The organism is Ralstonia condita, assembly GCF_958405655.1.
GTDB classification, from domain to species: domain Bacteria; phylum Pseudomonadota; class Gammaproteobacteria; order Burkholderiales; family Burkholderiaceae; genus Ralstonia; species Ralstonia condita.
Map to the genome: position 1 here is coordinate 56,633 of NZ_CATYWO010000008.1, position 56,985 is coordinate 113,617.

The window sequence follows — 56,985 nt, forward strand, 5'->3', positions numbered from 1 at the left end:
GATTACACGGGGCCTGATCCGCAAACTCGGCGGAGAGCCGGGCACGGTGGCCGACATCGCGGGCCAGATCGCGGGCGGCAACCTGGCCGTGGCCATTCACACCCGCAACGACAACGACGCCAGCCTGATGCACGCAATGAAACGCATGCGCGACAGCCTCGCCGCCATTGCCGAGCAGGTCCATACCAGCACCGACACGCTGGCCACCGCGTCGGAGCAGATTGCCACCGGCAATTTCGATCTTTCCACCCGCACGCAGGAGCAGGCGTCTGCCCTCGAGGAGTGCGCGGCGTCGATGGAAGAACTCAACGCCACCGTCAAGCAGAACGCCGACCACGCACGCCAGGCGAATCAGCTCGCTACCGTGGCGGCAGACGTTGCGGCGCAAGGCGGCACGGTCGTGGCCCGCGTGGTCGACACCATGGGCGCGATCAGCGCGTCGGCGCGCAAGGTGAGCGAGATCATCGGCGTCATCGACAGCATTGCGTTCCAGACCAACATCCTCGCGCTCAATGCGGCAGTCGAGGCGGCACGCGCCGGCGAGCAGGGCCGTGGCTTTGCCGTGGTCGCCAGCGAGGTGCGGGGGCTGGCGCAGCGCTCGGCAGCCGCCGCCAAGGAGATCAAGCTGCTCATCAACGACTCCGCCAACCATGTAGACGCCGGAAACGCACTCGTCGTGCAGGCGGGCGCGACCATGCAGGATGTCGTCACCAGCATCCACCGCGTGACAAGCATCGTGACGGAAATCATGGGCGCGACAGACGAGCAGGCCAGCGGCATCGATCAGATCCACCGGGCCATCTCGCAGATGGACGAGGTCACACAGCAGAACGCGGCGCTGGTTGAAGAAGCGGCGGCGGCAGCCGAGTCGATGCGCGAACAGTCCAGCCGGCTGGTGAGCGTGGTCAGCGTTTTCAAGCTGACCGACGCCACCGCGACCGCAGTCCCGCGCTTCGGCAATCGCCAGCCCGCCCTGTTGCCGGCCTGATGCGGAGGCTGCCGCGATCATGGATGAGCCTGCCGCTCGGCGGCATGGCCCGCGACGACGATGCGCGGCGCATCGCGGCGGATAGTCGCGTACCGGCCGACATGCTTGATGCCGCGCGCGAGGGGTCTGAAGCCCGCCGGCAACAAGGCGCCGACGCATTGGCACCCCCAGACAGCAACGCGCACGCGGACCCGGCACCCGGCACCCGGCACCCGGCACCCGGGCGCAAAGCATGCGTCAACCCGCAAGAAGATCGGTCGGCCCAGCCGTGAGGCAGTGGCCGATGCCTGCCCGACGTTGCCTCAGACCACCACCGGCAGCGCTGTCGTGTCCTTGATCCGCTCCAGCGCAAAGCTGCTCTTCACATCGATGACCGCCGGGTGCGCGAGCAGCTGGTCGCGGATGAAGCGCGCAAAGTGCTCCATGTCTTCCACGAACACCTTGAGCAGGTAATCCATCTCGCCGGTCATGGCGTAGCACGTCACCACCTCGGGCCACGTCGCCACAGCCGCGCGAAAATTGTCGGACGGGCCTTTCCCTTTGGGCGCACCGCCCTGCTTTTCCAGCCGCACGTTGATGTAGGCCGACAGCCCCAGCCCGATCTTGGTCGGGTCGAGCAGCGCGGCGTATTGGCGGATCACGCCGGACTCTTCCAGGCGGCGAATGCGTCGCAAACACGGGCTGGGCGACAGATTCACCCGCTCGGCGACTTCGAGGTTGGTGAGGCGGCCGTTGTTCTGCAGGACTTCCAGGATCTTGCGGTCGATCTTGTCGAGTTCCACTTTATTCATTTTTGTTGCTCCGCACCAATTAATTCGGCAATTTTCTTGCGCAAATTTAGCAAGGTGGGCACAACTTCGCAATTTTTGCTTGGAGGGACACTCCTACACTGCGAGGATCGTCAAAGACCTGAGCGCTCCAGAGCGCGCCCCCACAGGAGACTCACCATGCAATTCACGCCTTGGGAAAACCCGATGGGCACCGCCGGTTTCGAATTCATTGAATACGCCGCGCCGGACCCCGTTGCCATGGGCAAGCTGTTCGAGAACATGGGCTTTACCGCCATCGCGAAGCACCGTCACAAGAACGTGACGCTGTATCGCCAGGGCGAGATCAACTTCATCATCAACGCCGAGCCGGATTCGTTCGCGCAGCGCTTTGCGCGCCTGCACGGCCCGTCGATCTGCGCGATCGCGTTTCGCGTGCAGGACGCCGCGTTCGCCTACAAGCGCGCGCTGGAACTGGGCGCATGGGGCTTCGACACCCACAGCGGCCCGATGGAGCTGAACATTCCGGCCATCAAGGGCATCGGCGATTCGCTGATCTACCTGGTGGACCGCTGGACCGGCAAGAACGGCGCCAAGCCCGGCGACATCGGCAACATCAGCATCTACGACGTCGATTTCGTGCCCATCGCGGGCGCCAACCCGAACCCCACCGGGCACGGCCTGACCTACATCGATCACCTGACGCACAACGTCTACCGTGGCCGCATGAAGGAATGGGCCGAGTTTTACGAACGCTTCTTCAACTTCCGTGAAGTGCGCTACTTCGACATCGAAGGCCAGGTCACGGGCGTGAAGAGCAAGGCGATGACGAGCCCGTGCGGCAACATCCGCATCCCCATCAACGAGGAAGGGACGGAGAAGGCCGGCCAGATCCAGGAGTACCTGGACATGTACCACGGCGAGGGCATCCAGCACATCGCACTGGGTTCGACCGACCTGTTCAAGACGGTGGACGCACTGCGCGGACAGGGCATCAAGCTGCTGGACACCATCGACACGTATTACGAACTGGTCGACAAGCGTATCCCCGGCCATGGCGAAAACGTGGCGGAACTGAAGACGCGCAAGATCCTGATCGATGGCGCGCCGGGCGACCTGCTGCTGCAGATCTTCTCCGAGAACCAGCTCGGCCCGATCTTCTTCGAGTTCATCCAGCGCAAGGGCAACCAAGGTTTTGGCGAGGGCAACTTCAAGGCGCTGTTCGAGTCGATCGAACTCGACCAGATGCGCCGCGGTGTTCTCAAGGCCGACAAGCAGCCCGCCTGAAGGCCCTCCACATCAGGCATGCTGTACTCACACCCCGGTGGTTCGCCATCGGGGTATTTTTTTGCGCGCATGAAAAACGGCGCCCGAAGGCGCCGCGGATGGCATTGCGATGGCGCGGGGATTATTCGCCCTTCGTGGCCGCCGGGCCGCCCGGCATGCCGGCGGCTGCCGGCGTGTTCTTTTGGGCCTGGCGGGCATCGTGGCGCGCCTTCATGTAAGCGCGGATCTCGTCCGGCGTGATCTTGCCGTCGTGGTTGGCGTCGATCTGGTCGAAGTTCTTGGCCAGGCGCGGCATGCCGGCCTGGACTTCATCCTTGGTCAGGGCGCCGTCGCCGTTCTTGTCGGCGGCCTTGAACCTCGCGTCGAAGCGCTGTGCCAGCTTCCCGCGCATTTCACCGCGGTGCGCCTTGTGCCAGGCGGCCAGTTCATCCTTGCTCAATTGGCCGTCATGGTTGGTGTCGATCTGGTCGAAGTTCTTTTCCAGCCAGGCGTGACCCTTGGCCTCATCGCGGGATACCTGACCGTCGCCGTTTGTGTCGATGGCTTTCAAGCCACCGTGGCGTCCGGGCCCGGCCATACGCGAACCGGCTTGCGACGCCGGTGCAGCCGGTGCCGCGGCCGGTGCTTGCGCGCTGGCGGTGGGTGCGCTGGCCTCTTGCGCACGAGCGTCCGTTCCCGACATGGCCAGGAACAGGGCCGAGGTGGCGAGGAAGGCTTGAACAGCACGTTTGTTGGTCATGGTCAGCTCCTTTTCATATGGACTGTGTAGCGGATTAGAACCTGACAATGCCAGCGTGTTGCCGTGTTTTACACGCTGTTACCGCAATGACATGCGCTGTAATATCGCCCGACCAGTGCTTCGGGAGCCGCGAAAAGCCTACTGCTGGGGCGGCGGCTGGCCGATATCGCTCTTGCGCGCTGCGGCAGCCGCACGATGGCGCGGGCCGGCGATGCCGCCCACAGGGTTGGAAGCCTCTTCGCCCGTATTGATTTGCGGCGGGGCGATCGGCAGCATGGCCCCCGGCATCGCCGTGTTGGCGGGGTTGTTGGGGACAGCCGGTGCAGGCGGCACCGCCGGTGTCGCCAGCGGCGCGGCTGCACCCGACGGCGGCAGTGGCAACGACGGCACATGGCGGCTGGCCGGCGACACGCCCGCCACGGCACTGGCCGGCAGTGGAATCTCTTGGCGGACGCCGTTGCGCTCGATCACCACCGAGCGCGCCTTGATCTCCACCAGCTTCAGATTGGGCGACAGCGACTTACCGGCGCGCACGGCTTGCGGGGGCCCGCCGTCCACAGAAACGATCGCCGCGCCGCTGCCATCGGCCAGATCGGCCACCACGCCCGCCACCTGGACATCGCGCGGGCCATTCTGAGGGCCACCCCCAAACAGCGTGACGGCGGCGCCGGTCTCCAGCGCGTCGGTCTGCGCCACGCGGGCCTCGCGCGGCACAGACAGCGAGCGCAGCGACGACAGCGTCAGCACCCAATGCGTCAACAGCGCGCACAGGGCAGCAAACAGTACAAGACTGAGCAGGCGGGACGACTGTTGAGCGTTCATGAAACGTGGTGATCCACCGTGAGCATGCGCTGATTCTATCCGGCCTTCATGCCGGTTCGGTGAACCATTGGAAGACTGCGTCGAAACGCCGGAACCTCACCCCCCCGGGGTGCGGTCTATGTTCATATGTCACAGATATACTGTGTTCCTTCTTCTTATTGCCGACTCTCTCGCCATGATGCAAGGCCAACTTCGCTCATCTTTGCGCCAACGCGCCCTCGCCCGCGGCGCGGCGCGCGGTTTCACCCTGATCGAAATCATGGTGGTGGTGGTGATCCTGGGCATTCTTGCCGCGCTGGTGGTGCCCAAGATCATGAGCCGCCCGGACGAGGCGCGCATCATCGCCGCCAAGCAGGACATCGCTTCCATCTCGCAGGCACTCAAGCTCTATCGACTGGACAACGGGCGTTACCCGACCACCGAGCAGGGCATTGGCGCGCTGGTCAGCAAGCCCACCACCGAACCGATCCCGAACAACTGGAAGGCAGGCGGCTATCTGGAGCGCCTGCCCAAAGACCCGTGGGGCCACCCGTACCAATACCTGAACCCGGGCGTCCGCGGCGAAGTGGACATCTTCAGCTTCGGGGCCGATGGTCAGGCCGGCGGCACGGGCAACGACGCCGACATCGGCAACTGGGACAACTGAGCCCAACCCGCCCGAACCGCACATCATGTCCGGCCAAGCCCGCCGTCGACAGCTTCCACGCGGCTTTACGCTGCTGGAGCTGCTTGTCGTGGTGGTCATCATCGGCATCGTGCTGGGGGTGGTGGCCGTCAACGCCACGCCCAATCCGCGCTCGCAGCTGGCGGACGACGCCCAGAAGCTGGCCCGCCTGATCGAGCTCGCGCAGGAAGAGGCCCAGCTCACCTCGCGGCCCGTGGCGTGGGAGGGCGATACGCAAGGCTGGCGCTTCTTTGAATCGACCCCCAATGGCTGGCAGCCGCTCACGCGGGACGTGCTGGCGCCTGGCCACTGGCGGCAACCGATGGATCAGGTGCAGATCGTCGCAGGAACCGCCGCGGCGCCCGGTGCGCCGCAGCGGCTGGTCTTCGGCCGCGAAGCCATCGGGTTGCCATGGCGCGTGGCGCTCACGGCGCGGGGTTCACGCGTGGATGTGGTCTCCGATGGCGGCCCCCGCGTGCTGACGGAAACGCAATGACCCGCGCGCGTGGTTTCACCCTGCTTGAAGTGCTCGTCGCGCTGACCATCGTGGCGGTGGCACTCACCGCCACCATGCGGGCCATGGGCGGCATGACCAACGCCAGCGAATCGCTGCAGACGCGCATGATCGCGACGTGGAGCGCCGAGAACCACCTGGCCAATCTGCGCCTCGCTCACGCCTTCCCCGACCCGGGCGCCCGCGGCTTCGCCTGCCCGCAGGGCGATACACCGCTGTGGTGCGAAGAGACCATCGCCACCACGCCCAACCCGGTATTCCGCCGCGTGGAGGTGTCGGTCTATCCGGACGCCACCAAGTCCGTCCGCCTGGCCTGGCTCGTCACCCTGCTACCCAACGATGCGCGCAATGTCTTCTGACCGGCCCGCCCCGGGCGGGAACCGCGGCGCGCACGGCTTCACGCTGCTGGAGCTGCTGGTGGCGATCACGCTGCTGGCCATCCTGGCCGTGATCGCCTGGCGCGGGCTGGACAGCATGACCCGCACGCACGAGGCGCTGGCCCAGCGCGACGAACGCATCGAAGCCCTCAAAACCGTCTACGCCCAGTTCGATGCCGATTGCACGCAGCTGGCCGATCCGAACACGCTGTCGCGCTCGCCCGTGGAAGTGGGCGCCAACCGCGTGCTGCTGGTGCGAGATCGCCGCGACGACGGGCAGCCGCCTGCATGGCAGGTGGTGCTCTATCGCATCGTCGATGGCCGTCTCGAACGCCTGCAGAGCCCCCCCATCACCAACCGCAGCGACCTGCGGGGTGCGCTCGACACCCTGCGCCAGGGCGGCGCCAATGCGGCGCGCTATCTGCTGGCCAGCAATGTCGACGGCATCAGCGCGCGGGCCTGGGTCGAACCCGGCGGCTGGATGGACAACACAGGTGCGCTGTCGGCGGCGCTGTTTCCGGCGGGTAGCAATACGACCACGCTGACGGGCCTGCCATCGGCCTCCACGCCTGCCGCCTCCGATGTTTCGGCCAACACCCCTAGCGTGGTGGTGCCGGCGGCCTCGGTGCGCGCGGTGGAACTGGTCCTGCTCGTGCGCATGACGCCGCAGGGCACGCCGCAGCGCTTCACGCGCATCTGCATGACGGGGCTCTGACATGGCGCGACGCTCCCGACCGCTTCGTCTCCGTGATGTGCGCCAGCGCGGCGCGGCCATCATCACCGCGCTGCTGGTGGTCACGCTGGCGGTGGTGATCGTCTCGGGCATGCTGTGGCGCCAGCAGGTGGAGATCCGCGCGGTGGAAAACCAGCGCCTGAAAGCGCAGGCCACGTGGATCGCGCGGGCAGGTATCGACTGGGCCCGCCTCATCCTGCGCGACGACCAGCGCCGCACCGGCGCCGTCGACCATCTCGGCGAGATCTGGGCGGTGCCGATCCAGGAAACCAAGCTGTCGGACTTCCTCGGCAGTTCGCTGCGCACAGACACCGCGGGCGAGGAGTCGTACCTGTCGGGCCGCATCTTCGATGCCCAGGCACGCTTCAACCTGATGAATCTGCTACGGACGCGGACGCTGGGCACGCGCACCATCGTTGCCGGTCGCGACAAAGGCGGCATCAAGGCCTACGGACTGCTGTTGCAATCGCTCAACATCGACCCGAGCCTGGCCGACGTCACGGCAAGCTATCTGGCGCAGATGCTGGGCGGCTTCCAGTCGCTCGACGCCAGCCAGGGCGGCCAGCCAGGCAGTGACGAAGGCGCGGGCAGCGGCAATGGCGGCAACGGGCCCCGCCCGCTGGATGACGTCGACAGCCTGCTGACCATCCCCGGCTACACGGCGGACATGATCGCCAAGCTGCGCCCCTACGTGATCGTCCTGCCCACCCGCACCCAGATCAACGCCAACACCGCCAGCGCCGAAGTGCTGGCCGCCGTCATCCCCAACCTGAGCCTGGACCGCGCACGCGCGCTGGTGCAGGCCCGCGACCGCGCCTACTTCCGCAACATCGGCGATGTCACCAACCAGCTGCGCGGCGTCGCACCGGGGGCCGACAGCACCGCTGCCGCCAACCTGCTCGACGTGCAGACGCACTACTTCCTGGTCTACGGCATGGCGCGCCACGAGCGTGCCCAGATCGGTGAAGTGGCGCTTGTTTCACGTGGCGATCCGGTCAACAATAATGCGACCCGTATCGTCTGGGTACGCCGCACGGACGGCATACCGTCATGACGGCGCGGCCATATCCTCCAACAGGCGTAGGCGTCGCTTGTAGACAGACCCAGGCCTTCGCCGTATTGTCATCCGCATCGTTCAGCATCGCGGGTTTTGCGCGATACGGCGGCTCCGTTGGTACCTCGCATCCCAGTTCTCAAATCAATCGAGGAGCGGTTTGACGACCTCCCTGTACGTGCGCCTGCCGCACCGGCCCATTCAATCGCCCGAGCGCTGGTCGGCGGGCGCACTAGCCTCCGTGCCCTTCGCACTGGTGCGCGAGGAAGGCGCGCAAGGGCCCCAGCGCATCGTGCGCGAGGGCACGTCGCGCCCTGACGACCTGCCGGCAGCCGACCGCCTGATCCTGCTACTGCCGGCCGCCGACGTGCTGCTGGTCCCCGCCAACGTGCCCCCCCTGGCCCTGCCCAAGCTGCGCCTGGCGCTGCCCAACCTGGTGGAAGACCGCCTCGTGCAGGACGCCCAGCAATGCCATATCGCCCTGGGCCCGCGCCTGACTGCCGCACCCGCACGCGGCTGGCGCGCCCGGGAACCGCAGTCGCGCGCGCTGATGGTGGCCGATCGCGCATGGGTACGCTTCATCCTCGACACCTTCGGGGCGCACAGGCACCGCGCATGTCATCTAGTGCCTGCGCAGCTTTGCCTGCCGTTTGAAACGCCTGCGGCGCTTGCGCCTCGCGTGGAGGCCGCCACCGAGGCAGAGCGCGCCGAGCCGTCGCTCGATGCGCCTGCTGAACCCGCGGCCACGGAAGCCGCCTCGGCTGGCCTTGCGCCAGCCACCATTGCGCTCGACGCCGCACCGCCGTCCGACCCAGACGCCCCCGCTGCCGTCGACATCACCGTACGCATCGGCCCCGCCGGTGGCTACGGCCTGCGGCTGATGCCTGCCAACGTCGCCAGCTGGCTGGCCATTGCGCCGGCCCCTGCCACGCTGATGGTGTCGCCCGCACTGCGCGAACTGGCGCCCAGCCTGTCGGCCGACCCCGCTGCCGCCGCACTCGACTGGACGGCCTGGGCTGCCGGGGCGCGCGCCGCGCTCGCGTCGGGTGAAGCCGATCTGTGCCAGTTTGATTTCGCCAACGGCGGCATGGCCAGCGTGGACTGGCGCCGCTGGCGCCTGCCGATCGCGCTGGCGGCGCTGATCGTGGTCGTGCAGCTCATCGGCATGAACGCACGCTGGCTCACGCTGCGCGCCGAGCAAAAGCGGCTCGACGCGGCCATGCGGACGCAGCTGCAAACCGCCTTCCCGAATACGCCGGTGATTCTCGACCCGCCCGCGCAGATGCGCCGCCAGGTCGAGCAGCTTCGTCTGGCGGCCGGAAAATCCGCGCCGGAAGATTTCCTGCCGCTGGCCGATCGATTTGCCCAGGCCGCCACGGGGCTTGCGCCCGATGCGCTGCTCGCGCTCGACTACCACGGCCGCGCGCTGACCGTGACGCTCAAGGACGGCACCGACACCAGCGCCCTGCGCACCGCCGCCCGCAACGTCGGCCTGAACATGGACACCGCCGAGGCGCCGCGCGGCGCAGAAGCAACCGTACCCGGCTCGCGCTGGACGGTCACCATCGCCCAATAACGACGACGCCATGGCGACTTCCCCCTCCTCCGCTTCCGGCGCATCCGCCTCTCGCCGCCTGCCGCGCTTTGGCGTGCCAGACCCCGTGCGCGACGCAGCCACCACGTTCTGGATGCAGCGCGAACCTCGTGAACGCCGCATCCTGGCTGGCGGCGGCGTGATCCTGCTGCTCGTCATCCTGTATCTCCTGCTATGGGAGCCCGCCTTCGAAGGCCAGCGCCGTATCGAAAAGGCCCTGCCGCAAATGCGTAGCCAACTGGCCGAAATGGAGACGCTGGGCCAGGAAGCGCGCGGACTCTCCGCCATCGCCGCCGCCCCGGTGCCGCATGGCGCCGAGCTGCAACAGGCGCTCACGACCAGCCTCAGCAACCACGGCCTGAAAGCCATGCGCATGGCCCTGTCGGGTGAGAGCGTGCAGGTGCAGCTGGACAAGGTGCCATTCGGCGCGGTGGCCGAGTGGCTGCAGGAAGTCAGGCAGGCCCAGCGCATGAAGGTGATCGACGCGAACATCAAGTACGTCGGCGCCACCGCCCTGGTCAACGTGACGGCGACGCTGCAAGGCCCCGCCGCCTCAGGCCACTGACGGATCGCCCCGTGCCAATGGGAATCGAATCTCTGCCACCGCTGCGCATCCGCCGCCGCGCCGATGCCGACGAGCGCGCGAGCCTCGGCTGGCGCGTGCTCTGGTGTGTCGTCGCGCTGTTGGCCGTGGCGGCGACGCTGATTTCACAGTATCCGGCCGCATGGGCCGCGGAGCGCATTGCGCAGGCCACCGGGCGGCGTGTCTTGCTGGCCGACAGCCAGGGCAGCATCTGGCATGGCAGCGCCACGCTGGCGCTCACGGCAGGCAATGGCGGCGCAGATGCGACCGTGCTGCCCGGACGGCTGTCGTGGTCGATCGACATGCTGCCCCTGCTCACCGGCACCCTGCGCGCGCACATCGCGCACGACCACGCACTGGAGCAGCCGGTCGCGCTGACGCTGACGCCAGGGCACTGGCAGGCGGAGCCCGGTGCGGTCAGGCTGCCGGCCTCGCTGCTGGAGGGCATTGGCGCGCCGTTCAATACGCTCAAGCTCGACGGCCGGCTGCGTGCGAGGTGGACGCCCCTGTCGGGCGAATTCGGACGCGGCAAGGGGCGTCCGGACACGGTCCAGGGCGCGCTGACCGTCACGCTTGAGCAGGTATCATCCAGCCTCAGCCGGGTGCGGCCGCTGGGCAGCTACCAGACCGTCGTGTCGTTTGGCGGCGCGGCCGGCGGCCCTGTGCAACTGGCACTGTCCACGCTGGCGGGGCCGCTGACGCTGCAGGGTCAGGGCACCCTCGGCCAGGGCGCACATTTTGACGGCGTGGCCAGCGCCACGCCGGCGTCGGAACCGCAATTGATCGGCCTGTTGAGCCTGCTCGGCCCGCGTGACGGGTCGCACTATCGACTACGCTTTTGATTCCCAAGCCGGCGCGCGAGCCAGCGTGCCGACAACCATGAACGAGACCATGCACAACGCCTCTTCCCGACTCACCGTTCGCGCCATCGTCCTGGCATGCTGCGCAACAATGGTGGCCGGCTCGATGCCCGTCTACGCTGCCCCGCCGGCATCTGCCGCGTCTAGCCAGAATGGCAATCCGGGCGATGAGGTCTCGCTCAACTTCGTCAATGCCGACCTGGATTCCGTGGTCAAGGCCGTGGGCCAGGCGACCGGGAAGAACTTCATCGTCGACCCGCGCGTCAAGGGCACCGTCAACCTCGTCACCGAAAAGCCGGTGACGCGCGCGCAGGCGCTGGAATCGCTGGGCTCGATCCTGCGCATGCAGGGCTACGCGATTGTCGAGGGCAACGGCTTTACCAAGGTCGTGCCCGAGGCCGACGCCAAGCTGCAGGGCTCGCCCACCTCGGTGGGCTACGCGGGCAGCCGCGGCGGCGAGCAGGTCGTCACGCAGGTCTTCCGCCTGCAGCATGAGTCGGCCAACAACCTCGTGCCGGTGCTGCGCCCGATGATCGCGCCCAACAACACGATCACCGCCTACCCGGCCAACAACACGCTGGTCATTACCGATTACGCCGACAACCTGCGCCGCATCGGCCGCATCATCGCCTCGATCGACACCCCGGCCGCCGGCGAGACGGAGCTGATTCCGCTGAAGAACGCCGTGGCCATCGACGCGGCCGCCACGCTGCAGAAGCTGCTCGACCCGTCGGCTGGTGGCGTGGGCGGTGCGGGCGCCGGCGCCGCATTGTCCGACCCGAGCCTGCGCACTGCGATCGTGGCCGAGCCGCGCTCGAACAGCGTGATGATCCGCGCCTCGAGCGCAGCACGCCTCGCACAAGCCAAGCAACTGATCGCCAAGCTGGATGTGCCGGCCGCACGCCCGGGCAACATCTGGGTGGTGCCGCTCAAGAACGCCAACGCGGTGCAGCTGGCGACCACCCTGCGCGCCATCGTGGCGGCCGACGCCACCCTGTCGGCATCGCAGTCCAGCGGCCCGGGCGGCCAGAGCGCCTCGCAAGGGGCCACCTCCCAGCCCGCCAGTGGCACGACGGGCTCGCAGTCGAGCCAGAACACGCAGTCCACCAACTACGGCGGCGGTTCCGGCTCGGGCAGCGGCATGGGCAGCGGCAACTCGTCATTCCGGGCGTCGTTCGGGCAGAGCAACACGCCCACCACGGGCGGCATCATCCAGGCCGATCCGGCCACCAACGCGCTCATCATCACCGCCAGCGAACCGGTCTACCGCAACCTGCGCGCCGTGATTGACGATCTGGACGCCCGCCGGGCGCAGGTCTACATCGAATCGATGATCGTTGAAGTCACGTCCGACAAGGCCTCGCAGCTCGGCATCCAGTGGATGGTCGGCGCGGGTGGACCGAACACCTACGGCTTTGGCGGCACGAACTTCGGCAGTGGCGCCGGCAACATCCTGAACCTCGGGGCCATTGCCGCCACCGTAGGCACCGGCGGCATCGGCAGTACGGCCGCGCAAACCGCCATCGGCACCATCACGGGCAGCAATGTGTCCGGGCTGAATGGCGGCAACTTCGGCGTCTTCAACAAAGCCACGGGCCTCGGGGCGATCCTGTCGGCGCTCGGCTCGGACGGCTCGGTCAACGTGCTCTCCACACCCAACCTGATCACGCTGGACAACGAGGAAGCCAAGATCCTCATCGGCCAGAACGTGCCGATCACCACCGGCTCGTATGCGCAGACCGGCAGCGCGGCGTCGGTCACGCCGTTCCAGACGTTCGATCGCAAGGACGTGGGTATCACGCTGCGCGTGAAGCCGCAGATCACCGACGGGGGGCTGGTGAAGATGCAGATCTTCCAGGAGTCGTCGGCGGTGGTGAACGGCACGCAGAACGCCGTGCAGGGGCCGACGACCAACGTGCGGTCGATCGAAACCAACGTGCTGGCCAACGACGGCCAGATCGTCGTGCTCGGCGGCCTGCTGGAAGACAACTACCAGGACGGCGAGCAGAAGGTGCCGGGCCTGGGCGACATTCCCATCCTGGGCGCGCTGTTCCGCTCCGAGACCAAGCAGCGCAAGAAGACCAACCTCCTGGTATTCCTGCGTCCGATCATCCTGCGCACGGCCGAGGCCACAGGTGCGCTGTCGGACAACCGCTACAACTACATGCGCGACACGCAGCAGGGCTTTGTCTCGCCCAACGTGCTGCCGACCACCTCCGACAAGGACACGCCGGTGCTGCCCTCGCCCGAGACCGTGCGCCCCGCCGTCAATTACGGCGATGTGAGCGTCGTGCCGCAAGGCACGCCGGGCGTGCAGGTGCCCCCTGGCGCCCCGATGCCGATGCCGCAGGGCACCACCCGCAGCCAGCCGCGCCTGCAGAACTTCGCGCCGCCCATCTCGGGCGGCTACGATGCCAACGCACCGCGCAACGGCGGCTGACGCGACGTGGGCCGCGAAGGATAGAACCATGGCAACCCAAGCTCCCACCACCGACGCCCGCACGCTGGAGCCGCCCTCGCAGTCGGCCGTGCGGCTGGTGCCGTACGCCTTTGCACGGGACGCCAAGCTGCTCGTCGCCCGGCAGGACATCGATACGCTCGAAGTGTGGGTCTGCCCGGAAACGTCGCGCACGGCACTGGCCGAACTCGGCCGCGTGTTCGGCGCGCTGCAGCTCGTGACGCTCGACACGGCAGCACTGTCTACCGCCACGCAGACGGCCTACAACGCGCAGGACGGCAGCGCCGCCCAGGTGGTGGGCGAAGTGGAAGGCGAAGTCGACCTCTCGCGCCTGATGCAGGACATCCCTGCCGTGGAAGACCTGCTCGAGTCCGAAGACGACGCACCGATCATCCGCATGATCAACGCGCTGCTCACGCAGGCCGCGCGCGAAGGTGCATCGGATATCCACATCGAGCCGTTCGAGAATGCCTCCGTCGTGCGCTTCCGGGTGGACGGCACGCTGCGCGACGTCGTGCGCCCCAAGAAGGCGCTGCACGGCGCGCTCATTTCGCGCATCAAGATCATGGCGCAGCTCGACATTGCCGAGAAACGCCTGCCGCAGGATGGCCGCATCACGTTGCGCGTGGGCGGCCGCCCCGTGGACGTGCGTGTGAGCACCCTGCCCACCGGCCACGGCGAGCGCGCAGTGCTGCGTCTGCTCGACAAGGAAGCCGGCCGGCTCGATCTCGGCAAGCTCGGCATGGGCGCCGGCACGCTGGCGCGCTTTGACCACCTGATCAACCAGCCGCACGGCATCGTGCTCGTCACCGGCCCGACGGGTTCAGGTAAGACGACCACGCTGTACGCGGCGCTGTCGCGGCTCGATTCCGCTTCCACCAACATCATGACGGTGGAAGACCCGATCGAATACGACCTCGACGGCATTGGCCAGACGCAGGTCAACCCGAAGATCGACATGACGTTCGCCAAGGCCCTGCGCGCCATCCTGCGCCAGGACCCGGACGTGGTGATGATCGGGGAAATCCGCGACCTGGAAACCGCGCAGATTGCCGTGCAGGCCTCGCTGACGGGCCACCTGGTGCTGGCGACGCTGCACACGAACGATTCGGCCTCCGCCGTGACGCGCCTGATCGACATGGGGATCGAACCGTTCCTGCTGTCGTCGTCGCTGCTGGGTGTGCTGGCGCAGCGGCTGGTACGCCGCCTGTGCGTGCATTGCCGCCGCGAAGAAGTGCTCGAACTCACGCCTGCCGAGGTGGAAGCCGTGGCCGGCACGCTAGTTGCCGATGGCGTGGCACCCGCCGCACCGGCACGCAAATCGGTGTGGCACCACGTCGGCTGCGACCGTTGCAACCAATCCGGCTATCAGGGCCGCACTGGCGTGTACGAGCTGCTGACCGTCACGCCCGAGATCCAGACGATGATCCACCGCCAGGCCGCTGAATCCGAGATCAAGGCGTTCGCCATCGGGCAGGGTATGCAGACCATGCGCATGGATGCACAGCGCTGGATCGACACGGGCGCCACGTCGCTGGAAGAAGTGCTGCGAGTCACACGTGACTAAGCCGCGATTACACGAATAGCGCATGCCAGCCTTCCGCTACGAAGCCGCCGACGCCACCGGCAAGACCGACAAGGGTGTCATCGAAGCCGACAGCGCGCGTCAGGCGCGCACGCTGCTGCGTGCACGCGGGCTGACGCCGCTGCTGGTCGACGCGCTGGGCGCGCAGGCCACCAAGCGCGGCGGGTCGAGCTTCGGCAAGCGGCTCTCGGCGCAGGAAAACGCGCTTGTCACCCGTCAGCTCGCCAGCCTGCTGGTGGCGGGCCTGCCGCTCGATGAAGCGCTGGCCGCGCTGGCCGATCAGGCCGAACGCGCGTACGTCGGCGAACTGCTCGCGGCCATCCGCGCGGAAGTGGTGGGCGGCAGCTCGCTGTCGGTGGCGCTGGCGCAGCATCCGAAGGATTTTCCCGACATTTATCGCGCCCTCGTTTCAGCGGGCGAGCACTCCGGCAACCTCGGCCTCGTCCTCTCCCGCCTGGCCGACTACATCGAGAGCCGCAACGCGCTCACATCGAAGATCAAGCTGGCATTCACGTATCCGGCCATCGTCACGGTGGTGGCATTTGCGATCGTGATCTTTCTGCTGTCATATGTGGTGCCGCAGGTGGTCAGCGTGTTTGCCAACACCAAGCAAAAGCTGCCGACGCTCACGATCATCATGCTGTGGCTGTCGGATTTTGTGCGGAACTGGGGCTGGCTGGCAGCGATCGTGCTGGCGGCCATTGGCGTGCTGATCCGCAATCTGCTCAAGCAGCCGGCGTTGCGGTTGTCGTGGCACAAGTGGCTGCTGACAGCGCCGCTGTTCGGCAAGCTCGTTCGCGGTTACAACACAGCGCGCTTTGCCAGCACGCTGGCCATTCTGACGAGTGCCGGCGTGCCGATCCTGCGCGGGCTGCAGGCCGCGGGCGAGACGTTGAACAATGTCGCGCTCAAGACCAATGTGGAGGATGCGTCCACGCGCGTGCGTGAGGGCACGTCGCTGGCGCGCGCGCTGGCGGCACAGAACCAGTTTCCGCCGGTGCTGGTCCACTTGATCCGCTCCGGCGAAGCAACCGGCAATCTGCCGGCGATGCTGGAGCGCGCGGCGCAGGGTGAAGCCCAGGAGCTGGAACGCCGTACGCTGTTCCTCACCGGCCTGCTCGAACCCGCGCTGATCCTGACGATGGGCGTGGTGGTGCTGCTGATCGTGCTGGCGGTGCTGATGCCGATCATCGAAATCAATCAGCTGGTGCATTGATGACCGCGCTGGCAACGGGGACGCGTGCGCTGTCCTGCCATTCCCGCACGTAGGCCGGCGTGCCAGCCGGTGCCGCATCCACCACGGGCGGCAATGGCAGCAATGCCATCGGCAATACGCCCGCCCAGACCGGCAGGTCGAGATCGTCGTCGTCATCCTTCGGGCCGCCAGTCCTGACCTTGCAGGCCGCCTCGTCGAGCGGGATGCGCAGTACGGTCGTCGCGGCCAGCTCCTTGGCGTTACCACGGCGCGCCTCCCGAGAGCGGCCGGGCGCCAGGATCTCCATGAACGCGTCAAGGGCCCGTGCCTTCTGGTCATCCGGCACAACCTCGAACACCCCGTAGACGACCGCCGAGCGATAGTTCATCGAGTGGTTGAACGCCGAGCGCGCCAGCACGAGGCCATCCAGATGCGTGACCGTCACGCACACCTGTGCGCCGCTGCCTGCCAGCCTGAGCATGCGGCTACCGTTAGCGCCGTGGATGTAGAGGTGATCGCCTTCCCGCCAGCATGCGGTGGGAATGCAATGCACGCCATGCCCATCGGCAAAGGCGACGTGACAGACGAAGGCTGCGTCGAGGATGGCGTGCAGCGTCGGCCCATCGTAATGGCCGCGCTGGGCGACGCGCCGCACGCGTGTACGGTCGGTGGATGGCGTGGCTTCGATGGTGGACATGCAAGGCTCCAGCGGGCGATCGATGTGCCGACGATAAAAAATCCGTGGCACCATGCGTAGACCCACAGAAATCCCCAACCTTGGAGCCACGATGGATTACGGCGTCCTGCTGTCGACCTACGAGCGCGCCGCTGCGCCGGGCAAGGCGGAGGGCGCAGCACGCCCCTCGCAACAGCACAGGCTGTACGCCTGCCTGCGCGCGGCCATCCTCAGTGGTCAGATCGAGGAAGGCACACGGCTGGCACCCTCGCGCTCCCTGGCAGAAGAACTGGGTATCGCGCGCAACTCGGTGCTCTACGCCTATGAGCAACTGGCGGCGGAGGGTTTCGTGAGCAGCAGGCGGCAGGGCACGGTGGTTGCGCGCGTCGGATTGCAGCAGGCCCCTGTGCGGGCGGCGGAGGTGGCGCCGCGGCTGTCGCGCCGGGTTGCCAGTCTGGAACGACCGAGCGCCGAGATGAACGATCTGCTGCCCTTCCTGCCCGGCACGCCGGCTCTGGATGCATTTCCGTTACCCCAGTGGCGCCGCTGCATGGAGCGCGCCTGGCGCCGTGTCGGTCCGGGACACCTCGGCTATGGGTCGGTCGAGGGCAATGCAGCGCTGCGCCAGGCCGTCGCGGAGTACCTGCGCATCTCGCGCGGGGTACGTTGCGACGCGGCACAGGTCTTCATCACCGAGGGCACCCAGAACAGCCTGGACCTGTGCGCCCGCACGCTGGCCGACGCCGGCGACATTGCCTGGATCGAAAACCCCGGCTACTACGGCGCACGCGCCGCATTCCAGGCCGCAGACCTGCGTCTGGCACCCATCGACGTAGACGCCGACGGCCTGGCCCCCCGGGGTGAGGATTGGCGTAACGCCACGCCCCGGCTCATCTACATCACGCCGTCGCACCAGTATCCGCTGGGCGCCGTGATGAGCCTGGAAAGGCGACTCGCGCTGATCCAGCAGGCGCGCGCAGCGGGAGCATGGATCATCGAGGACGACTACGACAGCGAGTTCCGCCACAGCGGTGCGCCGCTGTCTGCTGTGCAAGGGCTCGCCGCGGACGCGCCGGTGGTCTACCTGGGCACCTTCAGCAAGGTGCTCTTCCCTGCGCTGCGGCTCGGTTACATGGTGGTGCCGCCCGCGCTCGCGCCGGTGCTGCGCAAGGCGGCGGGCGCGGTGATCTTGCGCGGGCGTGTCGCCGAGCAGCTCGCGCTGGCCGAGTTCATCGAGGCGGGGCACTTCACGCGGCACCTGCGCCGCATGCGACGCCTGTATGGCGAGCGCCGCGACGCGCTGCGGGCGGCGATCGAGCAACACCTGGCCGGCTTGGTGACGGTGTCCGGCGGCGCGGGGGGCATGCACCTGTCCGCGCGGCTCGACGCGCCCGTGCGCGATACCGAGGTCAGCCGCGTCGCACGCGAGCACGGAATGGTGCTCCGGCCGCTGTCGCGCTTCTGCCTGCCGGGAACGCTCACCGCGCAGTACAACGGCCTCGTGCTCGGCTATGGCAACGTCGCCGCCGACGCGATGGACGGCCTCGTCATGCGCATGCGCGACGTGATCGAAAGCGTGATGGGGTGACTCCGCCGGGGCCGGTGCACCGCCTCGCAACCCGGTGCAGGATCATTGTCCGGCGGGTACGACCGCAAACGTTGCATGCACCGCACAACCGGCGCAACCGCCCTCGCCAAGGCTGCTCAAGCGTGCATCGGACACCACAACCAAGGGAAAACCCGCCCCTATTCTTGCTGCGTTGCACGGTGTTGCGAATGTCACGCAATGCTACGATTCCCACACCCAAGGCTGTCTGCCAGTTTCCACAAGAAGCGGCGCAGGCAGCACCAAAAGAGACCTGCTGTCGGTGATCCCGACACACCCACCCGGAGCACGCATGAATGCCCCTCTGAACGACGCGCTACGCCGCGCGCTCGAAACCGTTTCCCTGGACGACAAGTACACGCTCGAGCGTGGCCGCATCTACATCAGCGGCACGCAGGCACTGGTGCGTCTGCCGATGCTGCAGCAGGAGCGCGACCGCGCCGCTGGGCTGAATACGGCGGGCTTCATCTCCGGCTATCGCGGCTCGCCGCTGGGCGCGCTGGACCAGGCCTTGTGGAAAGCCAAGAAGCATCTGGCCGGGCACAACATCGTCTTCCAGGCGGGGCTCAATGAAGACCTGGCCGCCACGGCGGTCTGGGGCTCGCAGCAGGTCAATCTGTATCCGAACGCCAAGTTCAGCGGCGTGTTCGGCATGTGGTACGGCAAGGGGCCGGGCGTGGACCGCACGATCGACGTGTTCAAGCACGCCAACTCGGCGGGCTCGTCCGCGCATGGCGGCGTGCTGGTGCTGGCAGGCGATGACCACGCTGCCAAGTCGTCCACGCTGGCGCATCAGTCCGAGCACGTCTTCAAGGCGGCCGGCATTCCGGTGCTGTATCCGTCGAACGTGCAGGAATACCTCGACTACGGCCTGCATGGCTGGGCGATGAGCCGCTATTCCGGCCTGTGGGTGTCGATGAAGTGCGTGACGGACGTGGTGGAATCGTCGGCGTCGGTGGATGTGGATCCGCATCGCGCACAGATCATCCTGCCCGAAGATTTCGTCATGCCGCAGGGCGGCCTGAACATCCGCTGGCCCGATCCGCCGCTGGTGCAGGAAGCCCGCCTGCTCGACTACAAGTGGTACGCCGGTCTCTCGTACGTGCGTGCCAACAAGCTGGACCGCGTGGTGCTCGATTCGCCGCAGGCGCGCTTCGGCATCATGACCGCCGGCAAGGCGTACCTCGACGTGCGCCAGGCGCTGGTCGACCTCGGCCTCGACGAGGAAACCTGCCGCCGCATCGGCATCCGCCTGTACAAGGTCGGCTGCGTGTGGCCGCTGGAAGCGCACGGCGCGCGTGCCTTTGCCGAAGGGCTGCAAGAGATTCTGGTGGTGGAAGAGAAGCGCCAGATCCTGGAATACCAACTCAAGGAAGAGCTGTACAACTACCGCGACGACGTGCGCCCGCGCGTGTACGGCAAGTTTGACGAACGCGACAACGCCGGCGGCGAATGGTCGGTGCCGATGGCCAACTGGCTGCTGCCGGCGCACTACGAACTGTCGCCTGCGCTGATCGCGCGCGCCATCGCCACGCGTCTGGAGAAGTTCGAACTGCCGTCGGACGTGCGCGCACGCATTGCCTCGCGCATCGCCATCATCGACGCCAAAGAGAAGGCGCTGGCCAAGCCGCGCATCACCGCCGAGCGCAAGCCTTGGTTCTGCTCGGGCTGCCCGCACAACACATCGACCAACGTGCCGGAAGGCTCGCGCGCGCTGGCCGGCATCGGCTGCCACTACATGACCGTGTGGATGGACCGCCGCACCGACACCTTCAGCCAGATGGGCGGCGAAGGCGTGGCGTGGATCGGCCAGATGCCGTTCTCGGGCGACCAGCATGTGTTCGCCAACCTGGGCGACGGCACGTATTACCACTCGGGCCTGCTGGCGATCCGCGCATCGATTGCGGCCAAGGTGAACATCACCTACAAGATCCTCTACAACGACGCCGTGGCCATGACGGGCGGCCAGCCGGTCGACGGCCCGCTGTCGGTGCCGCAGATTGCCGCGCAGGTGCATGCCGAAGGCACGTCGCGCATCGTCATCGTCACGGACGAGCCCGAGAAGTACAACGCCGCCATCAAGCTGCCCGAAGGCGTAACGGTGCACCACCGCGATCGCCTCGACGCGATCCAGCGCGAGCTGCGCGAGGTGCAAGGCACCAGCGTGCTGATCTACGACCAGACCTGCGCGACGGAAAAGCGCCGCCGCCGCAAGCGCGGCACGATGGTGGACCCGGCACGCCGCGCGTTCATCAACGACGCGGTGTGCGAGGGCTGCGGCGATTGCTCGGTCAAGTCGAACTGCCTGTCGGTCGAACCGCTGGACACGGAGCTGGGCACCAAGCGCAAGATCAACCAGTCGTCGTGCAACAAGGATTTCTCGTGCGTGAACGGCTTCTGCCCGAGCTTCGTGACGGCCGAAGGCGCGCAGGTGCGCAAGCCGGAATCGCACGGCGTGTCGATGGAGGGCCTGCCGCTGCTGCCGCATCCTGAGCTGCCCGCCATCCAGCGCGCGTATGGCGTGCTGGTGACCGGTGTGGGCGGCACGGGCGTGGTCACCATCGGCGGCCTGCTCGGCATGGCCGCGCACATCGAAGGCAAGGGCGTGACCGTGCTCGACATGGCAGGCCTGGCGCAGAAAGGCGGCGCGGTGCTCTCGCACGTGCAGATCGGCGAGCGTCCGGATTCGATCCACGCCACGCGCATCGCCATGGGCGAGGCCGATCTGGTGATCGGCTGCGACGCGATTGTCTCGGCGTCGGACGAAGTGCTGTCGAAGGTGCAGCACGGCCAGACGCGCGCCATCATCAACAGCACGGCATCGCCCACGGCCGATTTCATCAAGAACCCGAACTGGCGCTTCCCGGGCAGCTCGGCCGAGGCGGACATCCGCGCGGCCGTCGGCGACGCGTGTGCCTTTGAAGACGCCAACACACTCGCCGTGCGCCTGCTGGGCGACGCCATCTTCACCAACCCGCTCGTGCTCGGCTTTGCGTGGCAGAAGGGCTGGGTTCCGCTGACGTACGACGCGCTCATCCGCGCGATCGAACTCAACGGTGTGGCCGTCGAGAAGAACAAGACGGCGTTCGAATGGGGCCGCCACCTCGCGCAAGACCGCGATGCCGTACTTAAGCTGGCCGACGACGCCCCGCGTGCCAAGGCCGACGTCATCGCCCTGCCCTCGCTGGACACGCTCATCGCCCGCCGCGTCGATCTGCTGACCGCGTACCAGAACGCCGCGTATGCCGCCGAGTTCCGCGCGGTGGTGGAACGCGTGCGTGCAGCAGAGGCCGCCGTGGTGGGTGCGGGCCAACCCCTGGCGCTCACGGAAGCGGTGGCGCGCAACCTGTCGAAGCTGATGGCGTACAAGGACGAATACGAAGTCGCCCGCCTGTACACCGACCCCGCGTTCCTCGACAAGCTGCGTGCGCAGTTCGAAGGCGAACCCGGCCGCGACTACCAGCTCAACTTCTGGCTCGCGCCGCCCATGATCGCCAAGCGTGATGAGAAGGGCCACCTGGTCAAGCAGCGCTTCGGCCGGAGCACGATGGGCATCTTCAAGGTGCTCGCCAAGCTCAAGGGCCTGCGCGGCACGGCGTTCGACCTCTTCGGCAAGACCGAAGAACGCCGCACCGAGCGCGCGCTGATCGGCGAATACCGCGCGCTGGTCGATGAACTCGTGAAGGGCCTGACGGCGCAGAAGCTGGCGCAAGCCGTGGAACTGGCTCGCCTGCCGGAGGATATCCGCGGCTTCGGCCACGTGAAGGAAGCCAACCTGGCGGCGGCGCGCATTCGCTGGAACAAGCTGCTGACACAGTGGCGCGATCCGGCGGCGGCGCAGCGGGCAGCCTGATCGGCGCCAAGCATTCAGCATCGCCATGAAAAAAACGGAGGCTTCGGCCTCCGTCTTTCTTGATGTGCGCTGGCTTCGTCAGCCCGGTACGATCTGCTGTGCGTAGTCGTACAGATCCTGCAGGATGGTCTGCGCACGCGTGTCGCCGTTCTCCGCCGCTTCCGCGCCCAACTGCTGAAGCCGCTCGCCGAAAACTTCGAACGTCATATAGCCGTCACGGCCCTCAAACAGGCGCTCGGCGCGCAACTGCTCCCACTGCTCGTATTCCTCTTCGTTCAACGTGTCGGGAAAGTTGCGTGCGCGGTAATGGAACAGCAATTCAGGCAGACGCGCATCGGCAAACTCCGCATGCAGACGCGCGAGCTGTTCGCCGCTGAGCGTGCGCAGCTCGTTGAGCAGGCGGCGATCATCGTTGCCGACAAATCCGCCGTACAGGTTCTGGTCGACGTCTTCGATCGGCTCCAGTTCGCGGGCGTATACCTGACGCCACGTTTCGCGCATGTCGGGCGCGCCCTGCGCGATGGCGGCATGGCGTTCGATCGTGGCGAAGTCGATGCCCCAGCGTTCTGCCTGCGCGGGCTGCAGCGTCTTCATGTTGCTGATGACGATGGGCGACTTGTTGATGTGGATCGACTTGATCGGCAGCCGCGTGGTGCCTTCTGCCAGATCGGCTGTGCGCGTGAACATGCGCTCGCGGATCGTTGCCACATCCATGTGAAACAGCTCGGACGGGTCGAACGCCAGATCCCACACGATCAGTTCGTTCTTGTTGGTCGGATGACCACCCAGCGGCCACACCACGGCCATGCAACCGCGCTCGACGCCGTACATGCCGGAGATATGCAGCAGCGGCCGCGGCGCATCGCCGATCTCGGCCACCACGCGGTCTTTCTTGCGCAGCGCCAGGCAGAAATCGAACAGGCGCGGCTGCGCGTTGCGAATCAGACGCGCCAGCGCGATCGTCGCGCGCACGTCGGACACCGCATCGTGCGCCGCCTCGTGCACCAGGCCATTGGCCTTGGACAGATGCTCCAGCTTGAAGCTCGGCCGGCCGTCTTCATGCGTGGGCCATTGAATGCCTTCCGGGCGCAGCGCCCACGTGGTGCGCACCACGTCGAGCAGATCCCAGCGCCCGCATTCGTTCTGCCACTCGCGTGCGTACGGGTCGATCAGGTTGCGCCAGAACAGGTGGCGCGTCACCTCGTCATCAAAACGAATGGTGTTGTAGCCGACGCCGATGGTGCCGGGCGTACCGAGTTCGCGCTCGATGGCCTGCGCGAAACGGTATTCCGGAATGCCTTGCCGGGCGCACTGCTGCGGGGTGATGCCGGTGATGAGGCACGACACCGGATCGGGCAGCCAGTCGTTGGACGGCTGGCAGAACAGTTCGACCGGCTCGCCGATCTCGTTCAGCTCGGCATCGGTGCGGATGCCGGCAAACTGCGCGGGGCGATCACGGCGCGGCACGGCGCCGAACGTTTCGTAGTCGTGCCAGAGAAAGGTGGGAGTGACAGGCAAGGCAGCAGCTCGCTCGAAAACACTGAAGATGCCGGCATGCTAACAGTGTTGCCCATCCCGCACGCCCTCCTCGGCGGTTGACTCACATCAATCCGCCCCCGCCAGGCGTCGACCAGACTGGTATCTCCCCCCAACCAGGAGATGTCTCATGGCCCAGTCGATGAAAGCCGCGGTAGTCCATGCGTTTGGCGAACCCTTGCGCATTGAGGAAGTGCCGGTTCCCACACCTGGGCGCGGGCAGATTCTTGTCAAGATCGCGGCCTCGGGCGTCTGCCACACGGACCTGCACGCCGCCGATGGCGACTGGCCCGTCAAGCCAAGCCTGCCCTTCATCCCCGGGCACGAAGGGGTCGGTTATGTGGCAGCCGTGGGCGAAGGCGTGACCGCCGTCAAGGAAGGCGACCGCGTAGGCGTGCCCTGGCTCTACACCGCCTGCGGCCACTGCGAGCACTGCCTGAGCGGCTGGGAAACCCTCTGCCACGAGCAGCAAAACACCGGCTACTCCGTCAACGGCGGCTATGCCGAATACGTACTGGCCGATCCGAACTACGTCGGCCATCTGCCCGCGCAGGTCAGCTTCGAAGAGATCGCACCCATCCTCTGCGCGGGGGTGACCGTCTACAAAGGCATCCGCATGACCGATACGCGGCCCGGCCAGTGGATCGCCATTTCCGGCATTGGCGGGCTGGGGCACGTGGCGGTGCAATACGCAATCGCCATGGGCCTGCACGTGGTGGCCGTCGACGTGGCGCCAGAGAAACTTGCGCTCGCGCGCGAGCTGGGCGCCAAGCTGGTCGTCGATGCCTCCCAGCAAGACCCGGCGGCCGTGATTCAGAAAGAGATCGGCGGTGTGCACGGCGTGCTGGTGACGGCGGTGTCGCGCAGTGCCTTTGCGCAAGCGCTGGGCATGGTGCGGCGCGGCGGGACGATCTCGCTCAATGGGCTGCCGCCGGGCGATTTTCCGCTGCCGATCTTCTCCACGGTGCTCAACGGCATCACAGTGCGCGGTTCGATTGTCGGCACGCGGCGTGATCTGCAAGAGTCCCTGGAGTTTGCCGCCGAGGGGTTGGTACGCGCCCACATTCACCGCGACAAGCTCGACAACATCAACCAGGTGTTCGCCGACCTAAAGGCCGGCAAGGTGGATGGCCGCATCGTCTTGACGCTCTGAGTGCCGCCACCCGGCGGTGCGAGTAAGCTGCAGGCATCACGTCCGCTTGCCCCACCGCCATGCGCATCCTCTTTTTCAGCAGCCACCGTTACGACGAAGACAGCTTCCGCGCCTCACTCGCGCGCGGCGGTCATAGCTTCGACCTCGTTTTCCAGCGCGCGCACCTTGAAGCGCAAACGGCGCCCCTCGCAGCGGGCTTTGAAGCGGTGTGCCCGTTCGTGAATGATTGCCTCGATGCGGAGGTGCTCGAAGCGCTGGCAGCGGGGGGTACGCGGCTGATCGCGCTGCGCTCGGCAGGCTTCAACCATGTCGACCTGCCCGCCGCTCAGCGCCTGGGGCTGACGGTGGTACGCGTGCCGGCGTATTCGCCGCACGCGGTGGCCGAACATGCGGTCGGCATGATCCTCACGCTCAACCGGCGGCTGCACCGTGCCTGCAACCGCACGCGCGAAGGCGATTTCTCATTGGATGGATTGCTGGGCTTCGACCTGGCGGGCAAGACCGTCGGCGTGGTCGGCACGGGGCAGATCGGGCAGGTGTTCGCACGCATCATGGCGGGTTTCGGTTGCCGGCTGCTCGCGTTCGATCCGTTTCCGCAGGCGTCGCTGTCTGCGCTTGGCGTGACCTACGTGCCGCTGCCCGATCTGCTGGCGCAGTCCGATATCGTCAGCCTGCACTGCCCGCTCAACGCCGATACGCATCACCTGATCGACGCCAGCGCGCTGGCGAGCATGAAGCCGGGCGCCATGCTCATCAACACAAGCCGCGGCGGCCTGGTCGACAGCCCCGCGCTGATCGACGCCCTCAAGACCGGTCAGCTCGGCCACCTCGGGCTGGACGTGTACGAAGAAGAGGCCGATCTGTTCTTCGAAGACCGCTCCGCCGACGTGCTGCAGGATGACGTGCTGGCGCGGCTGCTGAGCTTTCCCAACGTCATCGTGACCGCGCATCAGGCGTTCTTCACACGCGAGGCGCTGGCGGGCATTGCCGACACCACGCTCGCCAACGTGGCGGCGTGGGCGGCAGGCGCGCCCGTCAATGTGGTGAAGGCCTAGGCCGGCACATCACGCTGCCGCGGCCTTCGGCTGCGATAGTTCGCTCTCCCCTTCCTTCACGTAGATGGAGTTACGCGGCTTGGCCAGCACGCGGCGCACCATCGGCTCGAAGAACGACAGCGGCAGGTTGTCGTAATCGGGCATGAAGGCGGCGGCGTCGTACTTGGCGCAGAACTCGGCGGTGCGCTCAAACAGCTCGGGCTGGCTGCGGTACTGCTCGCGCAGGTTGCGGTCGAGCCCCAGATGGTGGAAGAAGTAATAGCCCTGGAAGATGCCGTGCTTCTCGACCATCCACAGGTTTTCGGGGCTCACGAACGGCTTGAGGATGGCCGCGGCGATGTCCGGGTGGTTGAAGCTGCCCAGCGTATCGCCAATATCGTGCAGCAGCGCGCAGACCACGTATTCCTCGTCGCGGCCGTCGCGGTGGGCGAGCGTGGCGGTTTGCAGGGAATGCGCGAGACGATCGATCGGGAAGCCGCCGCAATCGCCGTCGAGCAGCTTCAGGTGCGCGAGCACACGGTCGGGCAATGCGCGGGCAAAGGGCATGAATTCGGCCGAGATGGCGGCCCAGTCCTCGCGCGTGCCGTGCTCCATGTGGGAAAACGTCGCGCGGGGCGCAGTGTGTTGCGGATCGGTCATTGGGGGGTGTCTCCTTCGTCGCCAGAGGGTCGCGTCGGTGCCGCGTCGTGTCAGCCGTCTTCGCGCAGCTTGTGGGGCATTCTCTGCCCGGCGCTTGCGCACAGACTGTCAAGCGTTTGACAATGCATCCTCCCCTTTCGCCGCATCCTGCCACCATGCCTGCCGGAGCGCCCCATACCGCCCCCGCCCCGAACCCGGCGCAACTCGCGCAGGGCTGGCTGCGTGGGGCGCCAGCCGAGCTGCTGGCGGAGATCGCGCCCAGCGCCCGCCTGGTCACGTACCCCGATGGCGAGTGCATCCATCCGCACGGCGGCCCCGCGCAGGGCATGTTCCTGATCGTGCGGGGGCGCGTGCGCATCAGCCGCACGACCGATGGCGGCAGCGAACTCGTCTACGGCGTGCTGCGCGCTGGCGAATGGTTTGGCGAGATTGCCCTCATCGACGGCGGCGGCCGTACGCACAGCGCACATGCGCAGGGGCCGACCACCCTCATCCTGCTCGGCAGCGCCACATTTGCGCGTGTGGTGTCTGCCTACCCGGCCGGCATGTGGGCGCTGATGCAGCAGCTCTGCCAGCGCATCCGGCTGATCTTCGACGAGTTCGAGCATGCCAGCGAAATGCCCGCCGATGCGCGCCTCGCCCAGCGCCTGCTGCAGCTCGCCCGCGCCGGCGACGGGCGCACCGTGGCGGCCAGCAACGAGGAGCTGGGTCGCATGCTCGCGCGATCCCGCCAGACGATTTCCAAGTATCTGCAGGCCTGGCAACGCGAGGGGTGGGTCCGATGCCACTATCGCGCGGTGGAAATCGTGGATGCGCCGGCACTCCGCGCGCTGATCGGCACCCCCGCCGCGCGATGAACGCACCCCACCTCAGCGGCACGCGCAACCGGACACCCGCCGCTAGAATTTCCGCACGTCACGCAGGCCTGCCGCCACATCGCTCCCCCTCCCATGACACGCTCTCTCTCGCCGGCATCGCCTGAAGGCCGGCGCCTGGTACTGCTGCTCGGCCTGGCGCAGACCGTCTCCTGGGGCACGCTGTACTTCACCTTCACCGTCTTCCTGGCGCCGATGCACGATGCGCTCGGCTGGGCGCGGCCGTTCCTGGCGGGCGGATTCTCGCTCGGGCTGCTCGTGTGGGCGCTATGTTCGTTCTGGGTGGGCCGCGCGCTGGACCACTGGCCCGCCCGGCGCGTGATGGGCGCTGGCACCGTGCTGGCGGCGGGCAGCCTGCTGGCGTGGTCGCGGGTGTCCAGCGAGGCGGCCTTTCTGCTGCTCTGGCTGCCGATGGGCGTGGCCATGGCGACCACGCTCTACGACCCTGCCTTCGTGGTACTGCGCCAGGTCTTTGGGGAGGCATACCAGCGCCCCATCATCGGCCTGACGCTGATCGCGGGGTTCTCCAGCACGATCTGCATTCCGCTGGCGCAATGGGGCGTGGAACATATCGGCTGGCGCCACACACTGCAGATGTTCGCGCTGGCCCATCTCCTGATTTGCCTGCCGGTACACCTGCGGCTGCGCGTGAAGCCGCAGGTGCACCCGCCAGGCACCATCGACGATGTCGCACCCGTGGCGGCGTCGGCCTGGCGCACGGCGCTTCGCATGCCGGTGTTCTGGGCCGTGGTGCTGGCTTTCGTGTCCGTCAGCCTGATCGCCACGGTACTGGGTGCGCATCTGATTCCGCTGCTGTCCGAGAAAGGCGTGCCCACCGGTCGCCAGTTGCTGATCGCGGCGCTCATCGGGCCCGCCCAGGTGCTCGGCCGGCTGGCGATGATGCGTTTCCGTCTGCCACACCCGATCCGCATCGCTCCGGCCACGTATGTGGCCATGGCGGTGGCACTCATCCTGCTGGCGCTCTCGAGCGGGCCGCTGCTGGTTGTGTTTGCCCTCGTGTACGGGGCGGCCAATGGCATCAACACCATGCTGCGTGCGATTGCCATGCCTGAACTCGTTTCTCGCAGCCAATACGCCACCCTCAATGGCCTGATGATGACGCCCGTTCTGCTTGCCCAGGCGAGCGCGCCGTGGCTCGCCGCCCTGCTGTGGAAGGCGACCGGCGGTTATGCAGCGGTCGAGTGGGCAATGGTGGCCGCGGCGTTCGTTGCGCTCGTGTCGTTCGCCTTCGGGTTGCGCTACGCGCCGACCCACACGCCGCGCGGCGCTGGCAGCGCAGCCGAGGTGACGCATGCACCATGAGCGATGCGCCACCTTGCGCGTCGGACATGACGGCTAGGAACCTTCATCGGCGCACATCGGTCTTGAAACATATGACGTGATGCTTCAACCCTGTGATCGGGGCAGTCGACTGCTTGCGGCACCCCGATGGAGGACGCGCCGTGATACCGCTTCATCAGGAAACACCCAACGCAAGCGAGCCGTTGCCCTGGTCGATCGACGAGATCGACTACCGCGGCATCGACCTCGCGCGCGTGCGCGAGCACCGCATGCTGTTCTATCTGGTGACCTGTGCTTCGTTCATCGAAAGCGGCTCCGACCTGTACGCCGGCAACCTCGCCGCGTATTACGCCGATATCCCGGAGGCCGCCCACTGGCTGACTCACCACTGGGAGCGCGAAGAGCTGCAGCATGGCCGCGCGCTGCGCCGCTATGTCGAGACTGTCTGGCCCACGTTCGACTGGGAACGCGGTTACGCCAGGTTCTTCGAGGAATACTCCGTCACCTGTTCGGTTGAACAGCTCGAGCCAACGCAGGCCCTGGAGATGGCCGCGCGCTGCGTCGTCGAAACCGGCACCGCCACCTTCTACCGCGCCATCGCGCAGGCCGCCGACGATGCCGATGAACCCGTGCTGCGCGACCTCGCCAGCCGCATCTCGGCCGACGAGGTACGCCACTACAAGCATTTCTTCCGTTTCTTCAATGCCTGCAATGCCCGCGAGCAGGTGGGCCGCATGCGCGTGTTCAAGGCACTGGCCGCGCGACTGCGCGAGATCAAGAACGAGGACTCGATGATCGCCCTGCGCAACGTGCTGCGCATCGAACACGGGCAGGAAGACGTGCCCGACGCCGACGTGCGCGCCCTCAACTCCCGCGTGAGCTCGGTAGTGCGCTCGCACCTGCCGATCGACATGGCGGCCAAGATGCTGCTCAAGCCACTGCACTTGCGGCCCGGCCTTGAACGCTCGATCCGGCCGCCGCTGGTGGCGCTGGTGCGGCGAGCGGTGCTGCAGTAGGGCCGTCGCGCCGTCGCCCCTAGGCCCGCATCCGGCCGCTCGCGGCAGACACCTTCAAGCGCCCGCAGACGGCACCGCCCCCCAACGCTGTCGACGACGAAGCTGGGCGCGGTGCGCGGCCGGGCTCAAGCCAGCCGGAACACATCCACCGCGCCGCGCAGCTCCTGTGCCTGGTGACGCAGGCTTTCGGCGGCGGCGGCGGCTTGCTCCACCAGCGCGGCGTTCTGCTGCGTCACCTCGTCCATCGAGGTGACCGCGCGGTTGACCTCTTCGATGCCCTGAGACTGCTCACGTGAGGCATGGCTGATCTCGCCCATCAGGCCGGCGATGCGCTCCACGCGCGTCACGATGTCGTGCATCGCGTCACCCGCGCCGCGTGCGGCTTCGTTGCCCGCCTGCACTTCCTCGACCGAGCGGCCAATGAGTTCCTTGATCTCCTTCGCGGCGGCCGCGCTGCGTTGGGCGAGGCTGCGCACCTCGCCGGCGACCACGGCAAAGCCACGGCCCTGCTCGCCTGCGCGCGCCGCTTCCACGGCGGCGTTGAGCGCCAGGATGTTGGTCTGGAAGGCAATGCCGTCGATGATGCCGGTGATGTCGGCAATCTTCTGCGCCGTCGCGTGGATACCCGACATGGTGTCGACCAGGCGTTCGACGGTCTGCCCGCCCGCGTTGGCGGCTTCGCTGGCGGACTGCACCATGTCGTGCGCATGCTGCGCGCTGTCGGCATTCTGGCGAACGGTGGCCGCCAGCTGTTCGATGCTCGACGCGGTGCGTTCCAGGTTACCGGCCTGCGCTTCGGTCCGCGCCGAAAGGTCTGCGTTGCCCGCGGCGATCTGGCCCGTGCTGGAGGCAATGGTGGAGGCGCTGGCGCGCACCTTGTCGACGATGCCCGTGAGGCCATCGCCGACGCCGTTCACTGCGCGCATGAGCTGACCGATTTCATCGCGGCGGGTGGCTGGCAGGCGGTGTGTGAGGTCACCCGCAGCCACGCGCTCCGCCACGTTCACCACTTGCGCCAGCGGCGTGCTGACCGCGCGACGCAGCATCCAGTACAGGCCGCCCGCCAGCAGCGCCCCCAGCGCAAGGCCAAGCAGCAGGAAACGGTTGCGCGCCGAAACGAGGTCGGCTTCGAGTTCATCGACGTAAGCTGTGCCGGCAATCAGCAACTGCCAGTCCGGATACTGCGTGAACACGGTAAGGCGCTCGCGCGCGGCGCCGCCGTCGGCATCGGCCAGCGCGTGGCGCAGGGTGCCGTCCTTGCGTGCGATCATCTCGCGCACCCAGGCCTGGCCGCCGGCGTCCTTGGCGTCGAGCAGATTCTTGCCTTCGCGTGCCGTGTTGCGGTCGATGAGCACCTTGCCCTGGTCGGCGCCGGGCTTGCCGTCGATCACAAAGTATCCGCCGCTCTTGCCGATGCCGTGCGAGCGGATCTTCTCCTTGAGCAGTTTCAGCTCGGCGCGTACGTCCACGCCGACATACAACGCGCCGATCACCTTGCCCGACGCATTGCGCACTGGCTCGTACTTGCTCATGTAGGGCACCCCGAACAGCCACGCCAGGCCGCGGAAGGGTTCGCCGGCCATCAACCCCCTGTAGCTCGGATGCGCGCGATCGAGCAGCGTGCCGATCGCGCGTTCGCCGTTTTCCTTCTTGAGCGAGGTGGTCACGCGCACGAAGTCGTCGCCGGTGCGGGCGAAGACCGTGGCGATGGTTCCGCCCGTGCGGGCGAAGAATTTGTCGGGCACGGTGAAGTTGAGGTTCAGTACCGTATCGCCGCTCTTGAAGGTGGGCGTAGGCTTGCCGGCGACTTCGACGGTCTGCGCCGGGTCCACGCTGTAGGGGCCAGGAGCGGCATCCGCAAAGGCCGTGAGGAAGCGGTCGGCCTCGGTGCGCATGGTGCCGTCGAACAGGCCGATCATGTCGCGCATGGCGGCCTCCTGATCATGCATGGCCGACTGGGTGTTGGCCTCGAGTGTGCGCAGGCTCGATTGCGAAATCGCCAGCGCAAAGAGGCCGAACACCAGCACCAGTGCGGCCAGCCCGATGATGGCCAGGCGCGTGCCAAGGCTGGTGGCAGGTGCGGAAGAATGGGACAGGGGCACAGACGCTCGCATGTTTTTTTCCTCGGGGTCGTCGTCTGGGTTAACAACGGTCCCGCGAGGAAAAGCTTGAGCGCAAACGTTTATCTGTGATCCTGGGTCGGCTTTTCTAGAACGCCGACTTGACCACACCGCCATCCACACGCAGCGCGGCGCCGGTCGTGGCCGCCGACAGCGGGCTCGCCACGTAGGCCACCAGGTTGGCCACCTCCTTGGGGGTGGCAAAGCGCTTGATGAGCGAGGTGGGCCGGGCCGTCTCGAAGAAGGTCTTCTCGAACGCCTCGAAGCTCTGACCACCCGAGAGCTTTTCCACGAAGGCGTCCACCCCCTCGGAGCGCGTCGGCCCCGGCAGCACCGCATTCACGGTGACGGCCGTCCCGGCGCAGCGTTCGGCCAGCCCGCGCGAAAGGCCGAGCAGCGCCGTCTTCGTCACGCCGTAGTGGATCATTTCAGCCGGGATCTGGACGCCGCTCTCACTGCTGATGAAGACGATGCGGCCCCAGTTCTGGGCACGCATGGCGCCCAGGTAAGCCCGCGACAGGCGCACGCCGCTCATCACGTTGACGTTGAAGAAGCGCAGCCATTCCGCATCGTCGATGTCTTCGAACGGCTTGGGGTCGAAGATGCCGAGGTTATTGATGAGGATATCGACCTTGGGGAAGCGGCCGAGCAGCGCATCGACCTCGGCCGGGCTCGACAAATCGCCGGCAAAGGCGTCGACCTGTGCGCCAGGCACTTCCGCTTGCAGGCGCGCGATGGCATCTGCCACAGAGGCCTCGGAACGCCCATTGACGATGACACGGGCGCCTTCGGCGGCCAGTGCTACAGCGATGGCATAACCGATGCCCTTGGTCGAGCCGCTCACGAGAGCGAGCTTGTTCTGAAGGTGGAGATTCATGGCGTTGAAAAAAGGAATTTGGAGGAGAAACGGCACGCCGCCGGACACGCTGCGGCGTCGGCGTTTCAACCATGATACGAAGCTCGCCGCCTTTGCCAACCGCAATCGTTTTGCAGCGGTATCCAACGAAATTTGATGACGTCGTTCGGTGCCGATCCCGGCTTGACGGCCTGGGCAAGCGAAGATTAGTGTGCAATGGAGCACGCTCGCGTTATCGGGAACGCACGGCGCGCCTGACAAGCCGGATCACCGGCAGAACGGGGAGCACCACCATGAGCATCGACACGCAGACACCGCCCCAGGCCGCCAGCGCGGGCGAAGGCGCCTACCAGCTTGACACCATGGACCGCGACACCAACATCGGCCGACTCGTGCATCGGGTGCGGCATGCCTTGGTGACGCATATCGACAGCGCCCTGGCGTCGTTGGACCTGACCGCCGCACAGTGGACCGTGGTCATCTACCTGGCCGAGGGCCTGGCCAGCACGCCCGCCGAACTCTCGCGCCTGCTGCACTACGATCCGGGCGCGATGACGCGGCTGATCGACCGGCTCGAAAAGAAGAACATCGTCAAGCGGGCCCCCAGCGATGCGGATCGCCGCTCGGTGGTTGTCTCGCTCACCGAGCAGGGCCTCGCGCTGTATCCGGAGATCCGGCCCCTGGTCATGGACGTGCTGAACAACCTGCTGCGCGGATTCTCGCCGGCCGAGGTCAAGCAGCTGGAAAATCTGCTGCTGCGCGTCCTGCACAACGCCTGACTGGCTCCGGCGGCAGGACCCACGCTCGGCAGGCAGGCCGCGCGACACCGCCGGGACTCACGGCCCGTCGAGTTCGTGCTGGATCTTGAACAGCTCGGTATCGGACCGGATGCCCAGCTTGCGGAAAGCCGATTGCTTTTGCGAGCTGATGGTCTTGATACTGCGCGCGAACTTGTCGGCAATGTCGGTCACGGACATGCCGTCGAGGCAGCAGCGCAGGACCTCGCGCTCGCGGGGGCTCAACTCCGGGCGATCCACGAGCGGTGACAGCCTCGCTCCGCGCGCGGCAGGCGCGGCGGGCGCCGCATCGTCCAGCCCATCGCGCTCCATCTCGGCCGCCAACGCGGCGTTCAGGCGCTTGCCGCCGGTCGCCACCGTACGGATGGCCCGTACCAGTTCGGCCAGCTCCTCTTCCTTGCCGACAAACCCGCGCGCGCCGGCATGCATCACCATCCCGACCGTCGCCTTGTTGTGGTGCGCCGAGGCCACCAGGATCTTCAGTTCGGGATAGCGCACGCGGATGAGGCGGATGAGGTTGAGCCCATCGATTTCCGCCGGACCCAGCGAGTAGTCCATCAGCAGGACGTCGACGCCGACGGCGTTGTTCCTGAGGGCCTGCACGACCTCCCGCCCGGAGGCGAAGATGCCGGTCACCTCGATATCTGTTTCTTGCTTCAGTCGCGCCGCCAGGCCGTGACGGACGACTGCATGGTCATCGAGCACGACCACGCGGATCGGTCGGGTCGCAGTCCAGTTCATGGTGGCAGGTTCCTGTTCGGCTTGTTTTGAGACGACGGCAAAGACTGGGGCCATGGCGGTGTCGACGCCTTGGGGAATCGCGTCACGCGCCCGCCCTCGGGCCTCGGAAGAGGCCACATATTAGATGAAACGGCCGGGTCGGCACCACGCCGCCCCGCTGGGCAACGCCGCTCATGCGATGGCCGCATCGATACGCGCCCGCGTGCTGCGGCGTGCGCGCTCGAACACCGCCATGTCACCCATCAGGAATGCCACGTTGGCATTGGAGCGGAACGATTCGATTTCGAAGACGAGCTGGTCGACGTCAAGATCGGCGCGCAGCTCTCCTGCCGCCAGACTTGCGGCGATCACCTCGCGAAACCGCCTGCGCACCCCTTCGCGGTGGGCGCGCACGCGGTCCTGGAGGACGCCGGGACGCGCGCGGTATTCGTAACTGGCAGCGCAGACGAAGCATCCGCCCGGCGACTGCCCGCTGGCCACGTAGTCGAACCAGCCGTCGGTCAGCGCGCGCAGGCGGGCGAGCGGACTCTCGAGCGCCATCGCAGGCTCGACCACCGACGTGAGGTAATGGACGACCCCCGCATCCAGCGTGGCGAGCTGCAGGTTTTCCTTATCGCCAAAGAGCACCTGGATATTGCCCTTGCCCACCCCGGCATCGGCAGCGACGCGGCCGATGGTCAGCCCTTCGAGCCCGTCGGTGGAGGCAATGGCGGCCGCGTGCTCGAGCACCTGGGCGCGCGCACGTTCACCGCGCAGACGGCGGCCATCGGTTTCGTTCATGGCAATGCCCTATCGGTGAGTGGGGTCAACGCAATCGGTCCTTGACGCAATCGAATGCCTCTTTAGTATACGTACGACCGTATATTAATAATCGAGACCCCACCATGTCAACGGAATCCCTTCCCGCAGGAAGTCTCGCCGCCGCCGGCGAGACGCGGCGCTGGCCCGCGCTTGCGGCGCTGCTCACCGGCAACTTTGTCACGATTCTCGATCTGTTCATTGTCAACGTGGCGATCCCGGACATCCGCGCCGGGCTGCATGCGAATTTCGCGCAGATCCAGCTCGTGATGGTGGGCTACAGCGCGGCGTATGCGGTGTTCCTGCTCAATGGCGCGCGCCTGGGCGACCTCTTCGGGCGCAAGCGCATGTTCCTCACGGGCATGGCGCTGTTCACACTGGCATCTGCGTTGTGCGGGCTGGCAAGCACGCCATGGATGCTCATCGCCATGCGCGTCGGCCAGGGCCTGGGCGCGGCCATCCTGATGCCGCAGGTCATGGCTTCGCTGCGCGTGCTGTTCGACGGCGATGCGCGCCGCCGCGCGTTTGGCACGATGGGTGCGGTGCAAGGCGTCGCGGCCTCGATCTCGCAGATCATCGGCGGCTGGCTGATCGCGCATCCGCTGGCGGCCGATGTATCGGGCTGGCGCGCGGTGTTCCTGGTGAACGTGCCGATCGGCGTCACGGCGCTGCTGGCGGCGCGCGCTTTTGTGGCGGAGTCCAGGGCGCCGGTGGCCGCCCGCCTGGATGTGCACGGTGCCGTGGCGGGTGCTGTCGCCCTGGTCATGCTGCTGGTCCCCGTCATGCTGGGCCGTGAGTCCGGCTGGCCGTGGTGGTCCTGGACGGTGCCGCTGGCCGCGCTGCTGGTGGTGCGGCACTTCGTGCGCGTGGAGCAGGCCCTGTCCGCGGCGGGGCGGGTTCCGATCATCGAGATAGCACTGTTCCGCAATCGCAGCTTCGTCCTGGGTGTGCTGGCCATCTTTCTCTTCTACACCGCCATGAGTTCGTACTTTCTGGCGCTGACGATCCTTCTGCAGTTCGGCCGCGGCTTGACGGCGCTGGCCGCCGGACTGGTCTTCACGCCGGCGGCCATCGCGTTCTTTGCCGGCTCGCTGACGGGGCCTCGGCTGGCAGAGCGCATCGGCCAGTATGCGCTGTTGCTCGGCGTGGCGATCTTCGCCATCGGCCTGGTGCTGCTCGCTGCCATGGCGCAGGCTGGCGCGCCCACCGCCTGGTTCATCTTGCCGCTGGTGCTGAACGGCTTTGGGCAGGGCATGGTGATCCCGCTCTCGCTCAATACCATCCTGAGCAGCGTCGAGACGGCTCAGGCGGGCATGGGTGCGGGGACGGTCACGACCATGCAGGCCGTCGGCAATGCCGTCGGCGTGACCGTGGTGGGCGTGCTGCTGTTCTCGTTGCTGGGCCACGTGGATGGCACGGATGCGGCGTCACCGGCCGCACACGCCGCGCACTACGGCCACGCCTTCGCGCTGGCCACGCTGTACAACGTGGGCGCCACGGTGGTCGCCCTGGTGTTGTTCTGGCGTGCCTGGCGGCGGCACGCCTAGCCTCTTCCGTGCGTGCTCACTTGCGTACCCAGCCGCGCCGCACGCACGGGGCCAGCACCACGCCATGCACCGCCAGCCCGAGCCGGTGCAGCGGATCGGACAGCGTATGCGCCACGCGCCCACTGCACAGCCATGCGCTCAACGCCGACACGAGCGCCGCGCCCACCATGTCGAAAGGGTAGTGCACGCCGAGGTAGATGCGCGCCCACGCCATCGGCAACCCCAGCCCCGCCAGCAGCATGCCCAGACGGCGCAGGCGCGCGTTCCCCATCAAGCTGAACGCCACGGTCCACAGCACCGTCAGGTGATCGCTCGGGAACGACGAATCCGCGACGTGCGGGAGCAGATTGCTGCCGAGGCCGATCACAAACGGCCGGGGGTGATACCACGCCAGACCGAAACCGACATTCACGAGGAGCGCCAGCGCCGCAGCCAGTGCCGCCTGCAATGCATGACGGCGCGTCGATGGCTCGCCCCATAACCACCCGGCCACCAGCGTAAGCGGCACCAGCCAGATGGCATATTCGGCAAAGGCCATGGCCAGCCAGACCGTGACGGCCGACGGCCCGGGCCCCGCATTGATCCAGAGAAACAGCGTGTGATTGAGTGCTTCCATACAGCAGCCTGCAGGCCGGTCCGCGTTGATCGTCGTGGTTGGTCCACACGCACACGGTTTGCGTTCCCCAAACGAACGTCCGCCCGGCGCGCGGATTTGACCCGCGCATGCCGCTTGGCACCCCGCTGTCTGTTTCTTCTTTATTTCTTCTGTATATAAAAATAGTAGTAGTAGATAACGGCCTGCGTTTTCTGTGGATAGCTCGAAAAAGCGGTGTTGCCTCAAGGGCTTGGAAAAAGGACAACGCATCGGACAGCGTGTGCCGTCGCGTGGATGAATCGGGCACAGCAGTGCGGGCGCACAGTGCAACTTCAAAGTTATTCGCGCGGCATCGACAGATCGCCCCCGGGCAGCCAACACGGTTGTCCCTGAAGTTCTTCACGTGTTTATCCACAGCAGGCGGTGTCGGCCGTGCAACGAGAACGAGGCGGAGCCCGCGCGCGCCCTGCTTTATCTCCCGGTGTTCAGTTGACTATCGCGCGAGATGGCCGTGCAGCCCGCTGAAGCGAATGCACCGCCGCACGGAGCCTGCCTCCATGACCGGCGCAAGACGGCCACACACACCGTGGCGACATCGCATCGAGGGGCAGTTGCATGCTAGGGATGCAGCTTTTCACCCTTGTTCAGCATGTCAATGAACTGCGCAATCTTCCTGGCGCGCGTTTCGGCCTTCTTGACGTTCTGGATTCTGAACAGGATGGCGTATCGGTTCTGGCCATTCAGGCTGGCAAAGAATTGCTTGGCCTTCGGGTTGCTGTCGAGGGCCTGCTGCAGATCGTCTGGCACGGTCGACTTGCTGGCGGATGCATAGGCAGCCGCCCAACGTCCGTCGCGCTTGGCCTGATCGATGGCGCGAAGCCCCGCGGGGCGCATCCGTCCCGCAGCGATCAACGCCTCGGCTTTTGCCTTGTTGATCCTCGACCAGATGCTCCTGGCGGTTCTGGGGGTGAATCGCTGGAGCCAGTAGTGCTCGTTTTCCGCCTGCTTTTGCCCGTCGATCCATCCGTAGCAGAGTGCGCTCTCCAGTGCCTGTGCATAGGAAACGGTGGACGCTTCGGCCGATTGCTTGGCGATGCGGAGCCACGCACCGGGCACAGCATCTCCGTTGGCTTCAAGCCAGGCTTCCCAGGCTTGCTGCGTGCTGAACGTGAGCTTTGGACTGTGCATCTCGCTAAGCGTGAAGTGAGGGTTAGGCGGCGCCGCCGTGCGTGCGCCGGAATGGATGGTAGGGCGGAATCCGGGCGGTCGCGAATGCTTCTTCGCAATGCGTGTGAAGTGCCGTAATACCGCTGCAGAGAGGAACGCGATCGCGGTCATCTCTGGAAGCCGCGATATCCGGAAGTGAAGGTTCAAGGCCACTCGCCGACGGAACGGTTTGCGTCGGCAGTCCGCCCGGGCAACTCAATCCGCCTCTTCTTTCTCGGGCAGCTCCCGGCTGCGGAACGTACTGGGTGCCACGCCGTAAGAGAGCATCCTTCTCGTTGGTCATGACTTACTAAACGCACCTAAACTGAAGATGAATTTCTGAACTTATCCGCCGGGTAGGCACGGCGCCTGAGTTGATGCCTGACCCTCAATGACGCTCAACAATCGCAAGAAAGCACATTTGCCCAGGGCGATGGGGACGAAGCTGTTGGGTTCGTACAGATAGTGCGTGGTGCGGGTGCTGCCGGGTGACGGGTGGTAGGCGCCCTGGCGCATGATGTCGGCGTCGCGCCGGGCTTCCCAGGCCAGGGTGTCGCCGTCCCAGCCGTAGAGCGTGAAGCCACATCCCAGCTCCTTGAGCCATGGCCGTGCTCCTTCTCGAAGGGCCGCTCACGCGGTCCTTGTTGTCTAGTTGTTTGTCTTGATGCGAAACGCTTCCTTCAGCGTTACTTCATCGTCCAAATCCCCATCTTCGAAACATCCAACAACCCTGCCGCTCAACGCTCCTTGCACCAGCTTGCATAAATTCAGCGATCTAAAATTAACTTCCAGCCATAGCGACCGATCGCTCTCTTGAGTCAACCTAACATCATATTCAGCCAATGTCTGTAGCTCCCGATCCTTCAGACAAACTTCCAGTGCCTGCGCCTTGACGTATGCGTCACTCGACTTCAACGAGTCCATGACATGCTGCGCTGAAGTAGTGTCGTCAAATACCAATCTATATTCGTAGCTCATGATCCGTGTGGCCTCCCTCGAACAGCTGGTAGATCAGCCGGATTACGGATACCAATGTGTGTTTCATTCGGATCTAGCGACACAAGCCCTCGATTATTAAGTTGATTCCCAGCAGGAATCTGGCGTTTCGTGGGTAATTCATTTAACTTTAGCGGTTTAGGAGAATCAATTGGCAAATGTATCAATATCATCGAGTGCATCCCGCACCCTTCCGGACAGAGATTCGTCCTTGAGTTTTTTTTCTAGAATTGGAATAACCTTATCTTTATCAATTTTTCCGTACATTCTGGCGACGTGTCCGATGCATGTAATCCCAAGGCCCTTGATATCATCGTTCATTCCAACCTCAATCGCACTTATGCATTTATCCTGGATCCAATCTGGGTCATTAATGTTGAAGCACAAATACATGAGAGCATCTATGACAACATCACTCTGATTCGACCTCAGCATAATCTCAATATCTTCCTTGCTGTACTGAGTTGTCATATAAATCACCTCTTTATCCTTCCCTTGCCACTGACCATTCCTGACTTCTTAAGGGCAGATTGTTGGTCGTTGTGCAAATCACACCAGCAGCGAACGTGACCATGAAATTCCTCATCGCCATTTGGATGAGTCCTGGTCTTGTCCATGACAACAATCTCATCATTTCGAGCATCGACTCCAACGCGCCTAGGTGAGGTTTCTTTAACTTGCACTGAATTATTAAGCGCAAATTGCCCATCAGTCGGGGCTCGGCTTTTCACCGCATTGTCCATAGTTCCATGATAGGGGGCATCTTTATAGATGCGGGCCAAGCCAAGTGGGTCAATCCACTCTACCGGATTGGGGGCATAAGCGTGGACGTTCAGCCCACCCGCCAGCCCAATCGGATCCTTCGATATGAACCGCCCACTGCTCGGGTCATAGTACCGATGCCGGTTGTAATGCAGCCCCGTCTCATGATCGAAGTACTGCCCCTGGAACCGAATCGGGTTTTGGATACCAGCCTTCCTGGCCGCATCAGTAATGACCTCCTGCGCCGCTCCCCACGCCTTGTAATGCGCACTCCACGCAATCTCACCGGTTTGGTCAGTAAGCTCCTGCGGCGTGCCCAGGTGGTCGCACTGGTACCAGGCCAGACTATCAAATGGTGTGGGCTGAATCTCGTACTGCCACAGCGGATCCTCATCGATGTCGTAGTCAGCCTCGGCATAGGCGGGCTGCTTGTGCAGGGGCAGCATCCCGTGCGTGACGCCCTGGGCGATGGGGACGAAGCTGTTGGGTTCGTACAGATAGTGCGTGGTGCGGGTGCTGCCGGGTGACGGGTGGTAGGCGCCCTGGCGCATGATGTCGGCGTCGCGCCGGGCTTCCCAGGCCAGGGTGTCGCCGTCCCAGCCGTAGAGCGTGAAGCCACAACCCAGTTCCTTGTTGACCCGGGCGCGTTCGTTGTGGATGTAGACGCTGCCAGCGCCGAGGGGCTCGAAGTAGACCGCCTGTGCGTGTTTGGTGATGCGCCGGCCGAGGGCATCGTATTGGTATGCCGCGCTCAAGCGGTGGTCGATTTAGTAGGTGTTTCGTCCGCGCGCAGCCGGCGTAGATGACTGGCATCGTCTTGTGATGAGCGGCCAGCTCTGGCTTTGTAGTCATGCTGTTAGCCATGACCTGCATGCGTCGATTCCGGCAGAACACGTTGGCCGAACAGCGTGTCAACTGGAGCCACTAACCCACCACTTGGCCGTCCCGATCAAATCACTAATCCTATAATTTTGGCTCACGTCCGATGCTGAAACAACTTGCAATTAGAAGTGGCCTAGCTATAGCAACTGCCCCACCTTCCATGTCATCGAATTCCCCTAGAGGAACTAGAAAAAACATTGATGCTTTTTCAACTTGGCGAAGTATGGAGATAGGGAATTTACGCGAGTCGTAAAACCATCCACTACTCAGCAACTCCTGCACCGAGCGCTCGTTGTCCGACAAAACAACATGAGCAGAGGAGTGCAACGCAACTAGCCTTACCACTTCCTGAAAGCGGGGGTGACGCAAACAGATATTGGTACGCGTTCAAGCCACCTCGCAGCCCGATCGGGTCCTTGCTGATGAATCTCCCCGTGCCTGGATCATAGTACCGATGCCGGCTGTAGAGGAACGAGGGGCCACTGACACGGCCATCTCATTCATTTAAAGGCAATTCGAAACCAACTTAACCAAATCAGGGAAGAACGCGTCAAGCGCCATGCACAAATAATCTGGATTCCCCTCGAATTTAAAGATATCCCCAGAAATCACTTTTCCCTCTTGATCCGTCAGATCGGCAGTTACCCTATATTTATCCCCCACACCTGTCAGATCAAGTGTTAGATCGATCTCCTTTGGGTAGAAGCTTACGTATTCCGTACCGCCGAGAGAGTTTTTGTAAAATCCTGAATTCGATGACTCAATATTGCCCCTCTTTTCAAGAGCGCATTTTACCCTTGCTACATAGTCTGACCAATAGGATTGGATATCGGTCGCCATCACTTTTTCCCCCGACCAGTGACTGCTCCCAATATACCTTCTGTCAGAGAGTGCGTCGAGCCGCCTCCTCTGGACTTCGCCCAGTCTGTTAATTTGGAATCGGTCGGATCGTTTATCGGTCGAATGGTCACGTGACTATTCGGCTTATCATGCGTCGCCTCCCGCTAAATTTCCACCGTGATCCATCAAGTAGAACTTCATCATCGTGGACACCGTGTGGTTGATCCAAGTGCTTCGGAAAGCCCCTTAAGGTTTTCATCATTAAAATCGTCTGCATCATCAGGATGCACGATTCGAGCGTGATTCTGAAATTTATTTGTTGGATCCTCGATAACATCAAATCGCGCCCTTCGGACCACATCTGCTGTACCTGATGCAACAGTCTCAGTTGCCTTCAGCAAGCCAGTAACCTTCGGAAAGGCATTTCTCATCTGTTGAGCTGCAACGCACGGACAGCAGCTATGGAAGACGGGTAACGACAGCGTCGAATTCAACTACTTCCGTCTATGACCCCAATCGATCTTTTGCGGCCTCTGCTACCGATTCGTCTTGGTCCCCAGCAAGACGAGTCAATATGTCTCCTGGAACTTTTGGATTAAGAGCTATTCTTTTCCTAACAGCCGGCTCGGGATCTAGCGACAATCTTTCGAATATGTCTCGACTTATTCTTCTCTTCATAGCAACGTCGCACCGCGTCATCCAATCGTCGCTTGCCGACAAACGATCCAAAACGCTCATGGAAATCGTGTTGTTAAAGGCAACGCTCCGCGAGAGCTCTGGGTATTTTTCCAGGACCGAAAACCACACACTATCAGATGCCTCCCATTGAGTTTTTGAAAACTCCGCATCGTCATCACTTTCCACATATCCTTTGAATTCTTCTGCAGTTTGAATTTTCATCATCATTCACCTTTGGCGTCTCGACACTTCATGCCCTTCATCGAAATTACTTTTCCCGTCTCGCCTTTGTGCTTCCCATAAAATCACCATAGACATCCGCGTCGCGGAAATGAACAAGATTGCCACCCTGATCTTCCATCAATTTCCACGCAGAACCTCCGTGTCCCTCCGTATCTGCAGACCACCATTGCTTCGTCTTGGGATCACGAAAATACTTCACGCGGGTTCCGTTGAGCATCGCCTCGCAAATTCGGTCGTAGCGGGTTACTACCCACTCTTTCCGGCAAGGACATTTGGAGTTCTGATTAGGCTTGTTCGATGTGGGTTTTCTTCCCGCTCCGCCACTTGATGTGCGTGCCAGGCCGAGTGGGTCAACCCATTGCACCGTATTTGGTGCGTACTGATAGCCGTTAATCCCACCCGCCAGCCCAATCGGATCCTTCGATATGAACCGCCCACTGCTCGGGTCATAGTACCGATGCCGGTTGTAATGCAGCCCCGTCTCATGATCGAAGTACTGCCCCTGGAACCGAATCGGGTTTTGGATACCAGCCTTCCTGGCCGCATCAGTAATGACCTCCTGCGCCGCTCCCCACGCCTTGTAATGCGCACTCCACGCAATCTCACCGGTTTGGTCAGTAAGCTCCTGCGGCGTGCCCAGGTGGTCGCACTGGTACCAGGCCAGACTATCAAATGGTGTGGGCTGAATCTCGTGCTGCCACAGCGGATCCTCATCGATGTCGTAGTCAGCCTCGGCATAGGCGGGCTGCTTGTGCAGGGGCAGCATCCCGTGCGTGACGCCCTGGGCGATGGGGACGAAGCTGTTGGGTTCGTACAGATAGTGCGTGGTGCGGGTGCTGCCCGGTGACGGGTGGTAGGCGCCCTGGCGCATGACGTCAGCGTCGCGCCGGGCTTCCCTGGCCAGGGTGTCGCCGTCCCAGCCGTAGAGCGTGAAGCCACATCCCAGCTCTTTGTTGATCCGTGCGCGTTCGTTATGGATGTAGACGCTGCCAGCGCCGAGGGGCTCGAAGTAGACCGCCTGTGCGTGTTTGGTGATGCGCCGGCCGAGGGCATCGTATTTTCTATCTCCCCGAGCTATGACTAATCACACGTAACCGAAAGGCCGCGTATGCGGCCCGTCCGTCACCAAACTCGCATATGTGGAGCGCAGAAACCAGAAACGATATCCATAATTTCTAGGATCCTGTCTTCAACATCTTCAGCTACGCCATTCCTCATTGCGGCGAGCAGTTCATTCACAGATTCCGGGCTAAATCCTTTCTCCCGATATTTCACAAGAATAGTTCGAAACACATCGAGTTTGGCACTCTCATCCAATGCATCGCGCAGTTCCCGGTCCAGTACGACATCAAGTTCACCCGTCATTGCTTTATCCATTTGTCACGAGTTGAACTGAGTGCCGCTTGATAATCAGATAACGACATGCTTGCAATTGGTTGGATCGTCCCGTGCTTAGCGCTATCCTGCACGTACTTCAGACTTTTCGGGAGGTCGGCTGTGTTCAGCAGACAAGCGCAATCCTTCCCGGTTCCGCCTAGATTTTCGGGACGCCTATGAGGCGGAAGATTTCGTGCTGACTCCGGCGCAACCGAAATGCCGCCCGTGTCCGGGTGAACCATCCCATTCGAATCAACTGGAATATCTACACCGGGGCGTGCACCAAGCCCACGTGCGGTAGGTTCAGCGATAGGAAGTCCATCGTTTCCGGTCTTCATTGCACGATATACGTCTGCTCCCGATAGGCCAAGCGGATCGATCCAACTGACCGGGTTCGGCGCGTACTGATAGCCGTTAATCCCACCCGCCAGCCCAATCGGATCCTTCGATATGAAGCGCCCACTGGCCGGATCATAGTACCGATGCCGGTTGTAATGCAGCCCCGTCTCATGATCAAAGTACTGCCCCTGGAACCGCAGCGGGTTCTGAATACCAGCCTTCCTGGCCGCATCAGTAATGACCTCCTGCGCCGCTCCCCACGCCTTGCACTGCGCACTCCACGCAATCTCACCGGTTTGGTCGGTAAGCTCCTGCGGCGTGCCCAGGTGGTCGCACTGGTACCACGCCAGACTATCAAACGGTGTGGGCTGAATCTCGTACTGCCACAGCGGATCCTCATCGATGTCGTAGTCAGCCTCGGCATAGGCAGGCTGCTTGTGCAGGGGCAGCATCCCGTGCGTGACGCCCTGGGCGATGGGGACGAAGCTGTTGGGTTCGTACAGATAGTGCGTGGTGCGGGTGCTGCCGGGTGACGGGTGGTAGGCGCCCTGGCGCATGATGTCGGCGTCGCGCCGGGCTTCCCAGGCCAGGGTGTCGCCGTCCCAGCCGTAGAGCGTGAAGCCACAACCCAGTTCCTTGTTGACCCGTGCGCGTTCGTTGTGGATGTAGACGCTGCCAGCGCCGAGGGGCTCGAAGGAGACCGCCTGTGCATGTTTGATGATGCGCCGGCCGAGGGCATCGTATTGGTATTTCATTTTGAACCAACACGATATTTCTGCTGTAAATCGGGCTGAGGACACCGCGACGGCCAGCGTCGGATTCAGCACATACACCTACGACGGCGCTTGCTGCCCCGCTCGGTACCCTTCACCAATCATTTTTCCCATATCAAATGTCTCGATGTTGGTTCCGTTCCTGTCCATTAGTACCTTGCCTCGCTGAATCGCATCGAGTTGGTCAACGTTGCTGTGGAATCGCGTTCAATCAACTAGCCGGGGACGTCTGGGACAAGAATTGTCGTGCGGGATACCGGTTGTAATGCAGCCCAGTTTCACGTCCAACACGACAAGCTCACCATTACCGCTGCCCAAACAGACATTCCCGCTGTAAAACGGGCGGAGCAGATCATCCCGCATCGCCGACACCCCCCCGCTAACTCCAAGGGCCGCTCACGCGGCCCTTTGGCCATTTAGCTGCTAACCACCAAGCAACTTCACTTTGTCTTGATTGATAGCAATTACATCAGCGTGATTCTCATACGAGAAGTTCGATATCGAATCTTGCAGGTGCACGTGCTCAGCATCATTGGAATCCATTTCGTAAGCCGCATTAATTAGGAATACACCAAGAGCCCTAATGACCTCCGGCTTGGCAAGGATGGAAATCTCATCCAGCTTTAACGACCTATCGTCGCCTTCCAATGTTCCAAAAATCTTCACTTCACCAAGATCAGTCATAGATCGAAACCCTTTTCACGCAAATAATCTTTCTCTGTTCGCGTCAGTCCAGAAACGCCCCCTCGCGATCCGTGGCTCTGCGTGCCATCCTTATTCACAACAATCTCCTGCTTTCTGGACTTGCATTGGCAGTGAGCATGGACTTGTTGGTTCGTATTCTCCACATGTGGTGGATCAATTCTTATTCGGCCGTTCCCAACGGTAACCCACTGACCAGATCGAGCTAAGCCCAACGGATCGATCCAACTGACCGGGTTCGGCGCGTACTGATAGCCGTTAATCCCACCCGCCAGCCCAATCGGATCCTTCGATATGAACCGCCCACTGGCCGGATCATAGTACCGATGCCGGTTGTAATGCAGCCCCGTCTCATGATCGAAGTACTGCCCCTGGAACCGAATCGGGTTCTGGATGCCCGCCTTCCTCGCTGCATCGCTAATGACTTCTTGCGCCGCTCCCCAAGCCTTGTAGCTGGCAGCCCAAGCAACCTCACCGTTTTGGTCGGTGAGCTCCTGCGGCGTGCCGAGGTGGTCGCACTGGTACCAAGCCAAACTATCAAACGGATTTGGCTGAATCTCGTACTGCCACAGCGGATCCTCATCGATGTCGTAGTCAGCCTCGGCATAGGCAGGCTGCTTGTGCAGGGGCAGCGTCCCGTGCGTGACGCCCTGGGCGATGGGGACGAAGCTGTTGGGTTCGTACAGATAGTGCGTGGTGCGGGTGCTGCCCGGTGATGGGTGGTAGGCGCCCTGGCGCATGATGTCGGCGTCGCGCCGGGCTTCCCAGGCGAGGGTGTCGCCGTCCCAGCCGTAGAGCGTGAAGCCACATCCCAGCTCTTTGTTGACCCGTGCGCGTTCGTTATGGATGTAGACGCTGCCAGCGCCGAGGGGCTCGAAGTAGACCGCCTGTGCGTGTTTGGTGATGCGCCGGCCGAGGGCATCGTATTGGTATTTCACGCTGAGGCGGTCGTCGCTGTAGCGGGTCAGGCGGTTGAACAGATCCCAACTGAATTGGGCGGTCTGGCCGTTGACGGTGCGCTTGAGGAGGTTGCCGCGTGCGCTCCACTCGTAGTGCGTGCCGGCGTATTGCTTGAGCAGGTTGTCGACCAGGGCGGCTCGGCCCTGCAGGCGGCTGCTGGTTTCGGGTCTTCCCGTTGCGGGGTCTGCCGCGAAGGTACGCAGCGTGGGGTCGTCGAGCAGGTTGCCCGCGGGGTCGAAGTCGAACGTCTCTTGCCCGAGCGCGCTGTGGGCTTCGAGCAGCTTGCCGACTGGGTCATAGCGGTAGGTGAGGTTGCCGCGACGCGTGTCGTTGATGCCGGTGAGTTGCCCCACCGCGTCGTAGCGGTATTGGCGGCGGTTGACGTAGGCAGTGGTGCGGTCCAGATGCGAGAGCGTTTGCTCCAGCAGTCTTCCAGCGGTGTCGTACTTCTGCGCCTGGGTGAGGCGGTTGCCTTGGGTGCGTTGGGTTTCGCGGTGCAGGTCGTCTCGCTCGAAGCTGGCCAGCTCTGGCGTTGCAGTCATGCTGTTAGCCGCTGACCTGCGTACGAGGGTTGCCAGCGAGAAGCGCGGCGCCGCAGGCAGTCTTCATACCGCGCAACGCCACTAGCACGCCATTGATTTCGTAGTGGACAGCGCCCTCGGTGATTGGGAACGGGCCGCCACACTTTGGGCACATGACCATGTTGCCGACACCAGCCATCGGTCGGCCGTCGAGGTCAGTGCCGGGGATGCCATCAAGCACCACCCCGCCGTGGTCAGTGGGGTCGCCTACGCGGATGATTTCACTCATTAATCATTTTTACTGAGTTGTTTATTTTTTTTATTTCAACAATGCACTCATATGACTCGCCGGCATATGGCAAAATTGCTCGCATTTTCATATGCGTTGGATTTGATTTCTTCGCTGCTTCAGTTGATGCTTTGTTGACTGTTGCTAACATAATGGCATCATTATTTAGCAGCTTCGCATTAACTCTGCTGCGACGCACAAAATCAAGATTTTCATGCAGCCTTGATTTATCAGATCCCGTTAGATAGGCGATTTTTTCAGCGCTTGAAATCAAATCCTCTAGATTGCCGGATCCAGGGGTGATATTTCTTAGATCCATAGCCCCTATGAAGGCAATAAATGCCATTCCATTTCCTTGAAATAATTTTTTGCCGCTGTTCATTAAAATAAAACCGGGTTCTGCAACCCAAGCATACTCAGCCGTTTCACGTGTTGCCTCAGTTCGATACCACTTCCATGTCGGTCTTTCTTTTATTACGGGAAAAATTGCTGACATGCCATTTTTCAACTCGATCGCCATGCAACCGGGCACATCTTTTCCATGACTCAAGTTGGAAAATATCAATCCAAGAAGAATAATGCAATTCAACTTCATCGCCTTAAACCTCGCGCATTTCTGCGAATCTTCCCGGCAAGATCTGCAAAGTCATTGATGTCCGCCGTTGGGGCAGTGGATGCCCCGCGCATCTCTGGAAAGTACTCAGGAATATCACAAGCGTATCCGGGTGGAATTTTTGATGTTGGCCAATCTTGGTCAGGTACATAGTCCGTCCGATCCTTAACATCCCGCCCTGGCACCCGATCCCTCGGTTCACACGCCTTTTTAGGCTTGCTCCACTGCCTGCAATATTGCGTGTAGTCATATGGGCTCATGGCATCCCATATCTTCTTGTTGGGGTTCACTGCATCGTGCACCATATCCAACGGATAACCCGGCTGCGAAGCCATGCGAGCCGTCTGTTCATTGAGGGCCATCTGTCGAGAGTTGATGCGCGCTTGCACACGCCGCTGGTGGGCGTTTTGTAACCCTCGTGGGTCAATCCAGCTCACCGGGTTGGGCGCGTATTCATGTGCGTTCAGCCCGCCCGCCAGCCCAATCGGATCCTTCGATATGAACCGACCACTGCTCGGGTCATAGTACCGATGCCGGTTGTAATGCAGCCCCGTCTCATGATCAAAGTACTGCCCCTGGAACCGAAGCGGGTTCTGGATGCCCGCCTTCCTCGCTGCATCGCTAATGACTTCTTGCGCCGCTCCCCAAGCCTTGTAGCTGGCAGCCCAAGCAACCTCACCGTTTTGGTCGGTGAGCTCCTGCGGCGTGCCGAGGTGGTCGCACTGGTACCACGCCAAACTATCAAACGGTGTGGACTGAATCTCGTACTGCCACAGCGGATCCTCATCGATGTCGTAGTCAGCCTCGGCATAGGCGGGCTGCTTGTGCAGGGGCAGCATCCCGTGCGTGACGCCCTGGGCGATGGGGACGAAGCTGTTGGGTTCGTACAGATAGTGCGTGGTGCGGGTGCTGCCCGGTGACGGGTGGTAGGCGCCCTGGCGCATGATGTCGGCGTCGCGCCGGGCTTCCCAGGCCAGGGTGTCGCCATCCCAGCCGTAGAGCGTGAAGCCACATCCCAGCTCTTTGTTGACCCGGGCGCGTTCGTTATGGATGTAGACGCTGCCAGCGCCGAGGGGCTCGAAGTAGACCGCTTGTGCATGTTTGGTGATGCGCCGGCCGAGGGCATCGTATTGGTATTTCACGCTGAGGCGGTCGTCGCTGTAGCGGGTCAGGCGGTTGAAGAGATCCCAACTGAATTGGGCGGTCTGGCCGTTGACGGTGCGTTTGAGGAGGTTGCCGCGTGCGCTCCACTCGTAGTGCGTGCCGGCGTATTGCTTGAGCAGGTTGTCGACCAGGGCGGCTCGGCCTTGCAGGCGGCTGCTGGTTTCGGATCTTCCCGTTGCGGGGTCTGCCGCGAAGGTACGCAGCGTGGGGTCGTCGAGCAGGTTGCCCGCGGGGTCGAAGTCGAACGTCTCTTGCCCGAGCGCGCTGTTGGCTTCGAGCAGCTTGCCGACCGGGTCATAGCGGTAGGTGAGGTTGCCGCGACGGGTGTCGTTGATGCCGGTGAGTTGCCCCACCGTGTCGTAGCGGTATTGGCGACGGTTGACGTAGGCAGTGGTTTTGTCGAGGTGGCTGAGCGTTTGCTCCAGCAGCCTTCCAGCGGTGTCGTACTTCTGCGTCTGGGTGAGCCTGTTGCCTTGGGTGCGTTGGGTTTCGCGGTGCAGGTCGTCGCGCTCGAAGCTGGCCAGTTCCTGACCGTCGAGCTGGATGCCGTGCACGTGGCCGCTGCCATAGGTGAGCAGGTCGATGCGGTGGCCATCGGGGCGGATGGTGGAGACGCGCTGGTTGAGTTCATCGTACGCATGGCGCCAGACCGCCACGCGCGGGCTGTCCAGTCCGCTGTAATGCTGGTGTTCTCGGATGACGTTGCCTGCGGCGTCATGGAACCATTGCAAGCGGCTGTGGGCGTTCTCAGCAAGGACGAGGCGGCCGTTGCCGTCGTAGGCGAAGGTTTCTGTTTGCTTGGTTTCGTATTTGTTGGTCTTGGGGTCGAGGATGCCAGCGCCGCGCTGGGTCAGTCTTCCCAGGGCGTCGAACGTGTAGCCGGTGGCGAGGGTTTCGGCGTCGACGGTGGTTTTGAGGACACCACTGGCAGCGTCGTAGTAGTACTGAGTCGCGTTGCCGTCGAAGCCGGTTTGTTTGAGCAGCCTGCCGACGGGGTCGTATTGGAAGCGAATCTGGCGGGCGTTCTCGTTGATGAGGCCCGTTAAGCGGCCGAGCTTGTTCCACTGGTATTCGAGCACGCCGTGGGCGGCATCGGTACGGCGTGCAATCAGGCCGGCTTCGCTGTAGTCCCACGTCGTGCGACGGTGCAGTGCGTCGGTGTGAGCGAGCAGGCGGCCTTCGGCATCGCGCTCGAAACGCTCGGCGGTCTCATCGGGGTGGATGACCTTGGCGAGTTGCCCGGCTTCGTATTCGTAGCGGGTGACGCCGCCTGCGGCGTTGGTGACTTTCTCCAGGCGGCCACGCGGGTCGTAGTGCCAGGTGGTGGTCTTGCCGGAGCAGTCGGTGTAGCTGGTGAGTTGACCCGCTGCGTTGTAGCCGAGCTGCTTCTTCCCACCCTTGGCGTCGGTGATTTCGGTGAGCAGGCCGGCTTTGTTGTAGGCGTATTCGGTCTTGTTGCCCAGGGGGTCAACTTCTTCGGTGAGGTTGCCTTTCGTGTCGTAGTCGCGCTGCCACAGGCCGCCTTCGGCATCGCGGATCTTGATGAGCTGGTCGTGGTCGTCGTAGGCGTAATGGATGGCGCTGTCGTCGGCGCGGAGGTGTTCGACGAGGTTGCCGCGTTCGTCGTAGGTGAAGCGGTCGATGCTGCCGTCTGTGTGGATGTGCTGAATGACGTTCTTGGCGTCGTCACGGAAGAACCATTCTGAGCGGCCATCCGGGTGTTTGATGCGGTAGGTGTAGCCGAGGATGTCGTAGTAGTGTCGGGTCTCGTGGCCGAGCGCGTCAGTGACGTAGGTGAGGCGGATGTTCTCGTCCCATTCCAGGCGGGTGTTGAAGCTGCCGTCGTCGGCCCATTCGCGAATGGCTTTGGCATGTGGGCCCTCGCCGTTCCACTGCAGGTTCATGCCTCGGCCAGTGCGGTCGGTGTAGCGAGTGACGAGGTGGTGCTGATAGGTGTAGTCCCAGTGCGCAGCGTTCTCGTCCTGCGCCATGACCAGATCGCCCGCTTCGTCGTAGGTGTAGCGCGAGAGCTGGCGGACCAGTTGGCCGTCTTCGATCTGCCAGTGTTCAGCGATGCGGCCGGCATCATCGAGGCGAATGCCGACATGGGCGAGTGTGGTCTGGCCTTGGTAGGCGATGATGTCCGACAGGACGGTGCGCTCACCAATGCGGTGGTCGTAGTGCAAGGCGATACCGGCTCCGCTGCGCAGGGTGATGCTGGTCAGGCGGAAGGACTGGCCGTGACGTTGGTAGGCTTCTTGACTGTCGAATCCGTGGGCGAGCGTCAGTCGATGTTCCGAAACGCGGACGAGCGTGACGCTCTCGATGGGGTCGTGATGGAGCTTGCCCACTTCGGGCAGTGGGTAGGCGTGGCTGCGGCCGTCGGCTGCGTGGTAAAGGACGCTTTCAATGCCCTGCTCGGTGATGACATCGAAGCGCGTGGTGTAGGGCGTGATCCAGCGGGCGCCCTGCTCGCTGCTGTCGTAAGCGCCAAGGCTGGAGCGGTAAGTGCGTGTCCATTCGATGGGGAACAGGCTGGGAAGGACGAAATCAGTGTGGGTGAGCGTTTCGTCGCCGGTCGCGAAGCTGATGCTCTGGCCCGTACCACTTGGCGCAGGGCAGTTTGCGCAACCGGGGCCACCTTCAGCATCAGCTTGGCTAGTGACCGCACCGAGCTCGCCCTCGTGCGCAACATGCTTGGCTTGGCTGGTCTTACTTGTATGAACGTTGGCTGCTTGTCCACCATTGCGCTTTCGCCAGATGGCTACTGCTGCCGCAATTTGAGCCAGCAACCAGCCGATAGTTTGCGCAGTGGCTGAATCTGCCTGAGCGCTTAGTTGCGCGGGCAGCGCTATTCCAAGCTGCAGCAACTTGGCGGTTGTCGCTGCCCTGCGCTGTTGGGCCGCTGCCGGGGTCATGGCGGGCGCGATGGCACCCCTTGATGGCTTCCCCGACGACCGATACACCTTCCACAGCGCATTGAAAATGTTGTCGAGCGTGGAGGATGGATCATAGAGCGGCAAGCGGGACGTCGCTCGTACGTTGCTAGCGGTGCCCTGATTTCCAGGCGTCAAGCCCAAGATCAGTTGCTCGATGATGGCGGCGCCTAGCTTCCCAGCATCGCTCAGCATGTCCGCAAGTTTGCTCTGCGCTTGCTTTACGAAGTCATCAATCTCGCCAGCAATGGTGGCGTTGAGATGACCGACGATCGTCTCGACGAAGGCGTTACCAAGCGGCTTCCTAGGGTCTTGCTGTAGCTCCTGCTGTGCCAGCATGAGCATGGGACGCAAGCTGGTTCGCGCGGCAACCGTTTCTGCTGGATTCGGCCCAAGCGCAATCAAGTCAATCCCGAGCCCTGCGAGAATGGGCGACGTGGGCGCTTGGTCGATCGTCGCAACAATCGCGTCCACTGCACCTGCGAGTGCCATGACGTTGCCAGCGACAGGGAGGTTTCCCGCGACGATGGGCAAACGCTCCAGCGTGACGGCACCATCGCTCGTCTTACGCAGCCATGCGTCAATCCGGGCGGCACTACTGCCGATGTCGTCGGGTGCAATGCTATTCAATGGGCCTACGGCGACTTGGGGATCGCGCGCCTTGCTCGGGGTCGGTGCTGCCATGTGTCTATTCAGGTAAGTGTGCCGAGGGTATTAAGCTCAGATGAAGATGCTCGTGCGGCCCGACGACGGAGCCGCGTGCGGACTGACTTCGGCGAGTGCGGGAATGTTCGCAGGCGGCGATTGGTTCAGCAGTTGCACGCTCGAGGCGTCCCGCCTTTCTAGGCCTGCAGGTCCTGCCTTGACTGCACTGGCGGCCTGCTGTGCAAGTTGCTCGGCTTGTGTGGCCTTGCCGAACGCGGCGAGAACTTGCGAAGCGACCGCGCCAGCGCTGGACGGTGTCGCTGGAGCGGTGGTACTGGTGGCATCTTGGCAGCCGTCTGTCTGCGACCAGCTTGGTTTGCCCATATAACTGCTCTTTGCCCAGGTATCTGCCGGGTCGGCGCCAAACGTCACCTTGGCAGGGCCGGGTGCAATACCGGAGATTGCGGCAAAGCCCTTTGCGTCCAGCTTGCCGTTGGTGATCTTGCCCAGGGCATCCTCGACCTGGAAGTGGCCTTCCTTGATGCCCAACCGGTTGGCGTACTGGTTGAAGATCTCCAGATTGCCCTTGCCGGCCTTCGGTTCACCCGGAAACTGCGCGGTCTGCCGGGCACTGGTGGTGACGGTGTAGCCACCGGCGTGAACGGTGTAGGCGGCTGGCGTTTTGTGCGTGATGCCCCCAGCGCTGTACGTGGTCCCGCTGCCGCCCCCGCTGATGACGAGCTCTTGCTTGGCGCTGATGGTGATGCGGTTGGCGGTAGCCTTGATGTCGAGCTTGGCGAGCAGGTTGATGCTGTTCTGTAGCGCCCGCAGGTCGATGTCGCCGCTGAAGGCGATGAGCCGGTAGCCCAGGCTTTGAATGAAGATGCGCACGCCCCGGCTGACGCTGGCGATGAGCTTGTGGCCGACGGCGAGACTGGTGTGGCCAGTACTTGATAGCGCAAGGTGCTCGCCGGTGGCCAGGTGCATCGATTGCGCCGTGGTGGCTTCGATGCCGGCGGGGCTGGCCAGGACGAGGTGCGGTGCGCTGAGTTCGGGGAAGCTGCCGCTCCCGGCGTTGGCTGCACCGCTGCCCCGGATGTCGTCGTTCTGCGCCTTGATGGCGCGGGCGACCTCGGCTTGGTCCGTCGGGTCTTGTGCCTCATGTTCTTGCGCGAGTTCGGCAAAGGTCTCTTGCTGGTCGCGCGCAACGGTGAGGCGTTGGACGGTTTCCGCCAAGTCCTTGTGGTGGCCTTGGGCCTTGAGCCGCGCTTCGGTGGTGAGCAGCAGGCCATTGGCCCGCACGACGCCCTGGGCGTCGGTGCGCAACTCGAAGCCTTCACCGCGTTTGTCCTTGCGGCCCTGGCCGCGCAGGATGCGAGTGATGAACCCCAGGCTCAGGCTGGAGTTCTGGTGGTCGCTCTGCAGCTGCGTCTGGATTTGGCCTTGGGTGTCGTCCTGGACAAAGGTGTTGGTCCTACCCCCGTACAATTCCTTGCTGACGAAACCAGAGAGCGCATGGTGCCCTGGCATCGGCCACTGGGGCATGTTCTCCCGATTAGGGACGCGGCCCGTGATGATGGGGCAATCCGGATCGCCATTGAGGAAGTCGACAATGACTTCTTGCCCGATGCGTGGAATCTGGATGGCGCCGAAGCGCTCACCCTGCCAGGGAGACGACGTTCGCACCCAGCACGAACTGTTTGCATTGCGTTGACCGATGCGGTCCCAGTGGAACTGCACCTTGACGCGGCCGTATTCGTCGCTCCAGACCTCCTGGTTCTCCGGACCTACGACGGTGGCCGTCTGGGGTCCGGTTGTCCTCGGCTTGGGCTGGGTGCGCTCGGGGCGGAAGAGCTCGTTGCTGGGCTGGGCGGTGAAGCTCACTTCGCAGCGCCACGCTTGGTTGCCGCCAGAAGATTCGGGTACGTCCTCAATCAGAAGCTGGGCGCCAAGGATGAGGTATTCGCGGTTGGCCTCGCTCTGGACGAAGTGCGCGAGGGTGAAGGTGCAGCCTGGGACCATCGCACGCACGTTGCCGGCACCCCGGGCTCGGCGGCCGTGCTGGCGCAGGGCCTCCATGCGCATGCGGGCGACCTGGTCGCCTTCCTTCCAAGGGTCGTTGCCGGCAGTAGGCTGGCTGTGGTCACCGGGCCATTCGCGCACTTCGGCATTGGCGTGGGCGGTATCGAGCGGATCGGCGGCGCGGACGGTGAGGTCGGCGCTCGGCTTGACGAAGTCGTAGTCGGTGGTCGTCCACTGTCCCGAGACGACTTTGTCGTGCAGCTCGAAGGTGTGCAGGTGTTCTTCGTCGATGCGGTCGGAAGACGGCTGCCAGCGGATGGTCTGGTAGGCGGGGCTGGCGAATGGACCAAACGCGCCGTTGCCGTCGGTGAGCACCAAACGATGTTTGCCGCCCGAGTGCTCGATGTGCCAGGCGATGCCCCATTCCTGCGTCAGGCGCTGGAAGAACTCGAAGTCGCTTTCGTTGTATTGGACCTGGTACTCGCGCCTGGGGTAGCGGGCGATGTCGAGCCGGCGTTCGACGGGGAAGATGTAGCCACCCAGCAGCGCATCCAGAATCTCCACCACGGTCTGCTGCTGAAAGATGCGTGTGTCGCGGTTGAGCGTGGCAAGCCAAAGCCAGGGGCGCAGCGTGAGACGATATTTGAGTTGGCGGCCACCATGGACCGGGGTGGGACCGACGATGTCGGTGACAAGCCCGCTGATTTGTCGGGTGCCGGCGTCGGTGCCGTCCAACGCGATGGTGACAGTGAGTTCCTGGCCGCGCAGGGCGTTGGTGTCGAGGTTGGCGGCCGGGCCGTAGAGGACGTTGCGTTCGTCGGGGGTCTTGAGTTCGACTTCGTACTCGAACAGTTCGCACAGCCGCTCGGTGCCGGAGAGCTTGGAGAACACCAGCGCCGGTTTGCCCAGAATTTCTGGCAGGCCGTGGCCTGCAACGATGACGGTTCTGGCAAACGGCACGTCTCGATGGCTCATGGCGACAGCTCCCTAGCTTGAGAAGCTCTCGAGGGTAGCCGGCGAACGACCACCCCGCCCAGCAATTCACAAAATTGCGCAATTTGTAGTGGACTTGGTGCCCTCCAGGAAGGGGGCCCTGGCATGCTGTACCAATGAACGTCTTCAATGAAATCACAACGCTACGCAGTATCCGCAACGCGATCGCGAAGAGAAGAACGATTCATGCGGTCATGCTCCCCCCCTCAAACACTGGAGTCTCACCGTCAGAGAGCACCAACTACGCACGGACCAGTCGAGGAAAAACAAGCTCCGGTTACATAGCAGCCAATCATTCCGGCCGGGGCGGGGGGTCTCCGCGCTTGCGGTAACTCGGGATATCCGGTGCACCGGCCGGCGGCGGGTTCTGCTTCAGATCTGCGATGAGCGCCTTCATCTCACCAATCTCCTTCACCTGCGCCCGAATGATGCCGTCTGCCAGCTTGCGCACGCGTGGGTCTTTAATGTGCGCGCGCTCACTGGTCATGATGGCGATGGAGTGGTGAGGAATCATCGCCTGCATGTACGACACATCCCCCACAGTCTGCTGGCCCCGAACGAGCCACAGCGCGCCGCAGAACACGACCGCGCTCACGAGCAGGATCGCCACGTTCAGTGCGGCTTTGGCGTACATGTTCCACATGAACACGAGCATGATG

Annotated in this window: 51 protein-coding genes and 1 pseudogene (2 of these 52 only partly in view); 24 read left to right on the forward strand and 28 right to left on the reverse strand. The window is 63.9% G+C overall.

Features of this window, described 5'->3' with window-relative positions; translation table 11 throughout:
* Both R2N03_RS19110 and R2N03_RS19115 read left to right on the forward strand, forming a co-directional pair.
* A protein-coding gene (locus R2N03_RS19110) for a methyl-accepting chemotaxis protein (RefSeq protein ID WP_316659425.1) crosses the window boundary here: on the forward strand, positions 1 to 988 show its 3' portion. 641 nt of this gene lie to the left of the window's left edge; 988 of the gene's 1,629 nt are visible here — the last part of the coding sequence; the start codon falls outside the window, past its left edge; its stop codon occupies positions 986 to 988.
* 23 nt (positions 989 to 1,011) lie between these two features.
* A complete protein-coding gene (locus R2N03_RS19115) occupies positions 1,012 to 1,260 on the forward strand; it encodes a hypothetical protein (protein WP_316659426.1) in 249 nt (82 codons plus the stop codon).
* A gap of 30 nt (positions 1,261 to 1,290) precedes the next feature.
* Here the strand turns inward: R2N03_RS19115 and R2N03_RS19120 are convergent, their stop codons facing one another.
* The gene (locus tag R2N03_RS19120) at positions 1,291 to 1,779 is read right to left on the reverse strand and encodes an Lrp/AsnC family transcriptional regulator (protein WP_024977367.1); all 489 of its coding nucleotides are present in this window, start codon (positions 1,777 to 1,779) and stop codon (positions 1,291 to 1,293) included.
* 156 nt (positions 1,780 to 1,935) lie between these two features.
* On the opposite strand from R2N03_RS19120, the gene hppD reads away from it, so the two are divergent.
* A complete protein-coding gene (gene hppD, locus R2N03_RS19125; RefSeq protein WP_316659428.1) occupies positions 1,936 to 3,042 on the forward strand; it encodes a 4-hydroxyphenylpyruvate dioxygenase in 1,107 nt (368 codons plus the stop codon).
* 121 nt (positions 3,043 to 3,163) lie between these two features.
* Here hppD and R2N03_RS19130 read toward each other — a convergent pair whose 3' ends face one another.
* Positions 3,164 to 3,781 (reverse strand): EF-hand domain-containing protein, encoded by a 618-nt coding sequence (locus R2N03_RS19130; protein WP_316659429.1) that lies wholly within the window; start codon positions 3,779 to 3,781, stop codon positions 3,164 to 3,166.
* Between the two features lie 138 nt (positions 3,782 to 3,919).
* Positions 3,920 to 4,603 carry a type II secretion system protein N gene (locus R2N03_RS19135; RefSeq protein WP_316659430.1) on the reverse strand — a complete coding sequence of 228 codons (684 nt, stop codon included), beginning with the start codon at positions 4,601 to 4,603 and terminating at the stop codon, positions 3,920 to 3,922.
* Positions 4,604 to 4,778: 175 nt separating this feature from the next.
* Between R2N03_RS19135 and gspG the strand changes: the two genes are divergently transcribed.
* The 11 genes from gspG to gspF all read left to right on the forward strand — a co-directional run bounded on the left by gspG (position 4,779) and on the right by gspF (position 16,241).
* Entirely contained in the window at positions 4,779 to 5,249 is a 471-nt protein-coding gene (gspG, locus tag R2N03_RS19140; RefSeq protein WP_316659431.1) for a type II secretion system major pseudopilin GspG, read from the forward strand.
* 25 nt (positions 5,250 to 5,274) lie between these two features.
* Positions 5,275 to 5,763 carry a GspH/FimT family pseudopilin gene (locus R2N03_RS19145; protein WP_316659432.1) on the forward strand — a complete coding sequence of 163 codons (489 nt, stop codon included), beginning with the start codon at positions 5,275 to 5,277 and terminating at the stop codon, positions 5,761 to 5,763.
* Positions 5,760 to 6,140, forward strand: a complete 381-nt coding sequence (gene gspI, locus R2N03_RS19150) for a type II secretion system minor pseudopilin GspI (protein ID WP_316659433.1) — start codon at positions 5,760 to 5,762, stop codon at positions 6,138 to 6,140. Before R2N03_RS19145 ends, gspI begins: the two co-directional genes overlap by 4 nt.
* A complete protein-coding gene (locus R2N03_RS19155; protein ID WP_316659434.1) occupies positions 6,121 to 6,873 on the forward strand; it encodes a PulJ/GspJ family protein in 753 nt (250 codons plus the stop codon). Before gspI ends, R2N03_RS19155 begins: the two co-directional genes overlap by 20 nt.
* A 1-nt stretch (position 6,874) precedes the next feature.
* Positions 6,875 to 7,945: a type II secretion system minor pseudopilin GspK gene (gene gspK / locus R2N03_RS19160; RefSeq protein WP_316659435.1), complete on the forward strand. Its 1,071-nt coding sequence runs from the start codon at positions 6,875 to 6,877 to the stop codon at positions 7,943 to 7,945.
* Between the two features lie 160 nt (positions 7,946 to 8,105).
* Positions 8,106 to 9,521, forward strand: a complete 1,416-nt coding sequence (gene gspL, locus R2N03_RS19165; protein ID WP_316659436.1) for a type II secretion system protein GspL — start codon at positions 8,106 to 8,108, stop codon at positions 9,519 to 9,521.
* Positions 9,522 to 9,531: 10 nt separating this feature from the next.
* Positions 9,532 to 10,104 carry a type II secretion system protein M gene (locus R2N03_RS19170; protein WP_316659437.1) on the forward strand — a complete coding sequence of 191 codons (573 nt, stop codon included), beginning with the start codon at positions 9,532 to 9,534 and terminating at the stop codon, positions 10,102 to 10,104.
* A 17-nt stretch (positions 10,105 to 10,121) separates the two neighbouring features.
* Positions 10,122 to 10,964 (forward strand): type II secretion system protein N, encoded by an 843-nt coding sequence (locus R2N03_RS19175; RefSeq protein ID WP_316659438.1) that lies wholly within the window; start codon positions 10,122 to 10,124, stop codon positions 10,962 to 10,964.
* Positions 10,965 to 11,001: 37 nt separating this feature from the next.
* Complete coding sequence (gene gspD / locus R2N03_RS19180) at positions 11,002 to 13,422, forward strand: type II secretion system secretin GspD (RefSeq protein WP_316659439.1); 2,421 nt, start codon at positions 11,002 to 11,004, stop codon at positions 13,420 to 13,422.
* A 28-nt stretch (positions 13,423 to 13,450) separates the two neighbouring features.
* Positions 13,451 to 15,007, forward strand: coding sequence for a type II secretion system ATPase GspE (gspE, locus tag R2N03_RS19185; protein ID WP_316659440.1), 1,557 nt, complete (start codon positions 13,451 to 13,453; stop codon positions 15,005 to 15,007).
* A gap of 22 nt (positions 15,008 to 15,029) precedes the next feature.
* Positions 15,030 to 16,241 carry a type II secretion system inner membrane protein GspF gene (gene gspF, locus R2N03_RS19190; RefSeq protein WP_027680390.1) on the forward strand — a complete coding sequence of 404 codons (1,212 nt, stop codon included), beginning with the start codon at positions 15,030 to 15,032 and terminating at the stop codon, positions 16,239 to 16,241.
* Here gspF and R2N03_RS19195 read toward each other — a convergent pair.
* Positions 16,222 to 16,917, reverse strand: a complete 696-nt coding sequence (locus R2N03_RS19195; RefSeq protein WP_316659441.1) for a pyridoxamine 5'-phosphate oxidase family protein — start codon at positions 16,915 to 16,917, stop codon at positions 16,222 to 16,224. The genes gspF and R2N03_RS19195 overlap by 20 nt on opposite strands.
* A 91-nt stretch (positions 16,918 to 17,008) precedes the next feature.
* Here R2N03_RS19195 and pdxR point away from each other — a divergent pair, with 91 nt between their 5' ends.
* Positions 17,009 to 18,484, forward strand: a complete 1,476-nt coding sequence (gene pdxR, locus R2N03_RS19200) for a MocR-like pyridoxine biosynthesis transcription factor PdxR (protein WP_316659442.1) — start codon at positions 17,009 to 17,011, stop codon at positions 18,482 to 18,484.
* Positions 18,485 to 18,794: 310 nt separating this feature from the next.
* Positions 18,795 to 22,355: an indolepyruvate ferredoxin oxidoreductase family protein gene (locus R2N03_RS19205; RefSeq protein ID WP_316659443.1), complete on the forward strand. Its 3,561-nt coding sequence runs from the start codon at positions 18,795 to 18,797 to the stop codon at positions 22,353 to 22,355.
* Positions 22,356 to 22,433: 78 nt separating this feature from the next.
* On the opposite strand, the gene sbcB is transcribed toward R2N03_RS19205, so the two are convergent.
* Positions 22,434 to 23,873 (reverse strand): exodeoxyribonuclease I, encoded by a 1,440-nt coding sequence (sbcB, locus tag R2N03_RS19210; RefSeq protein ID WP_316659444.1) that lies wholly within the window; start codon positions 23,871 to 23,873, stop codon positions 22,434 to 22,436.
* A gap of 148 nt (positions 23,874 to 24,021) precedes the next feature.
* Here sbcB and adhP point away from each other — a divergent pair, with 148 nt between their 5' ends.
* Both adhP and R2N03_RS19220 read left to right on the forward strand, forming a co-directional pair.
* The gene (adhP, locus tag R2N03_RS19215; RefSeq protein WP_316659445.1) at positions 24,022 to 25,044 is read left to right on the forward strand and encodes an alcohol dehydrogenase AdhP; all 1,023 of its coding nucleotides are present in this window, start codon (positions 24,022 to 24,024) and stop codon (positions 25,042 to 25,044) included.
* Between the two features lie 59 nt (positions 25,045 to 25,103).
* The gene (locus R2N03_RS19220; protein ID WP_316659446.1) at positions 25,104 to 26,099 is read left to right on the forward strand and encodes a 2-hydroxyacid dehydrogenase; all 996 of its coding nucleotides are present in this window, start codon (positions 25,104 to 25,106) and stop codon (positions 26,097 to 26,099) included.
* Between the two features lie 9 nt (positions 26,100 to 26,108).
* Here R2N03_RS19220 and R2N03_RS19225 read toward each other — a convergent pair whose 3' ends face one another.
* Positions 26,109 to 26,738, reverse strand: coding sequence for an HD domain-containing protein (locus tag R2N03_RS19225; RefSeq protein ID WP_009239664.1), 630 nt, complete (start codon positions 26,736 to 26,738; stop codon positions 26,109 to 26,111).
* A 155-nt stretch (positions 26,739 to 26,893) separates the two neighbouring features.
* On the opposite strand from R2N03_RS19225, the gene R2N03_RS19230 reads away from it, so the two are divergent.
* From R2N03_RS19230 to R2N03_RS19240, 3 genes are all read left to right on the forward strand, one after another.
* Positions 26,894 to 27,595 (forward strand): Crp/Fnr family transcriptional regulator, encoded by a 702-nt coding sequence (locus R2N03_RS19230; protein WP_316659447.1) that lies wholly within the window; start codon positions 26,894 to 26,896, stop codon positions 27,593 to 27,595.
* Between the two features lie 93 nt (positions 27,596 to 27,688).
* The gene (locus R2N03_RS19235; protein WP_316659448.1) at positions 27,689 to 28,936 is read left to right on the forward strand and encodes an MFS transporter; all 1,248 of its coding nucleotides are present in this window, start codon (positions 27,689 to 27,691) and stop codon (positions 28,934 to 28,936) included.
* A 182-nt stretch (positions 28,937 to 29,118) separates the two neighbouring features.
* The gene (locus R2N03_RS19240) at positions 29,119 to 29,931 is read left to right on the forward strand and encodes a ferritin-like domain-containing protein (protein ID WP_316659484.1); all 813 of its coding nucleotides are present in this window, start codon (positions 29,119 to 29,121) and stop codon (positions 29,929 to 29,931) included.
* Positions 29,932 to 30,056: 125 nt separating this feature from the next.
* Here the strand turns inward: R2N03_RS19240 and R2N03_RS19245 are convergent, their stop codons facing one another.
* Together R2N03_RS19245 and R2N03_RS19250 are read right to left on the reverse strand one after the other, a co-directional pair.
* Positions 30,057 to 32,045 (reverse strand): methyl-accepting chemotaxis protein, encoded by a 1,989-nt coding sequence (locus tag R2N03_RS19245; protein ID WP_316659449.1) that lies wholly within the window; start codon positions 32,043 to 32,045, stop codon positions 30,057 to 30,059.
* A 94-nt stretch (positions 32,046 to 32,139) separates the two neighbouring features.
* Positions 32,140 to 32,928, reverse strand: a complete 789-nt coding sequence (locus tag R2N03_RS19250; protein WP_316659451.1) for an SDR family NAD(P)-dependent oxidoreductase — start codon at positions 32,926 to 32,928, stop codon at positions 32,140 to 32,142.
* Between R2N03_RS19250 and R2N03_RS19255 the strand changes: the two genes are divergently transcribed.
* Entirely contained in the window at positions 32,927 to 33,064 is a 138-nt protein-coding gene (locus R2N03_RS19255; protein WP_316659452.1) for a hypothetical protein, read from the forward strand. The two genes, R2N03_RS19250 and R2N03_RS19255, sit on opposite strands and share 2 nt — an antisense overlap.
* A 136-nt stretch (positions 33,065 to 33,200) precedes the next feature.
* Positions 33,201 to 33,686, forward strand: a complete 486-nt coding sequence (locus R2N03_RS19260; RefSeq protein ID WP_316659454.1) for a MarR family winged helix-turn-helix transcriptional regulator — start codon at positions 33,201 to 33,203, stop codon at positions 33,684 to 33,686.
* 57 nt (positions 33,687 to 33,743) lie between these two features.
* Here R2N03_RS19260 and R2N03_RS19265 read toward each other — a convergent pair whose 3' ends face one another.
* Complete coding sequence (locus R2N03_RS19265) at positions 33,744 to 34,445, reverse strand: response regulator (RefSeq protein ID WP_316659455.1); 702 nt, start codon at positions 34,443 to 34,445, stop codon at positions 33,744 to 33,746.
* 171 nt (positions 34,446 to 34,616) lie between these two features.
* Positions 34,617 to 35,225 carry a TetR/AcrR family transcriptional regulator gene (locus tag R2N03_RS19270; protein WP_316659456.1) on the reverse strand — a complete coding sequence of 203 codons (609 nt, stop codon included), beginning with the start codon at positions 35,223 to 35,225 and terminating at the stop codon, positions 34,617 to 34,619.
* 104 nt (positions 35,226 to 35,329) lie between these two features.
* On the opposite strand from R2N03_RS19270, the gene R2N03_RS19275 reads away from it, so the two are divergent.
* Positions 35,330 to 36,790, forward strand: a complete 1,461-nt coding sequence (locus R2N03_RS19275) for an MFS transporter (RefSeq protein WP_316659457.1) — start codon at positions 35,330 to 35,332, stop codon at positions 36,788 to 36,790.
* A gap of 16 nt (positions 36,791 to 36,806) precedes the next feature.
* On the opposite strand, the gene R2N03_RS19280 is transcribed toward R2N03_RS19275, so the two are convergent.
* The 18 genes and pseudogenes from R2N03_RS19280 to R2N03_RS19360 form a co-directional block, all read right to left on the reverse strand.
* On the reverse strand, positions 36,807 to 37,406 hold the full coding sequence (locus tag R2N03_RS19280; protein ID WP_316659458.1) for an undecaprenyl-diphosphatase: 600 nt from the start codon (positions 37,404 to 37,406) through the stop codon (positions 36,807 to 36,809).
* A gap of 597 nt (positions 37,407 to 38,003) precedes the next feature.
* Complete coding sequence (locus tag R2N03_RS19285) at positions 38,004 to 38,573, reverse strand: YdeI/OmpD-associated family protein (RefSeq protein WP_316659485.1); 570 nt, start codon at positions 38,571 to 38,573, stop codon at positions 38,004 to 38,006.
* Between the two features lie 666 nt (positions 38,574 to 39,239).
* Entirely contained in the window at positions 39,240 to 39,569 is a 330-nt protein-coding gene (locus tag R2N03_RS19290) for a hypothetical protein (protein WP_316659459.1), read from the reverse strand.
* A gap of 165 nt (positions 39,570 to 39,734) precedes the next feature.
* On the reverse strand, positions 39,735 to 40,058 hold the full coding sequence (locus R2N03_RS19295) for a hypothetical protein (protein WP_316659460.1): 324 nt from the start codon (positions 40,056 to 40,058) through the stop codon (positions 39,735 to 39,737).
* A 5-nt stretch (positions 40,059 to 40,063) separates the two neighbouring features.
* On the reverse strand, positions 40,064 to 41,104 hold the full coding sequence (locus R2N03_RS19300; RefSeq protein WP_316659461.1) for an RHS repeat-associated core domain-containing protein: 1,041 nt from the start codon (positions 41,102 to 41,104) through the stop codon (positions 40,064 to 40,066).
* Positions 41,105 to 41,601: 497 nt separating this feature from the next.
* Positions 41,602 to 41,697, reverse strand: a pseudogene (locus tag R2N03_RS21055) (RHS repeat-associated core domain-containing protein); the annotation flags it as partial.
* 38 nt (positions 41,698 to 41,735) lie between these two features.
* Entirely contained in the window at positions 41,736 to 42,071 is a 336-nt protein-coding gene (locus tag R2N03_RS19305) for a hypothetical protein (RefSeq protein ID WP_316659462.1), read from the reverse strand.
* 504 nt (positions 42,072 to 42,575) lie between these two features.
* Positions 42,576 to 42,977, reverse strand: coding sequence for a hypothetical protein (locus R2N03_RS19310; protein WP_316659463.1), 402 nt, complete (start codon positions 42,975 to 42,977; stop codon positions 42,576 to 42,578).
* 40 nt (positions 42,978 to 43,017) lie between these two features.
* Positions 43,018 to 43,863, reverse strand: a complete 846-nt coding sequence (locus tag R2N03_RS19315) for an RHS repeat-associated core domain-containing protein (RefSeq protein ID WP_316659464.1) — start codon at positions 43,861 to 43,863, stop codon at positions 43,018 to 43,020.
* A 251-nt stretch (positions 43,864 to 44,114) separates the two neighbouring features.
* Positions 44,115 to 44,357, reverse strand: coding sequence for a hypothetical protein (locus tag R2N03_RS19320; protein ID WP_316659466.1), 243 nt, complete (start codon positions 44,355 to 44,357; stop codon positions 44,115 to 44,117).
* The gene (locus R2N03_RS19325; RefSeq protein ID WP_316659467.1) at positions 44,354 to 45,463 is read right to left on the reverse strand and encodes an RHS repeat-associated core domain-containing protein; all 1,110 of its coding nucleotides are present in this window, start codon (positions 45,461 to 45,463) and stop codon (positions 44,354 to 44,356) included. Before R2N03_RS19325 ends, R2N03_RS19320 begins: the two co-directional genes overlap by 4 nt.
* Positions 45,464 to 45,904: 441 nt before the next feature.
* The gene (locus R2N03_RS19330) at positions 45,905 to 46,165 is read right to left on the reverse strand and encodes an Imm32 family immunity protein (RefSeq protein WP_316659468.1); all 261 of its coding nucleotides are present in this window, start codon (positions 46,163 to 46,165) and stop codon (positions 45,905 to 45,907) included.
* Positions 46,162 to 47,685, reverse strand: a complete 1,524-nt coding sequence (locus R2N03_RS19335) for an RHS repeat-associated core domain-containing protein (protein WP_316659469.1) — start codon at positions 47,683 to 47,685, stop codon at positions 46,162 to 46,164. The genes R2N03_RS19330 and R2N03_RS19335 overlap by 4 nt, the downstream gene beginning before the upstream one ends.
* Positions 47,686 to 47,689: 4 nt before the next feature.
* Positions 47,690 to 47,953, reverse strand: coding sequence for a PAAR domain-containing protein (locus tag R2N03_RS19340; protein ID WP_316659470.1), 264 nt, complete (start codon positions 47,951 to 47,953; stop codon positions 47,690 to 47,692).
* Positions 47,946 to 48,473: a hypothetical protein gene (locus tag R2N03_RS19345; protein WP_316659471.1), complete on the reverse strand. Its 528-nt coding sequence runs from the start codon at positions 48,471 to 48,473 to the stop codon at positions 47,946 to 47,948. The genes R2N03_RS19340 and R2N03_RS19345 overlap by 8 nt, the downstream gene beginning before the upstream one ends.
* Before the next feature lie 71 nt (positions 48,474 to 48,544).
* Positions 48,545 to 53,350: an RHS repeat-associated core domain-containing protein gene (locus R2N03_RS19350; protein ID WP_316659472.1), complete on the reverse strand. Its 4,806-nt coding sequence runs from the start codon at positions 53,348 to 53,350 to the stop codon at positions 48,545 to 48,547.
* Positions 53,351 to 53,386: 36 nt separating this feature from the next.
* Entirely contained in the window at positions 53,387 to 56,308 is a 2,922-nt protein-coding gene (locus R2N03_RS19355; RefSeq protein ID WP_316659473.1) for a type VI secretion system Vgr family protein, read from the reverse strand.
* Between the two features lie 310 nt (positions 56,309 to 56,618).
* Positions 56,619 to 56,985, reverse strand: partial view of a DUF305 domain-containing protein gene (locus R2N03_RS19360; protein ID WP_316659475.1) — the 3' portion only. 149 nt of this gene lie beyond the right edge of the window; the window shows 367 of its 516 coding nt (coding positions 150-516); the start codon falls outside the window, past its right edge; the stop codon is at positions 56,619 to 56,621.

Bases quoted from the DNA above. Each gene is read 5' to 3' on its own strand.
- R2N03_RS19155 (WP_316659434.1), top strand. From the start codon at position 6,121: ATGCGCGCAATGTCTTCTGACCGGCCCGCCCCGGGCGGGAACCGCGGC.
- R2N03_RS19265 (WP_316659455.1), bottom strand. From the start codon at position 34,445: ATGAACTGGACTGCGACCCGACCGATCCGCGTGGTCGTGCTCGATGAC.
- R2N03_RS19120 (WP_024977367.1), bottom strand. From the start codon at position 1,779: ATGAATAAAGTGGAACTCGACAAGATCGACCGCAAGATCCTGGAAGTC.
- R2N03_RS19225 (WP_009239664.1), bottom strand. From the start codon at position 26,738: ATGACCGATCCGCAACACACTGCGCCCCGCGCGACGTTTTCCCACATG.
- R2N03_RS19315 (WP_316659464.1), bottom strand. From the start codon at position 43,863: ATGCGCCAGGGCGCCTACCACCCGTCACCGGGCAGCACCCGCACCACG.
- R2N03_RS19250 (WP_316659451.1), bottom strand. From the start codon at position 32,928: ATGAATCTCCACCTTCAGAACAAGCTCGCTCTCGTGAGCGGCTCGACC.
- gspG (WP_316659431.1), top strand. From the start codon at position 4,779: ATGATGCAAGGCCAACTTCGCTCATCTTTGCGCCAACGCGCCCTCGCC.
- R2N03_RS19145 (WP_316659432.1), top strand. From the start codon at position 5,275: ATGTCCGGCCAAGCCCGCCGTCGACAGCTTCCACGCGGCTTTACGCTG.
- gspK (WP_316659435.1), top strand. From the start codon at position 6,875: ATGGCGCGACGCTCCCGACCGCTTCGTCTCCGTGATGTGCGCCAGCGC.
- R2N03_RS19325 (WP_316659467.1), bottom strand. From the start codon at position 45,463: ATGAAATACCAATACGATGCCCTCGGCCGGCGCATCATCAAACATGCA.
- R2N03_RS19270 (WP_316659456.1), bottom strand. From the start codon at position 35,225: ATGAACGAAACCGATGGCCGCCGTCTGCGCGGTGAACGTGCGCGCGCC.
- gspI (WP_316659433.1), top strand. From the start codon at position 5,760: ATGACCCGCGCGCGTGGTTTCACCCTGCTTGAAGTGCTCGTCGCGCTG.
- R2N03_RS19290 (WP_316659459.1), bottom strand. From the start codon at position 39,569: ATGAGCTACGAATATAGATTGGTATTTGACGACACTACTTCAGCGCAG.
- R2N03_RS19135 (WP_316659430.1), bottom strand. From the start codon at position 4,603: ATGAACGCTCAACAGTCGTCCCGCCTGCTCAGTCTTGTACTGTTTGCT.
- R2N03_RS19170 (WP_316659437.1), top strand. From the start codon at position 9,532: ATGGCGACTTCCCCCTCCTCCGCTTCCGGCGCATCCGCCTCTCGCCGC.
- R2N03_RS19235 (WP_316659448.1), top strand. From the start codon at position 27,689: ATGACACGCTCTCTCTCGCCGGCATCGCCTGAAGGCCGGCGCCTGGTA.
- R2N03_RS19260 (WP_316659454.1), top strand. From the start codon at position 33,201: ATGAGCATCGACACGCAGACACCGCCCCAGGCCGCCAGCGCGGGCGAA.
- R2N03_RS19275 (WP_316659457.1), top strand. From the start codon at position 35,330: ATGTCAACGGAATCCCTTCCCGCAGGAAGTCTCGCCGCCGCCGGCGAG.
- R2N03_RS19355 (WP_316659473.1), bottom strand. From the start codon at position 56,308: ATGAGCCATCGAGACGTGCCGTTTGCCAGAACCGTCATCGTTGCAGGC.
- R2N03_RS19195 (WP_316659441.1), bottom strand. From the start codon at position 16,917: ATGTCCACCATCGAAGCCACGCCATCCACCGACCGTACACGCGTGCGG.
- R2N03_RS19255 (WP_316659452.1), top strand. From the start codon at position 32,927: ATGGCGTTGAAAAAAGGAATTTGGAGGAGAAACGGCACGCCGCCGGAC.
- R2N03_RS19245 (WP_316659449.1), bottom strand. From the start codon at position 32,045: ATGCGAGCGTCTGTGCCCCTGTCCCATTCTTCCGCACCTGCCACCAGC.
- R2N03_RS19280 (WP_316659458.1), bottom strand. From the start codon at position 37,406: ATGGAAGCACTCAATCACACGCTGTTTCTCTGGATCAATGCGGGGCCC.
- hppD (WP_316659428.1), top strand. From the start codon at position 1,936: ATGCAATTCACGCCTTGGGAAAACCCGATGGGCACCGCCGGTTTCGAA.
- R2N03_RS19320 (WP_316659466.1), bottom strand. From the start codon at position 44,357: ATGACGGGTGAACTTGATGTCGTACTGGACCGGGAACTGCGCGATGCA.
- R2N03_RS19305 (WP_316659462.1), bottom strand. From the start codon at position 42,071: ATGGCGACCGATATCCAATCCTATTGGTCAGACTATGTAGCAAGGGTA.
- R2N03_RS19350 (WP_316659472.1), bottom strand. From the start codon at position 53,350: ATGGCAGCACCGACCCCGAGCAAGGCGCGCGATCCCCAAGTCGCCGTA.
- R2N03_RS19220 (WP_316659446.1), top strand. From the start codon at position 25,104: ATGCGCATCCTCTTTTTCAGCAGCCACCGTTACGACGAAGACAGCTTC.
- pdxR (WP_316659442.1), top strand. From the start codon at position 17,009: ATGGATTACGGCGTCCTGCTGTCGACCTACGAGCGCGCCGCTGCGCCG.
- R2N03_RS19310 (WP_316659463.1), bottom strand. From the start codon at position 42,977: ATGATGATGAAAATTCAAACTGCAGAAGAATTCAAAGGATATGTGGAA.
- R2N03_RS19330 (WP_316659468.1), bottom strand. From the start codon at position 46,165: ATGACTGATCTTGGTGAAGTGAAGATTTTTGGAACATTGGAAGGCGAC.
- adhP (WP_316659445.1), top strand. From the start codon at position 24,022: ATGGCCCAGTCGATGAAAGCCGCGGTAGTCCATGCGTTTGGCGAACCC.
- R2N03_RS19230 (WP_316659447.1), top strand. From the start codon at position 26,894: ATGCCTGCCGGAGCGCCCCATACCGCCCCCGCCCCGAACCCGGCGCAA.
- R2N03_RS19175 (WP_316659438.1), top strand. From the start codon at position 10,122: ATGGGAATCGAATCTCTGCCACCGCTGCGCATCCGCCGCCGCGCCGAT.
- R2N03_RS19205 (WP_316659443.1), top strand. From the start codon at position 18,795: ATGAATGCCCCTCTGAACGACGCGCTACGCCGCGCGCTCGAAACCGTT.
- R2N03_RS19285 (WP_316659485.1), bottom strand. From the start codon at position 38,573: ATGCACAGTCCAAAGCTCACGTTCAGCACGCAGCAAGCCTGGGAAGCC.
- R2N03_RS19335 (WP_316659469.1), bottom strand. From the start codon at position 47,685: ATGACTGCAACGCCAGAGCTGGCCAGCTTCGAGCGAGACGACCTGCAC.
- gspE (WP_316659440.1), top strand. From the start codon at position 13,451: ATGGCAACCCAAGCTCCCACCACCGACGCCCGCACGCTGGAGCCGCCC.
- R2N03_RS19115 (WP_316659426.1), top strand. From the start codon at position 1,012: ATGAGCCTGCCGCTCGGCGGCATGGCCCGCGACGACGATGCGCGGCGC.
- R2N03_RS19130 (WP_316659429.1), bottom strand. From the start codon at position 3,781: ATGACCAACAAACGTGCTGTTCAAGCCTTCCTCGCCACCTCGGCCCTG.
- gspF (WP_027680390.1), top strand. From the start codon at position 15,030: ATGCCAGCCTTCCGCTACGAAGCCGCCGACGCCACCGGCAAGACCGAC.
- R2N03_RS19340 (WP_316659470.1), bottom strand. From the start codon at position 47,953: ATGAGTGAAATCATCCGCGTAGGCGACCCCACTGACCACGGCGGGGTG.
- R2N03_RS19295 (WP_316659460.1), bottom strand. From the start codon at position 40,058: ATGACAACTCAGTACAGCAAGGAAGATATTGAGATTATGCTGAGGTCG.
- R2N03_RS19345 (WP_316659471.1), bottom strand. From the start codon at position 48,473: ATGGCGATCGAGTTGAAAAATGGCATGTCAGCAATTTTTCCCGTAATA.
- gspD (WP_316659439.1), top strand. From the start codon at position 11,002: ATGAACGAGACCATGCACAACGCCTCTTCCCGACTCACCGTTCGCGCC.